The 54119-nt window shown below is 74.6% G+C and carries 53 protein-coding genes (3 of these 53 cut by a window edge); 20 read left to right on the top strand and 33 right to left on the bottom strand.

The genetic code is table 11. The features are described 5' to 3' along the window. A protein-coding gene (locus ACZ5OX_RS01950) for a hypothetical protein (protein WP_465628195.1) crosses the window boundary here: on the bottom strand, positions 1 to 112 show its 5' portion. It extends 344 nt beyond the left edge of the window; 112 of the gene's 456 nt are visible here — the first part of the coding sequence; it begins with the start codon at positions 110 to 112; its stop codon lies beyond the left edge, outside the window. Between the two features lie 256 nt (positions 113 to 368). On the opposite strand from ACZ5OX_RS01950, the gene ACZ5OX_RS01945 reads away from it, so the two are divergent. The 4 genes from ACZ5OX_RS01945 (at position 369) to ACZ5OX_RS01930 (ending at position 6325) form a co-directional block, all read left to right on the top strand. Then, a complete protein-coding gene (locus ACZ5OX_RS01945; RefSeq protein WP_465628193.1) occupies positions 369 to 1550 on the top strand; it encodes a CaiB/BaiF CoA transferase family protein in 1182 nt (393 codons plus the stop codon). A gap of 2 nt (positions 1551 to 1552) precedes the next feature. Then, complete coding sequence (locus ACZ5OX_RS01940; protein ID WP_465628191.1) at positions 1553 to 2695, top strand: acyl-CoA dehydrogenase family protein; 1143 nt, start codon at positions 1553 to 1555, stop codon at positions 2693 to 2695. Between the two features lie 156 nt (positions 2696 to 2851). Continuing rightward, the gene (locus ACZ5OX_RS01935) at positions 2852 to 4066 is read left to right on the top strand and encodes an acetyl-CoA C-acetyltransferase (protein WP_224279338.1); all 1215 of its coding nucleotides are present in this window, start codon (positions 2852 to 2854) and stop codon (positions 4064 to 4066) included. A 33-nt stretch (positions 4067 to 4099) separates the two neighbouring features. After that, positions 4100 to 6325, top strand: a complete 2226-nt coding sequence (locus ACZ5OX_RS01930) for a 3-hydroxyacyl-CoA dehydrogenase NAD-binding domain-containing protein (protein WP_465628188.1) — start codon at positions 4100 to 4102, stop codon at positions 6323 to 6325. Between the two features lie 212 nt (positions 6326 to 6537). On the opposite strand, the gene ACZ5OX_RS01925 is transcribed toward ACZ5OX_RS01930, so the two are convergent. From ACZ5OX_RS01925 to ACZ5OX_RS01910, 4 genes are all read right to left on the bottom strand, one after another. Further along, complete coding sequence (locus tag ACZ5OX_RS01925; protein ID WP_449789912.1) at positions 6538 to 7293, bottom strand: MerR family transcriptional regulator; 756 nt, start codon at positions 7291 to 7293, stop codon at positions 6538 to 6540. A gap of 281 nt (positions 7294 to 7574) precedes the next feature. Continuing rightward, positions 7575 to 8666 carry an isopenicillin N synthase family dioxygenase gene (locus ACZ5OX_RS01920; RefSeq protein WP_465628186.1) on the bottom strand — a complete coding sequence of 364 codons (1092 nt, stop codon included), beginning with the start codon at positions 8664 to 8666 and terminating at the stop codon, positions 7575 to 7577. Positions 8667 to 9102: 436 nt separating this feature from the next. Continuing rightward, positions 9103 to 9750 carry a response regulator transcription factor gene (locus ACZ5OX_RS01915; protein ID WP_355259304.1) on the bottom strand — a complete coding sequence of 216 codons (648 nt, stop codon included), beginning with the start codon at positions 9748 to 9750 and terminating at the stop codon, positions 9103 to 9105. Beyond that, positions 9702 to 11150 (bottom strand): sensor histidine kinase, encoded by a 1449-nt coding sequence (locus tag ACZ5OX_RS01910; protein ID WP_465628183.1) that lies wholly within the window; start codon positions 11148 to 11150, stop codon positions 9702 to 9704. Before ACZ5OX_RS01910 ends, ACZ5OX_RS01915 begins: the two co-directional genes overlap by 49 nt. A gap of 276 nt (positions 11151 to 11426) precedes the next feature. On the opposite strand from ACZ5OX_RS01910, the gene ACZ5OX_RS01905 reads away from it, so the two are divergent. Together ACZ5OX_RS01905 and ACZ5OX_RS01900 are read left to right on the top strand one after the other, a co-directional pair. Next, entirely contained in the window at positions 11427 to 12140 is a 714-nt protein-coding gene (locus ACZ5OX_RS01905; RefSeq protein WP_465628181.1) for an ABC transporter ATP-binding protein, read from the top strand. Continuing rightward, entirely contained in the window at positions 12137 to 14530 is a 2394-nt protein-coding gene (locus ACZ5OX_RS01900; RefSeq protein ID WP_465628179.1) for an FtsX-like permease family protein, read from the top strand. Before ACZ5OX_RS01905 ends, ACZ5OX_RS01900 begins: the two co-directional genes overlap by 4 nt. A gap of 264 nt (positions 14531 to 14794) precedes the next feature. Here the strand turns inward: ACZ5OX_RS01900 and ACZ5OX_RS01895 are convergent, their stop codons facing one another. The 4 genes from ACZ5OX_RS01895 to ACZ5OX_RS01880 form a co-directional block, all read right to left on the bottom strand. Then, positions 14795 to 15553 (bottom strand): MerR family transcriptional regulator, encoded by a 759-nt coding sequence (locus tag ACZ5OX_RS01895; protein ID WP_449809267.1) that lies wholly within the window; start codon positions 15551 to 15553, stop codon positions 14795 to 14797. 131 nt (positions 15554 to 15684) lie between these two features. Next, positions 15685 to 16719 (bottom strand): DUF2332 domain-containing protein, encoded by a 1035-nt coding sequence (locus ACZ5OX_RS01890; protein WP_465628177.1) that lies wholly within the window; start codon positions 16717 to 16719, stop codon positions 15685 to 15687. 163 nt (positions 16720 to 16882) lie between these two features. Then, entirely contained in the window at positions 16883 to 18016 is a 1134-nt protein-coding gene (locus ACZ5OX_RS01885; RefSeq protein WP_465628874.1) for an SUKH-4 family immunity protein, read from the bottom strand. Between the two features lie 244 nt (positions 18017 to 18260). Continuing rightward, positions 18261 to 18851 carry a DinB family protein gene (locus tag ACZ5OX_RS01880; protein ID WP_465628175.1) on the bottom strand — a complete coding sequence of 197 codons (591 nt, stop codon included), beginning with the start codon at positions 18849 to 18851 and terminating at the stop codon, positions 18261 to 18263. A 187-nt stretch (positions 18852 to 19038) separates the two neighbouring features. Here ACZ5OX_RS01880 and ACZ5OX_RS01875 point away from each other — a divergent pair, with 187 nt between their 5' ends. Then, entirely contained in the window at positions 19039 to 19878 is an 840-nt protein-coding gene (locus ACZ5OX_RS01875; protein ID WP_465628174.1) for a class I SAM-dependent methyltransferase, read from the top strand. Between the two features lie 31 nt (positions 19879 to 19909). Here ACZ5OX_RS01875 and ACZ5OX_RS01870 read toward each other — a convergent pair whose 3' ends face one another. The 5 genes from ACZ5OX_RS01870 to ACZ5OX_RS01850 form a co-directional block, all read right to left on the bottom strand. Continuing rightward, positions 19910 to 20482: a dihydrofolate reductase family protein gene (locus ACZ5OX_RS01870; RefSeq protein ID WP_449789902.1), complete on the bottom strand. Its 573-nt coding sequence runs from the start codon at positions 20480 to 20482 to the stop codon at positions 19910 to 19912. Between the two features lie 119 nt (positions 20483 to 20601). After that, on the bottom strand, positions 20602 to 21345 hold the full coding sequence (locus tag ACZ5OX_RS01865) for an SRPBCC family protein (protein WP_465628171.1): 744 nt from the start codon (positions 21343 to 21345) through the stop codon (positions 20602 to 20604). Further along, a complete protein-coding gene (locus ACZ5OX_RS01860; protein WP_465628169.1) occupies positions 21342 to 22052 on the bottom strand; it encodes an ArsR/SmtB family transcription factor in 711 nt (236 codons plus the stop codon). The genes ACZ5OX_RS01865 and ACZ5OX_RS01860 overlap by 4 nt, the downstream gene beginning before the upstream one ends. A 106-nt stretch (positions 22053 to 22158) precedes the next feature. Further along, a complete protein-coding gene (locus ACZ5OX_RS01855) occupies positions 22159 to 22554 on the bottom strand; it encodes a hypothetical protein (RefSeq protein WP_465628167.1) in 396 nt (131 codons plus the stop codon). 18 nt (positions 22555 to 22572) lie between these two features. Next, on the bottom strand, positions 22573 to 23112 hold the full coding sequence (locus ACZ5OX_RS01850; protein ID WP_465628165.1) for an RNA polymerase sigma factor: 540 nt from the start codon (positions 23110 to 23112) through the stop codon (positions 22573 to 22575). Between the two features lie 494 nt (positions 23113 to 23606). Here ACZ5OX_RS01850 and ACZ5OX_RS01845 point away from each other — a divergent pair, with 494 nt between their 5' ends. The 3 genes from ACZ5OX_RS01845 (at position 23607) to ACZ5OX_RS01835 (ending at position 29505) form a co-directional block, all read left to right on the top strand. Then, the gene (locus ACZ5OX_RS01845; protein WP_465628163.1) at positions 23607 to 24272 is read left to right on the top strand and encodes a hypothetical protein; all 666 of its coding nucleotides are present in this window, start codon (positions 23607 to 23609) and stop codon (positions 24270 to 24272) included. A gap of 1 nt (position 24273) precedes the next feature. Continuing rightward, complete coding sequence (locus ACZ5OX_RS01840) at positions 24274 to 26046, top strand: DNA polymerase Y family protein (protein WP_465628161.1); 1773 nt, start codon at positions 24274 to 24276, stop codon at positions 26044 to 26046. A gap of 63 nt (positions 26047 to 26109) precedes the next feature. Then, positions 26110 to 29505, top strand: coding sequence for an error-prone DNA polymerase (locus tag ACZ5OX_RS01835; RefSeq protein WP_465628159.1), 3396 nt, complete (start codon positions 26110 to 26112; stop codon positions 29503 to 29505). A gap of 148 nt (positions 29506 to 29653) precedes the next feature. On the opposite strand, the gene ACZ5OX_RS01830 is transcribed toward ACZ5OX_RS01835, so the two are convergent. Both ACZ5OX_RS01830 and ACZ5OX_RS01825 read right to left on the bottom strand, forming a co-directional pair. Beyond that, a complete protein-coding gene (locus tag ACZ5OX_RS01830; RefSeq protein ID WP_465628157.1) occupies positions 29654 to 30265 on the bottom strand; it encodes a hypothetical protein in 612 nt (203 codons plus the stop codon). A gap of 129 nt (positions 30266 to 30394) precedes the next feature. Next, positions 30395 to 31213: a TIGR03084 family metal-binding protein gene (locus ACZ5OX_RS01825; protein ID WP_465628155.1), complete on the bottom strand. Its 819-nt coding sequence runs from the start codon at positions 31211 to 31213 to the stop codon at positions 30395 to 30397. A 275-nt stretch (positions 31214 to 31488) separates the two neighbouring features. Here ACZ5OX_RS01825 and ACZ5OX_RS01820 point away from each other — a divergent pair, with 275 nt between their 5' ends. Next, positions 31489 to 32265, top strand: coding sequence for a helix-turn-helix transcriptional regulator (locus tag ACZ5OX_RS01820; RefSeq protein ID WP_465628153.1), 777 nt, complete (start codon positions 31489 to 31491; stop codon positions 32263 to 32265). On the opposite strand, the gene ACZ5OX_RS01815 is transcribed toward ACZ5OX_RS01820, so the two are convergent. After that, complete coding sequence (locus ACZ5OX_RS01815) at positions 32258 to 33793, bottom strand: AMP-binding protein (protein ID WP_465628151.1); 1536 nt, start codon at positions 33791 to 33793, stop codon at positions 32258 to 32260. The two genes, ACZ5OX_RS01820 and ACZ5OX_RS01815, sit on opposite strands and share 8 nt — an antisense overlap. 328 nt (positions 33794 to 34121) lie before the next feature. Between ACZ5OX_RS01815 and ACZ5OX_RS01810 the strand changes: the two genes are divergently transcribed. Continuing rightward, positions 34122 to 34673: a GNAT family N-acetyltransferase gene (locus ACZ5OX_RS01810; protein WP_465628149.1), complete on the top strand. Its 552-nt coding sequence runs from the start codon at positions 34122 to 34124 to the stop codon at positions 34671 to 34673. Positions 34674 to 34677: 4 nt separating this feature from the next. Further along, on the top strand, positions 34678 to 35064 hold the full coding sequence (locus ACZ5OX_RS01805) for a VOC family protein (RefSeq protein WP_465628147.1): 387 nt from the start codon (positions 34678 to 34680) through the stop codon (positions 35062 to 35064). Between the two features lie 22 nt (positions 35065 to 35086). On the opposite strand, the gene ACZ5OX_RS01800 is transcribed toward ACZ5OX_RS01805, so the two are convergent. Continuing rightward, positions 35087 to 35680 (bottom strand): maleylpyruvate isomerase N-terminal domain-containing protein, encoded by a 594-nt coding sequence (locus ACZ5OX_RS01800; RefSeq protein ID WP_465628145.1) that lies wholly within the window; start codon positions 35678 to 35680, stop codon positions 35087 to 35089. Between the two features lie 113 nt (positions 35681 to 35793). Continuing rightward, positions 35794 to 36576: a dioxygenase family protein gene (locus ACZ5OX_RS01795; RefSeq protein WP_392919952.1), complete on the bottom strand. Its 783-nt coding sequence runs from the start codon at positions 36574 to 36576 to the stop codon at positions 35794 to 35796. Between the two features lie 146 nt (positions 36577 to 36722). Here ACZ5OX_RS01795 and ACZ5OX_RS01790 point away from each other — a divergent pair, with 146 nt between their 5' ends. Further along, on the top strand, positions 36723 to 37190 hold the full coding sequence (locus ACZ5OX_RS01790) for a MarR family winged helix-turn-helix transcriptional regulator (RefSeq protein WP_392870016.1): 468 nt from the start codon (positions 36723 to 36725) through the stop codon (positions 37188 to 37190). Here ACZ5OX_RS01790 and ACZ5OX_RS01785 read toward each other — a convergent pair. Further along, a complete protein-coding gene (locus ACZ5OX_RS01785) occupies positions 37187 to 38533 on the bottom strand; it encodes an RNA polymerase sigma factor (RefSeq protein WP_465628143.1) in 1347 nt (448 codons plus the stop codon). The two genes, ACZ5OX_RS01790 and ACZ5OX_RS01785, sit on opposite strands and share 4 nt — an antisense overlap. Before the next feature lie 46 nt (positions 38534 to 38579). Next, complete coding sequence (locus ACZ5OX_RS01780) at positions 38580 to 38951, bottom strand: YciI family protein (RefSeq protein WP_465628141.1); 372 nt, start codon at positions 38949 to 38951, stop codon at positions 38580 to 38582. A gap of 261 nt (positions 38952 to 39212) precedes the next feature. On the opposite strand from ACZ5OX_RS01780, the gene ACZ5OX_RS01775 reads away from it, so the two are divergent. From ACZ5OX_RS01775 to ACZ5OX_RS01765, 3 genes are all read left to right on the top strand, one after another. Further along, a complete protein-coding gene (locus ACZ5OX_RS01775; protein ID WP_465628139.1) occupies positions 39213 to 39623 on the top strand; it encodes a hypothetical protein in 411 nt (136 codons plus the stop codon). 146 nt (positions 39624 to 39769) lie between these two features. Beyond that, positions 39770 to 40228: a molybdopterin-dependent oxidoreductase gene (locus ACZ5OX_RS01770; protein WP_465628137.1), complete on the top strand. Its 459-nt coding sequence runs from the start codon at positions 39770 to 39772 to the stop codon at positions 40226 to 40228. Positions 40229 to 40357: 129 nt separating this feature from the next. Continuing rightward, positions 40358 to 40876, top strand: a complete 519-nt coding sequence (locus ACZ5OX_RS01765; RefSeq protein WP_465628135.1) for a GNAT family N-acetyltransferase — start codon at positions 40358 to 40360, stop codon at positions 40874 to 40876. 128 nt (positions 40877 to 41004) lie between these two features. On the opposite strand, the gene ACZ5OX_RS01760 is transcribed toward ACZ5OX_RS01765, so the two are convergent. Further along, positions 41005 to 42033, bottom strand: a complete 1029-nt coding sequence (locus ACZ5OX_RS01760) for a LacI family DNA-binding transcriptional regulator (RefSeq protein ID WP_465628133.1) — start codon at positions 42031 to 42033, stop codon at positions 41005 to 41007. A gap of 198 nt (positions 42034 to 42231) precedes the next feature. Between ACZ5OX_RS01760 and ACZ5OX_RS01755 the strand changes: the two genes are divergently transcribed. Beyond that, complete coding sequence (locus ACZ5OX_RS01755; RefSeq protein WP_465628131.1) at positions 42232 to 43209, top strand: DUF4436 family protein; 978 nt, start codon at positions 42232 to 42234, stop codon at positions 43207 to 43209. Here ACZ5OX_RS01755 and ACZ5OX_RS01750 read toward each other — a convergent pair. Then, positions 43203 to 44069, bottom strand: a complete 867-nt coding sequence (locus ACZ5OX_RS01750) for a MurR/RpiR family transcriptional regulator (protein ID WP_465628129.1) — start codon at positions 44067 to 44069, stop codon at positions 43203 to 43205. The genes ACZ5OX_RS01755 and ACZ5OX_RS01750 overlap by 7 nt on opposite strands. Before the next feature lie 70 nt (positions 44070 to 44139). On the opposite strand from ACZ5OX_RS01750, the gene ACZ5OX_RS01745 reads away from it, so the two are divergent. Next, positions 44140 to 44997 carry an EamA family transporter gene (locus ACZ5OX_RS01745; RefSeq protein ID WP_465628127.1) on the top strand — a complete coding sequence of 286 codons (858 nt, stop codon included), beginning with the start codon at positions 44140 to 44142 and terminating at the stop codon, positions 44995 to 44997. Between the two features lie 62 nt (positions 44998 to 45059). Here the strand turns inward: ACZ5OX_RS01745 and ACZ5OX_RS01740 are convergent, their stop codons facing one another. From ACZ5OX_RS01740 to ACZ5OX_RS01720, 5 genes are all read right to left on the bottom strand, one after another. Beyond that, on the bottom strand, positions 45060 to 45821 hold the full coding sequence (locus ACZ5OX_RS01740; protein ID WP_465628125.1) for a GNAT family N-acetyltransferase: 762 nt from the start codon (positions 45819 to 45821) through the stop codon (positions 45060 to 45062). Positions 45822 to 46026: 205 nt separating this feature from the next. Further along, entirely contained in the window at positions 46027 to 47121 is a 1095-nt protein-coding gene (locus ACZ5OX_RS01735; protein WP_449789882.1) for a WD40/YVTN/BNR-like repeat-containing protein, read from the bottom strand. A 236-nt stretch (positions 47122 to 47357) separates the two neighbouring features. After that, a complete protein-coding gene (locus ACZ5OX_RS01730; protein WP_449789881.1) occupies positions 47358 to 48800 on the bottom strand; it encodes a dihydrolipoyl dehydrogenase family protein in 1443 nt (480 codons plus the stop codon). After that, on the bottom strand, positions 48797 to 49111 hold the full coding sequence (locus ACZ5OX_RS01725) for a hypothetical protein (RefSeq protein WP_465628123.1): 315 nt from the start codon (positions 49109 to 49111) through the stop codon (positions 48797 to 48799). The genes ACZ5OX_RS01730 and ACZ5OX_RS01725 overlap by 4 nt, the downstream gene beginning before the upstream one ends. Before the next feature lie 253 nt (positions 49112 to 49364). Then, on the bottom strand, positions 49365 to 50099 hold the full coding sequence (locus tag ACZ5OX_RS01720; RefSeq protein WP_465628121.1) for an alpha/beta hydrolase: 735 nt from the start codon (positions 50097 to 50099) through the stop codon (positions 49365 to 49367). A 260-nt stretch (positions 50100 to 50359) separates the two neighbouring features. Here ACZ5OX_RS01720 and ACZ5OX_RS01715 point away from each other — a divergent pair, with 260 nt between their 5' ends. After that, positions 50360 to 51322 (top strand): helix-turn-helix transcriptional regulator, encoded by a 963-nt coding sequence (locus tag ACZ5OX_RS01715; RefSeq protein ID WP_465628119.1) that lies wholly within the window; start codon positions 50360 to 50362, stop codon positions 51320 to 51322. 145 nt (positions 51323 to 51467) lie between these two features. Here ACZ5OX_RS01715 and ACZ5OX_RS01710 read toward each other — a convergent pair whose 3' ends face one another. Beyond that, on the bottom strand, positions 51468 to 51857 hold the full coding sequence (locus ACZ5OX_RS01710; protein ID WP_392884557.1) for a thioredoxin family protein: 390 nt from the start codon (positions 51855 to 51857) through the stop codon (positions 51468 to 51470). 248 nt (positions 51858 to 52105) lie between these two features. Further along, complete coding sequence (locus ACZ5OX_RS01705) at positions 52106 to 52837, bottom strand: hypothetical protein (RefSeq protein WP_465628117.1); 732 nt, start codon at positions 52835 to 52837, stop codon at positions 52106 to 52108. Beyond that, positions 52834 to 53475, bottom strand: a complete 642-nt coding sequence (locus ACZ5OX_RS01700) for a hypothetical protein (RefSeq protein WP_465628115.1) — start codon at positions 53473 to 53475, stop codon at positions 52834 to 52836. The genes ACZ5OX_RS01705 and ACZ5OX_RS01700 overlap by 4 nt, the downstream gene beginning before the upstream one ends. A 131-nt stretch (positions 53476 to 53606) precedes the next feature. Beyond that, a protein-coding gene (locus tag ACZ5OX_RS01695; protein WP_465628113.1) for a DUF1990 family protein crosses the window boundary here: on the bottom strand, positions 53607 to 54119 show its 3' portion. Its footprint extends 3 nt past the window's final position; only the last 513 of its 516 coding nucleotides appear in the window; its start codon lies off the right edge, out of view; it ends in the stop codon at positions 53607 to 53609. After that, position 54119, bottom strand: partial view of a YndJ family protein gene (locus ACZ5OX_RS01690; RefSeq protein WP_465628873.1) — a 1-nt sliver only. The gene runs 875 nt beyond the window's last position; just 1 of its 876 coding nucleotides falls inside the window; its start codon lies off the right edge, out of view; only part of the stop codon is in view: it crosses the right edge, with 1 base visible at position 54119. The genes ACZ5OX_RS01695 and ACZ5OX_RS01690 overlap by 4 nt, the downstream gene beginning before the upstream one ends.

Below are 54119 nucleotides of genomic sequence, written 5' to 3'. Positions count from 1 at the left end.
GGCCTCCGGCGCTCGCCAGGACGAGCCCGGCGTACGAAGGCGTCGCGGTGGTGCTCGCCATCGGAGTCGGCGGCGGTGCGACCGGCCCCGTGACGAACCCTTGGTTGCTCATGTACGGATCCTCCCCATTCGATGAAGCAGCCGCTCCCCTGCGGCAGTGAAGACCGTACAGGGACCCGCTGTCAGTACACCGACCCACCCTCCGTGGTGCCGGGCGCGCGGAGAGTGGTCGCGCTGAGTGGGGCTGTGTCAAGGGGGAATTGGCGGCCCGGCGCGAGGGCGGAGGTCTTGTTACCGGCGGGTCGCTTGCCTATCATCCCGAGTGTTACAGCTTTACTGTCAAACCCGTCGGAAGGGTTCAGCAGCCAGTGGGTGACGCGAGCAGGACGCCGGAGGCCGGGGGGCCGTTGGCGGGTGTGCGGGTGGTGGAGCTCGCCGGGATCGGGCCGGGGCCGTTCGCGGCCATGCTGTTGGGGGACCTCGGGGCGGACGTGGTGCGGGTGGACCGGCCGGAGCCCTCGCCCCTCGGCACGGACCCGGCGTACGACCTCAGCAACCGGAACAAGCGCTCGGTGCTGATCGACCTGAAGTCCCCTGAGGGCCCCGCGCGGGTGCTGGACCTGGTCGAGCGGGCGGACCTGCTGATCGAGGGCTACCGGCCGGGCGTCGCGGAACGGCTCGGGGTCGGGCCCGAGGCGTGCCTGGCGCGCAACCCCGCGCTGGTGTACGGGCGGATGACCGGCTGGGGGCAGCACGGCCCCCGGGCGGCGACCGCCGGGCACGACCTCGGGTACGCGGCGGTCGCCGGGGTGCTCGGGATGGTGGCGGCGCCGGGCGGGGCCGAGGAGCCCCCCGGCATCCCGGCCAACCTGCTGGGCGACTACGCCGGCGGCTCGCTGTACCTGGTCGTCGGCCTGCTCGCCGGACTGCACCACGCCCGGGCCACCGGCGCCGGCCAGGTGGTCGACGCGGCGATCGTGGACGGCGCGGCGCACCTCGGCAGCATGCTGTGGGGTCTGCTCGCGGCCGGCCACTGGCAGGACCGCCGGGGCGTCAACCTGCTGGACGGCGGCGCGCCGTTCTACGCGGTCTACCGGGCGGCGGACGGCGGCCACCTGGCCGTCGGCGCGCTGGAGCCGCGCTTCTACGCGGAGTTCGCCCGGCTGCTGGAGCTGGGACCGGACGCGCCCGGCCAGTACGAGCTCGCCCGCTGGCCCGAACTGCGGGCCCTGATCGCCGCGCGCTTCGCCACCCGGACCAGGGCCGAGTGGGAGGCCGTCTTCGCGGGCTCCGACGCCTGCGTGGAACCTGTGCTGACGATGCGTCAGGCATCCGTGGACGCCCACCTGTCGGCGCGCGGGACGTACGTCGAGGTGGACGGCGTCACCCAGCCGGCCCCGGCCCCGCGCTTCTCCGCCACCCCGGGTGCCCTGCGCCGCCCGCCGGCCCGGCCGGGTGCGGACACCGCCGAGGTGGCCCGGGACTGGGGCGTCCCCTCTCTCGACGTCAGTACCCCATCCCCCAACGCTTCGGCAGAGCAAGGAGAGTAGCGTTGCAGCGCGAGATCTTCACCGAGCAGCACGACGACTTCCGGGCCACCGTGCGGGCCTTCCTGGCCAAGGAGGTGCTGCCGCACTACGACCGCTGGGAGAAGGCCGGCATCGTCGACCGCTCCGCCTGGCTCGCGGCCGGCCGCCAGGGCCTGCTCGGCCTCGCCGTGCCCGAGGAGTACGGCGGTGGCGGCACCCCGGACTTCCGCTACGCCGCGGTGCTGGCCGAGGAGTTCGCCCGGGCCGGTGCCTCGGGCCTGGCCATCGGCCTGCACAACGACATCATCGGCCCGTACCTCACCTCGCTCGCCACCGAGGAGCAGAAGCGCCGCTGGCTGCCCGGCTTCTGCTCGGGCGAGCTGATCACCGCGATCGCGATGACCGAGCCCGGCACCGGCTCCGACCTCCAGGGCATCCGCACCCAGGCCGTCGACCGGGGCGACCACTACCTGCTCAACGGCGCCAAGACCTTCATCTCCAACGGCATCCTCGCCGACCTGGTGATCGTGGTCGCCCGCACCACCCCCGAGGGCGGCGCGCACGGGCTGAGCCTGCTGGCCGTCGAGCGCGGCACGCCCGGCTTGGAGCGCGGCCGCAACCTCGACAAGATCGGCCAGAAGGCCCAGGACACCGCCGAGTTGTTCTTCGAGGACGTCCGGGTGCCGAAGGAGAACCTGATCGGCGAGCTCAACGGCGGCTTCGTCCACCTGATGCAGAACCTCGCCCAGGAGCGGCTCACCATCGCAGCCGCGGCGATCGCCGGCGCCGAGTACCTGGTCGAGATCACCACCGACTACGTCAAACAGCGCGAGGCCTTCGGCCGTCCGCTCGCCAAGCTCCAGCACGTCCGCTTCGAGATCGCCGAACTGGCCACCGAGTGCGCCGTCACCCGTGCCTTCGTGGACCGCTGTATCACCGAGCACAACCGCTACGCGCTCACCCCGGCGGACGCCTCGATGGCCAAGTGGTGGGCCACCGAGCTGCAGAAACGCACCGCCGACCGCTGCCTCCAACTGCACGGCGGCTACGGCTACATGAGTGAGTTCCCGGTCGCCCGGGCGTTCACCGACGGCCGCATCCAGACCATCTACGGCGGCACCACCGAGATCATGAAGGAGATCGTCGGGCGTTCCATCCTCGGCTGAGACCCCTCCGTCGATCGGGTGGCCCCGCCGGCCCTTGCCCCGCCAGCCCGTTACCCTCCAAGCCCGTTACCCCGCAAGCCCGCTACCCCTCAAGCTCACCGCACCGCAGACCACAGACCCACTGCCCCGAAGAACCCGCTGAAAGGCGTTCCCACCGTGACCACCGAAGCGTACGTCTACGACGCGATCCGCACCCCGCGCGGCCGGGGCAAGGCCTCCGGCTCGCTGCACGGCACCAAGCCGATCGACCTCGTCGTCGGACTGATCCACGAACTGCGCAACCGCTACCCCGGGTTGGACCCGGCCGCGATCGACGACATCGTGCTCGGCGTGGTCAGCCCGGTCGGCGACCAGGGCTCCGACATCGCCCGGATCGCCGCCATCGCGGCCGGCCTGCCCGACACCGTCGCCGGCGTCCAGGAGAACCGCTTCTGCGCCTCCGGCCTGGAAGCCGTCAACCTGGCCGCCGCCAAGGTCCGTTCCGGCTGGGAGGACCTCGTCCTGGCCGGCGGCGTGGAGTCGATGTCCCGGGTGAAGATGGCCTCCGACGGCGGCGCCTGGTTCGCCGACCCGATGACCGCGTACGAGACCAACTTCGCCCCGCAGGGCATCGGCGCCGACCTCATCGCCACCATCGAGGGCTTCTCCCGCACCGACGTGGACGCCTTCGCCGCGGAGTCCCAGGCCCGCGCCGCCAAGGCCCAGGCGGACGGCCTGTTCGACCGCTCGGTCGTCCCGGTGCGCGACCGCAACGGCCTGGTCGTGCTGGAGCGCGACGAGTTCATCCGCCCCGGCACCACCGTCGAGACCCTGGCCGGCCTCAAGCCCTCGTTCGCCGCCATCGGTGAGGCCGGCGGCTTCGACGCCGTCGCCCTCCAGAAGTACCACTGGGTCGAGGCCATCGACCACGTCCACCACGCGGGCAACTCCTCCGGCATCGTGGACGGAGCCGCGCTGGTGGCGATCGGCAACCGCGAGGTCGGCGAGCGGTACGGGCTGCGCCCGCGCGCCCGGATCGTCTCCGCCGCCGTCTCCGGCTCCGAGCCGACCATCATGCTCACCGGCCCCGCCCCGGCCACCCACAAGGCCCTCGCCAAGGCCGGTCTCACCGCCGCCGACATCGACCTGGTCGAGATCAACGAGGCCTTCGCCGCCGTCGCGCTCCGCTTCATCCGCGAACTCGGCTTCCGCCACGACCAGGTGAACGTCAACGGCGGAGCGATCGCGCTCGGCCACCCGCTCGGCGCCACCGGGGCGATGCTGCTCGGCACCGTGATCGACGAACTGGAGCGGCGCGACCTGCGCTACGGCCTGATCACCCTCTGCGTGGGCGGCGGCATGGGCATCGCCACCATCGTCGAGCGCATCTGACTCCCTCCCCGCAGATCTGGAGACCGTGAACCCATGAGCGACACCACCACCATCCGCTGGGAGCAGGACCAGGACGGCGTGGTCACCCTCGTCCTCGACGACCCCACCCAGTCCGTCAACACCATGAACGAGGCCTTCGTCGTCGACTTCGAGGCCGTCGTCGAGCGGCTGGCGGCCCGGGCCTCCCAGGAGGCCTCCCCGGACGCGCTGCGCGGCGTGGTGATCACCTCCGGCAAGAAGACCTTCTTCGCCGGGGGAGACCTGCGGATGCTCTCCGCCGCCCGCCCCGAGGACGCCGAGGCCGTCTTCGAGAAGTCCATGCGGATCAAGCGTTCGCTGCGCAGGCTGGAGACCCTCGGCAAGCCGGTCGTCGCCGCTGTCAACGGCAGCGCGCTCGGCGGCGGCCTGGAGATCGCGCTCGCCTGCCACCACCGGATCGCGCTCGACACCCCCGCCAGCCGGATCGGCCTGCCCGAGGTCACCCTCGGCCTGCTGCCGGGCGGTGGCGGTGTGGTCCGTACGGTCCGGCTGTTCGGCATCACCGACGCCCTGCTGAAGTTCCTCGTCCAGGGCCGCCAGTACCGTCCGGCGCAGGCGCTGTCGCACGGACTGGTACACGAACTGGTCGACACCCCCGAGGAGTTGGCCGCCCGCGCGAAGGCCTGGATCGAGGCCAACCCGAACGCCGTCCAGCCCTGGGACGTCAAGGGCTACAAGATCCCCGGCGGCACCCCGGCCACCCCGGCCTTCGCCGCCAACCTGCCCGCCTTCCCGGCCAACCTGCGCAAGCAGCTCAACGGCGCTCCCTACCCGGCCCCGCGCAACGTCCTCGCCGCCGCCGTGGAGAGCGCCCAGGTGGACGTCGACACCGCGATGGTCATCGAGGCCCGCTACTTCACCGAGCTGGCCTGCGGGCAGACCAGCGCGAACATGATCCAGGCGCTGTTCTTCGACATGCAGGCGGTCAACTCCGGCGCCGGGCGGCCGAAGGGCGTCGAGAAGCGACTGGTCCGCAAGGTCGCGGTGCTCGGCGCCGGGATGATGGGCGCGGGCATCGCCTACGCCTGCGCCAAGGCCGGCATCGAGGTCGTGCTCAAGGACGTGAGCCTGGAGGCCGCCGAGCGCGGAAAGGCCTACTCCGAGGGGCTGCTGAACAAGGCCGTCGGCCGCGGGCGCTCCACCGAGGCCAAGCGCGACGAACTGCTGGCCCGGATCACCCCCACCGCCGAGGCCGCCGACCTGGCCGGCTGCGACGCGGTCATCGAGGCCGTCTTCGAGAACACCGAGCTCAAGCACAAGGTGTTCCAGGAGATCGAGGGCGTCGTCCGCCCCGACGCGCTGCTCTGCTCCAACACCTCCACCCTGCCGATCGGCCTGCTCGCCGAAGGCGTCGAGCGCCAGAGCGACTTCATCGGCCTGCACTTCTTCTCGCCGGTCGACAAGATGCGGCTGGTCGAGATCATCCGCGGGCCGCAGACCGGCGACGAGGCGCTGGCCCGCGCCTTCGACCTGGTCCGGCAGATCGACAAGACCCCGATCGTGGTCAACGACTCCCGCGGCTTCTTCACCTCGCGGGTGATCGGCCAGTTCCTCAACGAGGGCGTCGCCATGGTCGGCGAGGGCGTCCACCCGGCCAGCATCGAGCAGGCCGCCGCCCAGGCCGGCTACCCCGCCAAGGTGCTCTCCCTGATGGACGAGCTCACCCTCACCCTGCCGCGCAAGATCCGCGACGAGCACCGGCGTTCGGTGGAGGCCGCCGGCGGCACCTGGACGCCGCACCCGGCGGACGCCGTGGTCGACCGGATGGTCGACGAGTTCGGCCGCCCGGGGCGCAGCGGCGGCGCGGGCTTCTACGAGTACGGCGAGGACGGCAAGCGCGGGCGGCTCTGGCCGGGGCTGCTGGAGCACTTCGGCGGTTCTTCCGACGGTTCTGTCGTTGGTTCTGAGGTCGGTTCTGCCGCTGAGGTTCCGTTCGAGGACCTCAAGGAGCGGATGCTGTTCAGCGAGGCGCTGGACTCGGTGCGCTGCCTGGAGGAGGGCGTGCTGACCTCCGTCGCCGATGCCAACGTCGGCTCGATCCTCGGCATCGGGTTCCCGGCCTGGACGGGTGGCGTCTTCCAGTACATCAACGGGTACGAGGGCGGACCGGCCGGCTTCGCGGCCCGCGCCCGCGAACTCGCCGCCGCGTACGGCGAGCGGTTCGCGCCGCCGGCGCTGCTGGAGCGGGTCGCGGCCGAGGGCCGGACCTTCACGGACTGAGCCGCGCTCCCGGCTGGGGCCGGTGAGGCCGCAGGCGCCGTGCGACGCGCGGCGCCTGCGGCCTGCGGTCCGGTCTGTGGTCTGGTCTGGTCTGGTCTGGTCTGCGGTCTGGTCTGCGGCCCGCGGTCACCGGTGTGCGGTCTGTGATGTGCGGTCCGGTGTCCGGGGTCCACGGTCCGCGGTCCGCGGTCCGCGACCTCACCGGGCTTCCGCTACCGCTCCGGGCGGCCCGGCTCCTGGCTCAACTCCTCGTCCAGTTCGTCCCGCAGGGACCGCTGGAAGGCCGTGACCAGGGCCTGCGCCACCATCGGCTGGATGTGGTCCGTCAGTGCCCGCATCCGGGCCAGCTCCTCCGGCGCGGGCTCGCTCTCCCGGTACGGCTTCCACACCGTCTCGCGGAACAGCCGGTGCAACTCCCGTGCCGTCGCCCGACTGTGCTCCAACACCACCGCCCGGGCGGCCAGCAGCGTCTCCAAGGGGATGGGCACGTCCAGGATCCGCACGCCCAGCGGCAGCAGCCCGGGATCCACCCGGAACACCTCCGGATCCGCCGTCCGCTCCAGCGCCCCCATCGCGGCGAGCCGTTCGACCTGCTCCTCCGTCAGCCCCCGCCCGGCCCGCCGCTCCAGCTGCGCCCTGGTGGCCTCCTCCGGGGTCTCCGGCGTCCAGGACGCCACCAGCGCACGGTGGATCGCCAGGTCCAGCGGCGTGCTGTCCTCCGGCAGCCGCGCCAGGTACCGCTCGATCGCGGCCAGCGTCAGCCCCTGCCGCTGCAACTCCTCGATCAGCTCCAGCCGGTCCAGGTGCGCCGCCCCGTACAGCCCCACCCGCCGCGGCCCCAACTCCGGTGGCGGCAGCAGGCCCTTCGTTCCGTAGAACCGCACCGTCCGCACCGTCACCCCGGCCCGGGCCGCCAGCTCGTCCACCGTCAGCCGCGGTCCGGCCCCCGCCCCGCCGTGTTCCCCCATCTGCCGCCTCCCGCGCTGGCACACTCCTGCTGTGACAGCAGCAGTGTGACAGTGCCGTCCCGGCCGGTCCACCGATGGGGGAGGGGTGGTGGGCGGTGGGCGTGGGCGGGCGGCGGTGCATGGTAGGCGTAGGCGTAGGCGTAGGCGTGCGCGTTGCGCGTGGGCGTGCGGCCAGGGGTGAGGCGTACGGGTGCGGATACGCCGACGCCCCTGCCCTCCGCCGGGGCCGGCTTCCGGCGGAGGGCGGAGGGCGGGGCGTCGGGTGGAGGCGCCGGGCGGGGTCAGGCGAGGGCGGCGTGGTGGCGGCGGGTGACCTCGGGGTGGGCCCGGGTGTAGCCCTTCCACTCGTTGAGGCCGAAGTCGGCGAAGAGCGGGTTGTCCGGGTCCTCGGTGGCACCGGGGGCGTGGTGGGCGTGCGGGAAGTCCAGCGGCTCGATGTGGGCATCGAGGCGGGGGTTGTAGAAGAACGGCACGGAGAAGCGCTCGCGGGCTCCGGGTGGGCTCACCACGCGGTGGCTGGTGGCCTTGAGGTAACCGTCCGTGGCCACCTCCAGCAGCTCGCCGAGGTTGACGACGAAGGCACCGTCGAGGGGCGGGACATCGAGGAAGGTGCCGTCCGCGCGCTCGACCTGGAGGCCGCCGACGGTGTCCTGTAGCAGCAGCGTGATGAAGCCGTAGTCCTTGTGGGAGCCGACGCCCTGGCCGGCGCCGTCCGGGGCGGTGCCGGGGTAGCGGACCAGCTTGAGACGCAGGTGGGGGTGGCCCGCGAAGGCCTCGTCGTAGAAGTCGGGGCGGGCGCCGATCGCCGTGAGGAGTTCGTGCAGCAGACGGCGGGCGACCTCCCCGAGGTGCTCGATCCAGCCGAGTGCGGCGGTGCGCAGCTCGGGGAGCGCCTCGGGCCACTGGTTGGGCCCCTCCAGCCACCAGTACGGGGGCTCGCCGTCGCTGGGGACGTGCGGGGGCAGCTCGGCGCCGATGTCCAGCTGGTCGCGCCAGTCCTGGCTGCCGCCGGTGCGCTCGTCGCCGGTGCGGGTGTAGCCCCGGTAGTGGGGGGAGTTGAGGTTGCTCACGGCGAGCCGGTCGGCCTCGGGGAGCGCGAAGAAGGCGCGCATGGCCCGGGTGAGCGCGGTCGTCTCCTCCGGGGTGACGCCGTGACCGACGAGCTGGAAGAAGCCGACGCCGGTGGCCGCGGTGCGGAGCTCGTCGTGCAGGCGGCGGCGGTCGTCCGGGCTGCCGTCGGCGAGCGAGAGGTCGATCACCGGGAGGGCGTCCGCCGGGGAGTTCGCCGGGGAGTTCGTCGGGGCGTCTGCAGGGGCGTCCGCCGGAGTGGAGCCGGTAGCGGTCTCGGATATGGGCGTGTACTGCTGCGTCATGTGTGACATCCGCTGGGTCTCGTCCCGGCTGGTCCCGGTGGTCGACCGGGGACGGCCGGAGCTGCGCCTGGTGCGGCGGGTGCTCCGGGGGCCGGGAGGTGGCGGCGGCCGGGCAGGGGCCGCCGGTGAGGGTGGGTGGCGCGAGGTTCAGCCGGAGCGTCGACAGGACATGGTCGTCACGCGGAGCAGGTCCACGTGGCGGCGGCGAACAAGGATGAGCACCTCACCAGCGTAATTGACCCGTTCTGCGGCGGGCGAGCCCCCTGCAGCGGAGGGCCACTCGCCACTTGTCGGTGATCTATCAAGTTGTGGGTGGTGGGGCGACGGTGCCGGAGTGCGGCCGATTGTGGCTCCCTTCGGATGGCGGACCCCGTCGGGTGGCAGGCTCCTTCGGGTAGCGGACCCCTTCGGATGGACGATCCCTTGGCGGCTCCCTTCAGGAGTTGTTGAGGTAGGCCAGGACGGCGAGGACCCGGCGGTTGTCGTCGTCGGAGGGCTGGAGGTCGAGCCGGACGAAGATCGACGCGGTGTGCTTGGCGACGGCTCGCTCGGTGATCACCAGCTGCTGGGCGATCGCCGCGTTGGACCGCCCCTCCGCCATCAGCGCCAGCACCTGCCGCTCGCGCGGGGAGAGGGTGGAGACCGGGCCGGCCGAGGAGTTGTGGGTGAGCAGCCTGGTGATCACCTCCGGATCCATCGCGGTGCCGCCCTGGGCGACCCGTCGTACGGCGTCGATGAACTGGGTGCCGTCCATCACCCGGTCCTTGAGCAGGTAGCCGATCCCGCCGGTGCTGCCGGCCAGCAACTCGCGGGCGTACAGCTGCTCCACGAACTGCGACAGCACCAGGACGGGCAGGCCCGGGTGAGCCCTGCGGGCCGCCAGCGCGGCCCGCAGCCCCTCGTCCGTGAAGCCCGGCGGCAGCCGGACGTCCACCACGGCGATGTCGGGCCGGTCCGCGGCCACCGCGGCGAGCAGTTGCTCGCCGTCCTCCACCGCCGCGGTGACCTTCATGCCGTTGGCCTCCAGCAGCCGGGTCAGGCCGTCCCGGAGGAGGAAGAGGTCTTCGGCGATGACAACGCGCACGGGATCTCCAGGTTCACGATGGTCGGTCCGCCGGACGGGCTGCTGATCGCGAGCACCCCGTCGAAGGCGGCCAGGCGGCGTTCGGTTCCGCTGAGGCCGGTTCCCCGGGACGGCTCGGCGCCGCCGCGCCCGTCGTCGGTGACCGATATCCGCAGCAGCCCGTCACTGTGCCCTATCTCGATCCATACGTGCGAGGCCCCGGCGTGCTTGACCACGTTGGCCAGCAGCTCCGTCACCGCGAAGTAGGCGGCCGACTCCACCGGGGCCGGCGCCCGGCCGGACAGGCTTCCGGTGAAGCTGACCGGCAGCGGCAGGTCCAGCGCCGTCGCCTGCACCGCGTCGGCCAGGCCGCGGTCGGCGAGCACCGGGGGATGGATGCCGCGGACCAGGTCCCGCAGCTCGCCCAGCGCCTTCACCGAGGACAGCCGGGCCTCGGCCAGCAGCGGCCCGAGGGCGTCCGGGTCGTGCTTCAGCTGCTCGGCCACCGTCAGCAGCATGCCCAGCGCCACCAGCCGGGCCTGCGCCCCGTCGTGCAGGTCCCGCTCGATCCGGCGCAGCTCGGCCGCTCCGGCGTCGATGGTGTCCGCCCTGGTCCGTGCGAGATGGCTGACCTGGCGGGCGAGCTCGACCTGCCGGGACGGCCCGAGCAGGGCCCGGGCGGCCTTCTCGTGGACCCTCAGGACCGGTGGGGCAGCCCACAGGGCGGCCAGCGGGGAGATGGTCAGGCCCATCGAGTAGACGACGCCCAGGGCGAAGAACCGTTCGTTCCGGCCGAAGACCTCCAGGGCGATCGGCGCCAGCAGGACGATCACGGCGACGAGCAGCACGGTGGTGCCGGTGAGCAGCGTCCAGGCGAAGTCCCGCCACGTCGCCGGGTCGGTGAGCCAGCCGCCGGCCCGCAGCCGCTGCCAGGGCCCGGCCCCGGCCGGACCGCGGTACGGCACCGGGATCGGCCGCCCGCTCCACTTCCCGACCGTCCGCCTGCTCTCCGTCGCGATCCAGCGGGCGCCGAACAGCCCGAGCACCACCAGCGAGGGCGCCATCCAGAGCGAGCCGGCCCGGCCGCCGGGGGCGGCACCGCCGTAGAGGTGCGCCGCCATCAGCGCTATCGCCCCCGGGGCGAACAGCGCGGCGCCGAGCGCCCGGCCGCCGCCCCCGGTGGCCCAGCACAGCGCCCAGAGGGCGACCGGTGCCATCGGCACCGCCAGGATCAGCGGCCCGCCCGGGTGGAAGTCCCGGGGCTCGTCCGGACCGAACAGTGCGGTGGCCAGCAGGACCGGCCCCGCCAGCAGCGCGAGGAGGCCCGTCACGGCCAGCGTCACCGCGTACCAGGCACGCACCCCGTCCGCGCAGGCCCGGCCGACCCGCATGGCCGCCCCGTTCAGCACTCCCGCGTTCATGACGCGCCCCCTTTTCCTTCCGAGACCCCCGTCCGGAGGCCTCGAGGCCACGGCTCCGGAGCCCCCCGTGGGCCCCGGTTCCGATCTTTCGCTGGGTCAGTCTGCCCGGCCGGAGCCTCCGGTGCTCTAGGCCTGAACACCCAGTTCGGGGTGTATCTGGATACACCCCGAGGAGGCCGTCCAGACGGCTGTCGGCACCCGCCGCCGATTCGTAGCGTGATGTTCCGTCAGCCGGCCCGGGATTCCCGGTGCCGGATCTCGAACCGTGGAGGGCCCGTGAACGCGCCGATCATCCGGATCCGCGGCGTCAGCAAGACGTACGACCGATCCGACGCCGCCCGCCCCGCCCTGGCCGGGCTCGACCTGGAGGTCAGGGCCGGCGAGGCGCTGGCCGTGCTCGGCCGATCGGGCAGCGGCAAGTCCACCCTGCTGAACCTGATCGCCGGCCTCGACCGCCCGAGCGAGGGCGAGGTGGAGGTGGACGGCGTGGCCGTGCACCGGCTCGGCGAGGCCGCGCTGGCCGAGTACCGGCGGGCGCGGATCGGCATGGTGTTCCAGTTCTTCAACCTGCTGGACGACCTGAACGCGGAGGACAACGTGATGCTCCCGGCCCAGCTGGCCGGGATGCGGCGGGAGCAGGCCCGGGCCCGGGCCGGGGAGCTGCTGGAGCGGCTGGGGGTGGCCAGGCACGCCAAGGCCTTCCCCGGCCGGCTCTCCGGCGGCGAGCGCCAACGGGTCGCGGTGGCCCGGGCGCTGATGAACCGCCCGCCGCTGCTGCTGGCCGACGAGCCCACCGGGGCGCTGGACACGGCCTCGGCCACCGACGTCCGCGACCTGCTTCGCGGTCTCAACGCGGACGGCCAGACGATCCTGCTGGTCACCCATGACACCGCGCTCGCCGAGGACTGCGCCGACCGGACGATCGAACTGCTCGACGGCCGGCTGGTCAGGGACACGGCCGCCCTGCCGGTACCGGGCGGTGGCCGATGAGCGCGCTCGGCAAGGTGGTGCGCGCCGGGGTCGGCCGTCGGCGGGTGCAGACCCTGGTCATGGTGCTCACCACGATGATGTCCGTGACGGCGTGCATCCTCGCGCTGGGGCTGCTGGTCGCCGCCCGGGGCCCGTACCAGCGCTCCTTCGCCGACCAGCACGGTGCCCACCTCAACGTGCTGTACGACCAGGCCAGGGCGAGCCCGGCCCAGCTCGCCGCGGCGGCCCGCGCGCCGGGCGTGACGGCCTCGGCCGGCCCCTACCAGGCGGTCACCGTCCAGCCGCGCTCCGGCCCAGGCACCAGGATCCCGCCGGCCGGGAGCCCACTGCCGCCGACGACGCTGGTCGGCCGCGGCGAGAAGGGCGCGCTGGACGATCTGCGGATCACCGAGGGCCGCTGGGTCGCAGGCCCCGGGGAGGTGGTGTTCCTGGACGGGCACTCCCCGCTGGCGGTCGGCGACACCATGGAGTTCCCAGGCCTTCCCGGGCACCCGACGCTCAAGGTCGTCGGCCTGGCGGCCTCGGTCTCCTGGAGCGCGGACGGCTGGGTCGCCCCCGAGCAGGTGCCCGGGCTGACGGCGCCCGGCACCACGCCCGCCGCCCAGTACCTCTACCGCTTCGCCCACGCCGACAGCGACGCCGAGGTGGAGGTCGACCGCGCCGCGCTCGCCGGCGCCGTCCCGGCCGGGGCGCTCGCCAAGGCCACCTCCTACCGGCCCGTCCAGGAGGAGGCGAACCGGACGGCCTCGACGTTCGTCCCGTTCGTCACGGCCTTCGGGGCGCTCGGGCTGGCCATGTCGGTGCTGATCATCGGTGTCGTGGTCAGCGGCGCCGTCGGCGCCGCCACCCGGCGGATCGGCATCCTCAAGTCCCTGGGCTTCACCCCGGCCCAGGTGGTGCGCGCCTACGTCGGCCAAGCGCTGATCCCCGCCGGAGTCGGCACGGCGCTCGGGGTGCTCCTCGGCAACCTGCTGTCCGTACCGGTCCTCGGGCTGGCCCACAAGGCCCTGCGCGGCGGACTGCTCGGCATCCCGGTCTGGGTGGACGTCGTGGTCGCGGGGGTGGCGCTGGGGGCCGTGGCGGGCACCGCGCTGGTGCCGGCGCTGCGGGCCGGGCGGCTTCGGACGGTGGAGGCGCTCGCGGTCGGCCGGACGGCGCCGGGCGCCAAGCGGGCGGCCGTCCGCGGCGCGGCCGACGGGGCCGGGGCGGCCGGCCCGCTGTCCCGGGCGCAGGACCTGATCGGCCGACTTCCGGTGCCACGGGCCCTCAGCCTCGGACTGGCCTCCCCGCTCAACCGGCCGGGCCGTTCGGCGACCACGGGTGCCGCCGTGGTGCTCGGCACGGTCGGGGTCACCCTCTGCGTGGGCCTGACGCTCTCGCTGGGCTCCCTCCAGGACGGCCTGATGGCCGGCCGCGCGGGCAAGGTGGTGGTCCAGGCCCCGATCGAGGGCTCCGCGCCGTTGGCCGACCACGTGGACGAGGCGGCCGTGGCCAAGGCCATCGACTCCCGCCTGGGCACCCGAGCCTGGTACAGCAGCGCCCCGACCCCGGTCGCCCTGGCCGGCAACACCGGGCGCTCCGAGGTGGTCGCGCTCAGCGGAGACGCTTCCTGGAGCGGCTTCCAACTGATCTCCGGCCGTTGGTTCCAGGGGCCCGGCGAGGTCGTGGTGGCCGCCGCGTACCTGCGGGCCAACCAGGCGAAGGTCGGTGACACCGTCACCCTCACCGACCACGGACGCAGCACCCCGGCGAAGATCACCGGTGAGGTCCTGGCCACCAACGACCTGGTGTTCACGGACCGGTCCACACTGGTGCCGCTCGGCGGCGCGATCCACGCCGAGGCGCTCACCTTCCACATCGACCTCACCCCGGGCACCGACGCACAGGCCTACGCCGACGGGCTGGACCAGGTCGTGAAGCCCCTGGGCCTGGGCGCCGACCCCGGCGGGGAGCACCTCAACATCGTGGTGCTGGCGATGAACACCCTGGCGGGCACGCTCACACTGCTGCTCTCCGTGGTGGCGGGGCTCGGAGTGCTGAACACCGTGCTGCTGGACACCAGGGAACGGGTGCACGACCTCGGGGTGCTCAAGGCACTCGGGATGTCACCCCGGCAGACCGTCGGCATGGTGCTCACCTCGGTCTGCGCCAGCGGGCTGGCGGCCGGGCTGATCGGGGTCCCGCTCGGCATCCTGGTGCACCACCAGGTGATGCCCGCGATGGCCCGAGCCGCCGGAATCGGTGTGCCGGGCGCCGACCTCGCCGTGTTCGCCCCCTCGGTGGCGGGGCCGCTGATACTCGGCGGCCTGGTGCTGGCCCTGCTCGGAGCCGTCCTCCCGGCCACCTGGGCGGCCCGCACCAGGACGGTCACGGCGCTGCGGACGGAGTGACGGCGGGGGAGAGAGGAGAGGACACGCCCTGCGCCCGGCTTCTGCCGGGGAGCCCGGGGGAGCCCCCCATAAGGTTCCCCGGCAGAGCCGGACCGGACCGAGCTGGACTGGGCCGAGTCAGACTGGGCCGAGTCAGGCCGGGCCGAGCCAAGCGGGATCGGACAGAGCCGATCCCGCCCGAGCCGGACGGGCAGCCCAGCGCGACCAAGGGTCGCGCGTCGGCCCGGCCGCCCGACCAGGCCCGGCCGCCCGACCAGGCTCGACTCAGGACAGCCGAGTCGCCGCGTACGCCTCCATGGCGGCGCGCTGGTACGCGGCCAGGCCCGGGGCGATGGCCTCGTACGCGGCACTCCACTGCTCGTTCTCGGTGCAGGAACGAGCGATCGCCAGGTACTCCTCGGTCGGGACGGACCGGATGGCGTGCAGCAGCTGGTACTCCTCGTCGATCGTGCTCTGCACGGGCTCGGCGTCGGCCGGGTGGCCGGCCGCCATCAGCTCCGCCAGGTGGATCATGCGGGCGGTCCGCTCGCGCTGTCCGGCCTCGATCTCGGCCGGGGTCATCGCGGCCGTCGCGCGCCGGGCCGCCTCGGCGTGCTCGGGGAAGTCCCGCAGGCTCGCGTCGACGTCGTCGGGCTGGATGCCCTCGAAGAGGTTCTCGGGGCGGTTGATGGTCATGGGCGTGCCGTCCTTCCGGGCGCGTTCCAGGTCGGCGATCGTGCGGGAAACGGTGGCGGCCAGGGCGTCGAGCCGGTCGCGTTCGGCGACCAGTCGCCGACGGTGGCCCCGCAGGGCCTCCAACTCGTCCACCTGATCGCCCAGGATCCGGGCGATCTCGGTCAGCCCCACGCCCAGCGCCCGCAGTACCAGGATCTGTTGCAGCTGGAGCAACTGCCGTTCCTCGTAGTAGCGGTGGCCGTTGGAGCCGATCCAGGCCGGGGGTAGGAGCCCGATCTCGTCGTAGTGCCGCAGTGTTCGGGCCGTCACTCCGGACATCCGGGCCACTTCGGCGATGGGCCAGGCCATGGTCCGCCTCCCTCGTCTCCACGTCCCACGTTCGCGTGGACCGGGGCCGGTTCTCCGGCCCTGGTCACGACAGTAGAAGCTGCCGCTGCGGCAGCTTCAAGCCCGAGGGCGCCCCGCCGCCAGCGCGCCGGCTACGCCTCGCCGAACCAGTCCAGGGACTGTCCGTGCGGCCCGGTGAAGGCGACCGGCCGTTCGTCCAGGGCGAGCACGAACAGACCGGAGCCGGCCGGTGCCGGGCGGGGAAGGCGTCGGGCGACGGTCGGCAGTACCGAGACCGCCTCATTGGAGATCCAGTGCCCGGAAAGCCCGCGCATCGTCGCCGCGAACTCCTCCCGCCCCTCCGGCGGCAGGTACGCGAGCACCGCGCTGTGGAACACCACCGGAGTCGCCCCCGCCGGGGCCTGCGCCACCAACTCCCGTACCGTCGCGTTGAGATCGCCGCGCACCAGCAACGGCGGTTCGGACCGGGCGACCCGGACGGCGCCGCGCAGCCGGTCCAACCGGTGGGTCTGCTCGGGCCAGACCAGCGATTCCAGCCAGCGCATGTCCTCCTCGGCCCGCACGTCCAGCGGATCGAGGTCGATCCCGGCCCGCCAGACCACCTCGGGCAGCCGCTCCCGCAGGGAGCCGGGGAACGGCACCGGCCCGGTCACCGCGCAGTCCAGCGTCACCGGGCTCGCCGCCGCGCCGAACTCAGCGCCGAACTCGGCGACGGTGGCGCCGGCGCCAAGCCCGACTCCCTCCCCCTCCCCGGCCAGGAACCGGTACCGGTACCGGTCCGGGTACAGGCAGAGTCCCGCCGAGGCGCCCACCTCGATCAGGGCGAGCGGTTGCGGCAGCGCGGCCAGCAGCGGCAGCAGGGTGGCGCAACGGCCCGCCTCGTTGGTCTGCGTCCGCCGCTCCAGCACCGTCGCCGAGACCTCGGCCCAGTGCTCCGCCACCCAGCGGCGGAAGGCCGGCCAGCCGTCCGTCACCGGCCCGCCCAGGTGCCGTACCGCGCCGAACAGCAGGTTCGGCTGCCGCTTCGCGGCCGGAAGCCCGTCGAGCAGCGCACACAACTGCCCGTCCCCGGAGACGCGTTCGGCCAGCTCCTGGTAGACCGGCGAGTTGCCGCGCGCCTCCCGCTCCGCGAACGCCCGGTAGAGGTCCCCCGTACCGCTGCGCATCCCCCACACGTCCTTCCGACGCCTTCTCGAGTGATCGAATCGGCCCAGACTACGCCCGGTCCGACGCGCCGCCCTCCGCCCGGAACCGATCCAGAACCGACCCGGAACCGGCCCGGAACCGGCCCAAGGCCGCGTCGCCGGAAGGCCACGCCGACCGACCCGCTCAGCCGAGCAGACCGCCCATGTGCCCGTCCTCGGCGAGCAGCCGCCACGAGCAGCCGGGCGAGGCGAACGCCTCGGGGTCGACGGCCTCCACCAGCCCGTCCACCACCGCGCTCAGCAGCGCCTGCGGATCGAAAACCGCCCAGGTCTGCCGGGCCCGGCCGTACTCCCAGCGGTCCCACTCGGCGCGCAGCCGCTCGTACGTCCAGAGGGAGTAGAGCAGGGCGGTGAGGTCACGGTTCAGGTAGGCCTCGGGGTGGCCGTCGTCGTACCAGTCCGGCAGCTCCAGTCGGCCGGTGGCGCCGTCCAGGGCGATCGTCAGATCGGTCGGCCAGTCCCCGAGGGCGAGGAACTCCCGTTGGTACGGGCGCTCCTCCTCACCGTCGAAGTACTCGGGATACGCCTCGCCCATGGTGACCAGCGGCTCCTCGCACACCCCGAACATCGCTCCGCCCAGCGGCAGGCCGACCTCGGTCAGCAGCCGTCGGGTCGGCCCGTGCACCAGGGCGGCGGGCAGTTCCTCGGGTCGGAAGAGGTGTACCCGGCCGGGGCCGCCGTCCTGGTCAGTCAGCGCCGCCAGCTCCGCCACCAGCTCCGGGGCCACCTCGTACGCGGGGCCGCCCGGGCCGCCCGGCAGCGCACCCCAGCTCAACGCCCGCACCAGCAGCGCGGTGCCCCAGTGCGGGGGTGGGGCGGAGCCGTCGCCGAACAGCCCGGGGTCGATCTCCCGCATCCGTCGCTCGGTCTCCGTCAGCACCTCGGCCACCACGGTCGGGCCGCGCCGCCCGTCCAGTGCCTCCGGGCGCCGGGCCGCCTCGGCCACCGCGTCCACCTCGCGCACCAGACCCGCCAGCGCGGCGACGCCGGAGGCCAGCAGGTCCCGTCGTGGGCCGCCGTTGTCCAGGAACACCTCACCGGTCACCCCGTCCAGCAGCACCAGGCTGCCGCCGGCGGCGAACGGTGTGGAGTACGCCGTCTCCCCGAGGACGAACAGGCGCTCCGCCTCCGCGGGGACCGCCGTCGGCTCCCCGTCCCCGAGCACCTCGAAGTCCAGGAACGCCCCGGTCTCCGGCAGCCCCTCCCGCGCCAGGAACTCCCGACTCCCCGCGTGCACAACCCCAGCCGGAAGCTCCACCACCCGCTGACACCCCACGTGCCCCACCTCTCCCGGCCCACCCCGTGACCCCCAGACCCTAGCGGCCCGCCCCGACAGCACCCGGGCACTCGCCGAGCGGGGCAGCCGGTGGGAGCCGACCGGTTGCTGCGGCGCCGGGCCCTTGCGGCGGCTCAGACCCTCCTCGCCTCACTCCCGCCGAACCCCGGCTCACCCCCCGCTGAACCCCGGCTCACCCTCGCCGAACCCCCGCCCCCCTTCCTCCTCAGCCGAGGCGGCCGGCCTCCCGGGCGGCCTGCTCCACGCGGTCGTGGTGGGCCCGCCACCAGTCGGCGTCGCCGGGGGCGGTGTTGGCGCCGTCGGAGCGCTGGCCGGTGGCGCCGTCCACGAGTTCGCGGACCAGGTCGGCGTGGCCGACGTGACGGTGGGTCTCGGCGATCATGTGGACGAGCACCCGGTGGAGGGTCTGCTCGTGGCGGGCACCGAACGGCACCTTGCCGACGGCGTCCAGCGGCAGGGCCTCGATGGTGGCGTCGGAGTGGGCCCAGACCCGTCGGTAGCGCCCGACGATCTCCTCGGTGCTCTCGTCCGCCCGCGCCCACATGTCGCCGTTGGGCTCGGTCTGTCCGGTGATCCACACGGGGGCCGGTTCGGGGAAGGGGCGGCCGAAGGTGTCGCCGAAGTACAGCGCCTCGGCGCCGGTGACGTGCTTGACCAGGCCCAGCAGGTTGGTCCCGGTGGGGGTGAGCGGGCGGCGCAGGTCGTACTCGGAGAGGCCTTCGAGCTTCCAGAGCAGGGCGTCGCGGGCATCCTGGATGTAGATCCGGAGATCGTTCTTGTCGTCGGTCGAAGTCATGGGACCAGTCTGTTGGCCGCAGGATGCCTGTCCATCGGGTTTCCCGTCCCGGCCGGCCACCGCCGTCCCGCCCGGTCCCGGCCGGCCACGGCCGTCCCGCCCGGTCCCGGCCGGCTGGGACCGAGCGTCAACACGTGCCATGATCAAGGCCGTTCACCGAACGTCAGGCCCCTTCGAAGGAGCGGCGATGACCGACGAGGCCTGGTCCTGGGACGAGACGCTGTTCGCCGGAACGGCCGCCCACTACACCCGCGGCAGGCTCCCGTACGCCCCCGGACTGGCGGAGGCGTTGGGCGAGGAACTGGGGCTCGACGGGCGGGGACGGCTGCTCGACGTGGGGTGCGGGCCGGGCACGCTGGCGTTGGGCCTGGCGCACCTGTTCGGTGAGGTCGTCGGGGTGGACCCGGACGCCGGGATGATCGCCGAGGCGCGCCGGGCGGGCGCGGCGGAGCCCAAGGCCACCTGGGTGCGGGCCCGGGCCGAGGAACTGCCGTCGGGGCTCGGCACCTTCACCCTGGCGGTCTTCGGCCAGTCCTTCCACTGGATGGACCGCGACCTGGTGGCGGCGACCGTACGGCGCATGCTGCGGCCCGGCGGCGCCCTGGCGCACATCTCGGACCTGAAGGGCGAACCGCGTCCCACCGAGGGGCTGCCGCACCCGCCGGTCCCGTACGCCGCGATCGGGGAGCTGGTCCGGCGCTACCTCGGCCCGGTCCGCCGCGCCGGGCAGGGGCTGCTGCCGCACGGCACGCCGGGCGACGAGGCCGCCGTCCTCGCCCGGGCGGGCTTCACCGGTCCGCGGCGGATCGTCGTCCCGGGCGGGCGGCCGCTGGAGCGCACGGCCGACGACGCGGTCGCGGGCGTCTTCGCGCTCTCCTCCTCGGCCCCGCACCTGTTCGCCGAGCGCCGTCCGGCCTTCGAGTCGGACCTCCGTCGACTCCTCGCCCTGACCTCGCCGTCGGGGCTCTTCTCGGAGCGGCAGCCGAGCAGCGAGGTGTTCGTCTGGCGCACGGCGGACGGGCGTTGACGATCAGGGAGGCGCGGACGGGCCCTGCCGGTCAGCGGACCACGTCGAAGACCTGCTTCTGGAGGCCGTTCCCGTACACCTGGTGCTCGACCAGCTTCAGCTTCTGGGCGTCCTTGTCCGTCGTGCTGAACATGCGCTTGCCGGCGCCGAGCAGCAGCGGGAAGACGAGCAGGTGGTAGCGGTCGATCAGGCCGGCGTCGGAGAGGGCGCGGTTCAGGGCGGCGCTGCCGTGGAGGATGATCGGGCCGCCCTCGGTCTCCTTCAGCGCGGCGACCTCGTCGAGCGAGCGCAGGATGGTGGTCTCGCCCCAGTTCGACACCAGGTCGTCCTCGGTGAGGGTGGTGGAGACGACGTACTTCGGCAGCGTCTTGTAGCGGGCGAACTCCGCCATGTCCGGCCACACCGGGCTGAACGCCTGGTAGCTGACCCGGCCGAGCAGCATCGCGGTGGCCTCCTCCTGTTCCCGCCCCTTGATCTCGAACGCCTCGGGGAGGAACTCGATGTCCTTGAAGGTCCAGCCGGAGTTCCGGTAGCCGGGTTCGCCGCCGGGGCCCTCGACCACGCCGTCGAGCGAGATGAAGGCGGTGCTGATCAGGGTGCGCATGAGTTGGTTCCTCGGTTCTTTTGCGGGGTCTGGGGCTGGGTCTGGGTAGGGATCGGGTCTGTCGGCCCGAAGGCCCGAAGGCCAGAGGGCCCGAAGGCCAGAAGGCCCGAAGGGGCAGGTCAGGCGAGGGCCTCGGCCAGCCACTGCTGCCAGGCGGCCTCGGCCTCGGCCCCGTCCGGAACCGGGCCGAAGAGGTGGTGGAACAGCAGCACCAGGCCGGAGCCGTGGTGGAAGGTGTAGAGCCCGTCGGCGGTGCGGACCTCGACGCGTTCGTCGTCCGCCCAGACCACTTCGCCGTCCAGCGGCGGCAGGCCCGCCGGTTCCCCGTGGACCCGCGTGCCCGTGGTGACCGGGAGCGGCAGCGACAGGGCGCGGGCGAGGAGGGCCCGGACCTCCGGTTCCGGCCGCCCGGCCGACGGCGCGGCGGCGAAGACGGGGACGGCGGTGCGTCCGGGGAAGTGGGTGAGGTACTCGCGGAGCGTGTGGAGGTGGAAGGGCCAGCCACGGCGCAGCGCGTCGTACTCGTCCTGCCAGTCGTCGCCGAGCAGGCCGCTGTGGACGACGCGGAGGACGGTGGCGCCGCCGTCCCGGCCCTCGATCAGGTACTCGAAGGCCATGAACCGGCCGTCCTCGCCGGTGGCCGTACGGGTGGCCAGGCGCCTGCCGGGCTCGTAGGCGGTGACGACCGCCTCCTCGCGGTGGCCCCCGGTCTCCATGACGGCGGTGCCGCCCTCGCGCGGGTCCAGCTCGTTGCGGCCCATGAACCAGGAGTCGATCCCCGGTCCGGTGGCGATCGCCTCCCAGACCTGTTCCGGGCTCGCCGGCAGGGAGGTCTCCAGCTCGATCTCGAACGGGTGGGTCATCGCGGGTCCTCCTGGTTCGGTGTGCTCCCGGCCTCGCCCGCCGCAGCGGCGACGTCCCCGGCCGCCACCTCGGCCCCGGCCGGTTCCGTCCCCGCTCCGGCCTTGGCCTCGGCCTCGGTCTCGGGTGGTGCGGCGGGGATCTGGTGGAGCCCGACGACCACCCGGTGGTTGCGGCCCCCGGGCGCGGACTCGTCGTGGTAGCGGCTGACGAGGGTGGCCACGGACTGGGCCAGCTCCTCGGCGAAGGCGGCCCGGTCGGCGGCGGAGGCGAACCGCACCTGCGCGTCGATGCCGAAGCTGGCGACCCGCCGGCGGGCCCGGGAGGCTCCGGTCAGCAGGGCCCCGACCTCCTGCACCAGCCGGGAGCCGAGCGCCAGCAGCCAGCGGGCGGAGAGCTGGTCGGGGGAGCGGGCGGGGTCCGGGCTCACGGCGGCCAGGACGCTGGGGGAGATCACGTAGGAGGCCGCGGTGGCGCGGTACACCCGTTCGGTGACGTTGCCCTTGCGGCGCTCCTCGGCGAGTTCGACGAGGCCGTGCCGCTCCAGTTCCTTCAGGTGGTAGTTGACCTTCTGCCGGGGCAGTCCCAGCCGGGCGGCCAGCATGGCGGCCGAGGCGGGCTCGGTCAGGGCGGCGAGGAGGCGTGACCGCATCGGGTCCAGCGAGGCCTCGGCCGCGGCGGGTTCTTCGATCACGGCGACTTCCAGCACCGTTCCAGCTTCCAGCCGACAAAAAAATTCGTCAAGGAAAAAACACTTGTCGGTAGTCCGGTCGGGCGAGCGACGTCACCCGCCCGACGCCGTCACCCGCCCGACGTCACCCGTCCGGCGCCGTCACCCGACGGCGCAACGGCGCCGACGTACCTCCGGACCCGTCCTCCCGGTGCTCGCCCTCGCCTTGGCCGGCGACGGTCAGCCTGCACTGGCCGTCCTCGCAGGAACGCTGGAGGCGGCCCCGCGAGATCGTCTGCATCAGGCCGATCGTCCAGCAGGTCGGGCAGCCGCGCAGGGCGAGCAGGCCGACCGGCAGGAGGCCCAGGGCGACCGGCCCGACCACCGGGATGAGAGCGACCGAGCCGACCAGTGCGCCGAAACCCACCACGCCGCGCACGACGTGCTCGGGCAGGGACCTGCTCGCGAAGTCGGGGCCGTCGGGTCCGGCATCGGACCCGGGCTTCGTCCCACCCTTCGTCTTGCCTGCCGTTCCAGTCATCGCTGCCTCCATCCGGATTCAGGTGGTGGCCCGCAGGGCCTGTTGGACCGCCGTACGGGCCCGGTGCAGGCGCGACTTCATCGCCGCCGTGCTGAGGCCCAGTGCGTCGGCGACCGCGCGGCCGCTGTGGCCCTGGATGTCCCGCATGATCAGCACGCGGCGCTGGTCCGGGGGCAGGGCGGCGACCGCGGCCGCCACCGTGCCCGCCTCCAGGCTCTGCAGGGCCTGCTCCTCGGCCGAGGGGGCGGGGGTGTCCTGCCGCAACGGCACGCTGCGGTCCCGCAGGTGGGCGCGTGCGCGTCGGAGGCACTCGTTGCGGACGATGCGGAACATCCACGACGCCAGGGCGCCGGAGGCCCGCAGCATCCCGATCTTGCGGTACAGGATGATCAGGGCCTCCTGCGCCGCGTCCTCCGCGTCCTCCGGGGTGGCGCAGAGGGAATGGGCGAACCGCTGCACGTTGGGGTGCGAGCCCGACACCAGCGCGGCGATCGAGTCGACGTCGCCCCCCTGCGCGGCCGCGATCAGCTGTGCGCCGGGCCAGGTCGATTCAGCCACGTCCGGCTCGCCTGCGCTTCACGACCACCATGCAGGTGCAGAGCAGCACCAGGGCGACGGCGATGCCGATTCCGATGATCATCACTACCTCCGGATCCCGTGCCGGACGTTCGTCGGCACGTCTATAAGAGGTGCGCGCCTCCTCGAAGGATTCGGCGGTGCGGCGGAAAAGTCGCCCGCGTTCCCGGTGGATCGCCGTCGGCCGTGCCCGGCGCCGGGCCCGGGTCCAAGCCCACCGGCCTACGGCCGGGCCTCGGCGGGGCCGGTTGCGGAGAGTGACAGGTGGGGTGACCTGGGCGGACTTGAATCTTTGCGAACGAATGTTCGATCCTGGGGTTGTGCCCGTTTTCGAATCTGTTTTCGAATCCACCGCCGAGCAGCCCGCACGCCCCGTGCTCCGCCCGGTGGCGTCCCCGGCTGCAGTGCCGGGGAAGCCGGGGGAGCAGGGGGAGCGAGAGGAGCGGGGGACGCCGGGTGCCTGGCAGACGGCGGCGGTGGGATCCCGGGGGCTGGTGCCGGTGCCGTCCGCGCTGCGGGAGGTGCTGCCCGACGCCGGGCTGCGCCGGGGGACGGCGGTGTCGGTGGCGGGCGGGGACACCGGGCTGCTGCTGGCGCTGGCCGCCGGGGTGAAGGAGACCGAGGGCGGCTGGGCCGCGGCGGTCGGACTGCCGGACCTGGGGTTGGCCGCCGCCGAGGGGTACGGGCTGGACCTGCGACGGCTGCTGGTCGTGGACGACCCGGGGGCGCACTGGGCCGAGGTGGTCTCGGTGCTGGCCGGCGCGGTCGAGCTGATCATGCTGCGCCCGGACGGGCCGGTGCCGCCGAAGCTGGCCGCCCGGCTGGCGGCGGTGCTGCGGCGCAGCGGCTGCGTGCTGCTGGTCGCCGGACCGTGGCCGGGCGCGGCACTGCGGCTGGGGGTGCGCTCGGGGCGCTGGTTCGGGCTGGGCGACGGCCACGGGCAGCTCGTCGGCCGACAGGTGGAGGTGGTGGCCGAGGGCCGCGGCTCGGCGGTGCACGGCCGGACGGCCCGGCTCTGGCTGCCGGACGAGTACGGCGCGGTGCGCCCGCTCCAGGAACAGCCACAACCGGCGGCAGGTTCGGCGATCCCGGCGATCCCGGCGGCGGAGCCGTTGGCCCCCCGCGTGGCGGCGGTGGTCTGAGATGGCGGACGACAGAACCCCCCGGGTGCTGGTGGTCTGGTGCCCGGACTGGCCGGTGGTGGCCCTCACCGGCGACGACCCGGTCGCGGTGACCGAGGGCGGGCGGATCCTCGCCTGTTCGGCGGGCGCCCGGGAGGCCGGGGTGCGGCAGGGGCAGCGGCTCAAGCTGGCTCAACGGCTCTGCCCGTCGCTGGAACTGCGTGACCGCGACCCGGAGGCGGAGACCCGCCGCTTCGAGCCGGTGGTCGCGGCGGTGGAGGCGTTCACGCCCCGGGTGGAGGTGATCCGCCCGGGCCTGTGTGCGATCCCGGTGAAGGGCCCGGGCCGCTACTTCGGCGGTGAGGAGGCGCTGGCCGCCAAGGTCGGCAGAGCGGTGGCGGACGCCCTCGGGCAGCCGCTCGTCCCGGACGCCGTTCCGGGTGCGGTGGCCGTCCCGGTTGCGGCGCCCGTCGAGGCCCGACCCATCGGAGCCCGACCCGTCGGAGCCCGACCCGTCGAAGCCCGATCCGTCGAGGCCCGGTCGGCAACCGCCCCGCAGGCCCAGGTCGGCGTCGCCGACGGCCTGTTCGCCGCCGTGCTCGCCGCCCGGGCCGGGGTGCTGGTCCCGGCCGGCCGGACGGCGGAGTTCCTCGCCCCGTACCCGGTGAGCGCGCTGGGTGACGAGGCGCTGGCCGAGTTGCTCGGGCGGCTCGGCCTGCCCACCGTCGGGGCCTTCGCCGCACTGCCGGCCGAGTCGGTAGCGGACCGCTTCGGTCCCTCCGGGACGGTCGCGCACCGGCTGGCCCGAGGCTTGCAGCCGCGCCCGCTGCTGCCGCGCGAGGAGGAGCCGGACCTCGCCGTCGAGCAGCGCTTCGACCCGCCGGAGCTGCTGGCCGAGCCGCTGGTGTTCGTCGCCCGCACGCTGGCCGAGCAACTGCACCAGCGGCTCGCCGGGGCCGGGCTGACCTGCCGCCGGGTGGCCGTCGAGGTGGCCTGCGCGGACGGCCGGACGGCCTCCCGGTTGTGGCGGCACGAGGGCCGGCTGTCCGCGACGGCGCTGGCCGAGCGGGTCCGCTGGCAGCTCCAGGCCTGGCAGGGCGCGGGCACCTTCGCGGGCACCTCCGAGGGCGCCTCCGCGAGCAACGACCAGAGCAGCGACCCGAGCAGCGACCCGAGCAGTGACCCGAGCGGCGCCCGGGGCAGCGGTCCGAGCGGCGCCCCGGACGGCCAGGCCGGCTTCACCCTGCTCCGGCTGGCCCCCGACGGCCTCTCCCCTGACCAGGGCCGCCAGCTCGCGCTGTGGGGCCAGGCCGTCGCGGACGACCGGGTGGAGCGCGCGGTCGCCAGGGTGCAGGCGGTGCTCGGGCACGCCGGGCTGCGCCGGATCGAGCCGGCCGGCGGGCGGGGCCCGGGAGAGCAGGTGGTCAAGGTGCCGTGGGGTGAGCCGTACGAGGCGGCGGTGCCGGCCGACGCGCCCTGGCCGGGGCGGCTGCCGGAGGTGTGGCCCGCCGTGGTGCTGCGGGAGCCGGCGTCGGTGCGGGTGCTGGACGGGGCCGGGCGGCCGGTCACGGTGGACGGCCGGGCGGGGGTGTCGGCCCGGCCGGCCCTGGTCGTGGTCCGGGGCCGGGAGGAGCGGGTGGACGGCTGGACCGGGCCATGGCCGGCGGTCGAGTACTGGTGGGACCAGTCGCTGGCCCGGCGCCGGGCGCGGTTCCAGGTCGTGGTGGGCGGTGGCCGGGCGCTGCTGCTCACCGTGGAGGGGGGTGCCTGGTACCTGGAGGCCGGCTACGACTAGCGGCTCCGGAACCCAGTGGGAGGGGGGAGCAGGACGAGCACGAGAACGACGAAGGCGACCCCGATGGGCTTCACCAGCCACCCCACCGTTCCCTGGAGCGAGCTGCACCGCAGACTGACCGGTGCCGCGCCGGACCGTACGGTCGTCCCGCTGCGCCGCACCCGTCCCGTTCCCGAGGAGCCCCCGACCCCGGGACCCGGAGCCGGCCCCGGCCCCGGCCCCGGCCCCGAACTCGGCCCCGAACCCGAACCCGGCCCCGAACCCTGGGCCGAGCTGCACGTCCACTCCGCCTTCAGCTTCCTGGACGGCGCCAGCGACCCGGAGGACCTGGTCGCGGAGGCGGTCCGGCTGGGCGTGGAGACCCTCGCGATCACCGACCACGACGGCCTGTACGGCGCCGTCCGGCTCGCCGAGGCGGCCCGGGGCACGGGCCTGGCCACCGCATTCGGCGCGGAACTGACGATCCGTCACGAAAGGTCGACGGAACACCTGTTGGTCCTCGCCCGTGACCCGGCCGGCTACCGCCGCCTCTCCGCCGCGATCGCCGCCGCCCAGCTGGCCGGCGGCGTCAAGGGCAACCCGGTGTACGACCTCGAGGCGCTCGCCGGGGCGCACGACGGTCACTGGGCGGTGCTCACCGGCTGCCGCCTCGGCCGGGTCCCTGCCGCGCTGGCCGACCCGCCCGCCGCACTGGCAGACCCGCCCGCCGCGCTGGCCGACCCGCTCGCCGCGCCGGCCGACCCGCTCGCCGACCCGGGCACCCGCCCGAGCGCCCACCGGAACGCCACCCCACCCGCCACCCGGAGCGAGGCCGAGCACCGACTCCGCACCCTCACCGAGGCGTTCGGCCGCGAGAACGTCCACGTCGAGCTGATCGACCAGTGGCTGCCCGGCGACGACCGGCGCAACGACGCCCTCGCCGCCCTCGCGGCGAAGGCGGGTCTCCCCGTCGTCGCCTCCACCAACGCCCACCACGCCGGCCCCGCCCAGGGCCGACTCGCGCAGAGCCTCGCCGCACTGCACGGGCGCCGTACCCTCCAGGACGCGGTCGGCTGGACCCGGGCGGCCGGCACCGCGCACCTGCGCTCGGGCCGCGAGATGGCCGGCCGGCTGGCCCGCTTCCCCGGGGTGCAGCGGGCCACCGTCGAACTCGGCCGGGCCTGCGCCTTCGACTTCGCCCGGCTGGACCCGGAGCTGCCCGGCTTCCCCGTCCCCGCGGGCGAGACCGAGATCAGCCACCTGCGGGCCCTGGTCGCGGCCGGCGGCCCGGCCCGGTTCGGCCCCGGCAACGCCGCCGCCCGCCGCCAGCTCGCCAAGGAACTGGACGTGATCGAGGACCTCGACCTGGCCGGCTACTTCCTGATCGTGCACGACATCGTGGACTTCTGCCGGAGCCGGGACATCTGGTGCCAGGGCCGCGGCTCGGCCGCCAACTCGGCGGTCTGCTACGCCCTCGGGATCACCGCCGTCGACCCGATCCACTACAAGCTGCTGTTCGAACGCTTCCTCTCCACCGCCCGGGACGGGCCGCCCGACATCGACCTGGACATCGAGAACCGCCGCCGCGAGGAGGTCATCCAGTACGTCTACGGCCGCTACGGGCGCGAGCACGCCGCCCAGGTCGCCAACGTGATCACCTACCGGCCCCGGCTGGCGATCCGCGACGCCGCCCGGGTGCTCGGCTACCCGCAGGGGCAGGTGGACGCGTTCAGCCGGCAGACCGACTTCCGCTCCGCCCCCGGCGCGGACGCCGTCATCCCCGCCGACGTGCTCCAGCTCGCCACCCAGCTCCACGGCCTGCCCCGCCACCTGGGCATCCACTCGGGCGGCATGGTGCTCACCCGGGAGCCGATCGGCGAGATCTGCCCCACCGAGTGGGCCCGGATGCCCGGGCGCTCCGTGCTCCAGTGGGACAAGGAGTCCACCGCCGGCGCCGGGCTGGTGAAGATCGACCTGCTCGGCCTCGGCATGCTCGCGGCCCTGCACGACGCCTGCGACCTGGTCGCGGAGCACCACGGCCTGCGCTACGACCTGGCCACCATCCCGGACGACGACAAGGGCGTGTACGCGATGCTGCGCCGGGCCGACACCGTCGGGGTGTTCCAGGTCGAGTCCAGGGCGCAGATGGCGACCCTGCCCCGGCTCAAGCCGGACCACTTCTACGACCTGGTGGTCGAGGTCGCGCTGATCCGGCCCGGCCCGATCCAGGGCGGATCCGTCCACCCGTACCTGCGCCGCCGCGCCGGGGCCGAGCCGCCCGGCTGCCCGCACCCGCTGATGGAGAACGCGCTCGGCAAGACCCTGGGGGTGCCGCTGTTCCAGGAGCAGATGATGCAACTCGCCATCGACTGCGCCGGGTTCACCCCCGCGGAGGCCGACCGGCTGCGCCAGGCGATGGGCGCCAAGCGCTCGCACGAGCGGGTCGCCCGGCTGCGCGAGCGGCTGCTGGGCGGGATGGCCGAGCGCGGTATCCCGCCCGAGGTGGCCGAGGACGTCTACGGCAAGATCGAGGCCTTCTCCAACTACGGCTTCCCGGAGAGCCACGCGATCAGTTTCGCCTACCTGGTGTACGCCAGCGCCTGGCTCAAGTACCACTTCCCGGCGGCCTTCACCTGCGCCCTGCTGGCCAACCAGCCGATGGGCTTCTACTCGCCGCTCAGCCTGGTCGCGGACGTCCGGCGGCACGGCGTGCGGGTGCGCGGGGTGGACGTCAACGCCAGCGGGGCGCGGCCCTCCCTGGAGCCCTACCGGGGGCCGACCCCCAAGCCGCCGCTGACCGCAGGGCGCCCGCAGCCGGCGATCCGGCTCGGCCTGGAGACGGTGCGCGGCATCGGCACCCCGCAGGCCGAGGCGATCGTGGCCGGGCAGCCGTACGCCGACCTGGAGGACTTCGCCCGCCGCACCGGTCTGCCGGGGCCCGTCCTGGAGGCGCTGGCGACGGCCGGGGCCTTCGACTGCTTCGGGCTGACGCGACGTCAGGCACTGTGGGCGGCAGGAGCGTTCGCCGGGATCTCGGCCGAGCTGATCCCCGGCACCACCCCCGGCACCGAGGCGCCGGAGCTGCCCGGCATGAGCCCGGTCGAGGAGACCATCGCCGACCTGTGGGCCACCGGCACCTCCGCCACCAGCCATCCGCTCCAGCACCTGCGCGCCCAGCTGGAGCGCGGCGGAGCCCTCTCCGCCGACCGGCTCCCGGACGTGCCGCCGGGGACGGCCGTGGTGGTCGGTGGCCTGGTCACCCACCGGCAGCGGCCGCCGACGGCCGGCGGGGTGCTCTTCCTCAGCCTGGAGGACGAGACCGGACTGATCAACGTGATCTGCAACCGTCCGGTCTGGGAGTCCCAGCGCCGCACCGCCCTGGACCGGGCCGGGCTGCTGGTCCACGGGCACATCGAGCGCGACCGGGGCGCCACCAACCTGATCGCCACCCGGCTCACCCCACTGCGGATCGGCCTGTGAGCGACTCCCCGTTCCGGGGGACGAGCCGCTCGGCGAGGCCGAACGGCGGGCAGGCGCCGTCCGTGCGGCGGGCCGGGGCGGGCGGGCGTCGTCCGTGCGGCGGGAAGGTGCCGTCCGTGCGGCGGGCGGGCGTCGTCCGTGCGGTGCGTCAGACCGGGTAGCCGATCTCCGCGAGGTCCTCGGCGAGCTCCTCCAGGTCGGTGTCCGGGTTGAGTGCCGCCACCACGGCCGGCGTGAGCGGGCGCAGCGCCAGGACGTGCCCGATCGCGGCCGGGTCCAGCTCGTGCTCCGGCTCGAAGTACTCCTCGGCCCACGCCAGGTAGGCCTCCGCGGAACCGTCCAGCAGCAGCTCGAAGAGGCCCTCCGCGCCCCGCTCGGCGGCCGCGCCGCGCCAGGCGGCGTCCTGCGGCGCGCGCCAGAAGCAGACCGTCACGACCGGCCCGTCCTCGTCCTGGAAGGCGGGCTCCTCGGCGAAGCGGCGGAACTCCTCGGGGACGGCCACGAGCAGCTCCGGACTGTTCGCGGCCCCGCGGCCGAATCCCCGCCCGTAGACGCCGGCGGGGGAGAACACCATGAACCAGTCGGACCCCTCGCCGTCGCGCATCGAGGCCATCTCCTCGCCCTCGCCCCAGGCGGAGTCGAAGGAGTAGTACCGCGCCGCCCAGTCGTCCGGGCAGATGATCGCGTCGAGCATGGCCAGCGCGCGGCAGCGGTCGCGCAGGTCGGGGATGGCGGGCAGGCGGCTGAGCAGGTCGTTCATGCCCGCCATTCAACCCCGGTAGTCCGACAACGAATCCCCGGGGGTCCGACAACGAATCCCCCGGGCCCGGTGCGTGTCCCCTCGCGGCCCCGCGCCCTACGCCCTACGTCCTGCGTCCAGGCGCCCGCCCTACGCCCCGGGCGGGCGACCCTTGCCCGGCGCCCCGGCGAAGGCCTGGGCGATCGGGAGCCAGGCGCTCGCGACCGGCCCGGTGGCGGTGAGGGTGAGGTCGTCCCGGTGGCGGCGCTGGGTCACCAGCAGGCAGAAGTCCAGGGCCGGCCCGGCCACCACGTCCTGCGCCCCGGCCGGGCCGATGGACCAGGTGCCGCCGTCGGGCGCGGCCAGTTCGAGCCGGACCGGGCGCTCGGGCGCGGGCAGCCCGTGCAGGGTGAAGGCGAAGCCCAGGGTGCGCAGCCCCAGGTGGGCGATGTGCCGCAGCCGGTCGGTGGGCTCGCGGGTGGCGCCGAGCGCGTCCGCGACGTCCTGGCCGTGCGCCCAGGTCTCCATCAGCCGCGCGGTCGCCATCGAGGCGGGCTTCATCGGCGGGCCGAACCAGGGCAGCCGGACGTCGGCCGGGGCCGCGCCGAGCGCGGCCAGCACCTCCGCCCGCCCGGCCCGCCAGCGGGCGAGCAGCGCCGCGGGCTCGGCGGCCGCTCCGGCTCGGGCGCCCTCCTCGACCGGGTCGGCGCCGGCCGCCGACAGCTCGGCGAACCGCCCGCCGAGCGAGGCGCCGAAGCCCTCCGGATCGCGCGCGGCCAGCGCCGTCCAGTCGTCCGTCCAGGCCAGGTGGGCGATCTGGTGGGCCACCGTCCAGCCCTCGGCGGGCGTCGGGCGGGCCCAGCCCTCGGCCGGCAGTCCTGCGACCAGGTCGTCCAGCACCGCGCTCTCGGTTCGCAGGTCCGCCAACAGCCCGCCCAGGACGTCGTCCGGGGCCTTCGGCTCGGTCATCGGTTCCCCTTCCGGTCAAGGCGGTTGCTGCCGGTGGCCACCACCCGCTTCCGCCGGTGGTCACCATCCGCTTCCGCCGGTGTTCACCACCCGCTTCCGCCGGTGTTCACCACCCGCTTCGGCCAGTGGCCAACACCCGCTTCCGCCGGTGTTCACTACCCGCCGGTAGCGTCCGGGCGCACCCTACGCCCGGGCAGCCGCCGGCGTCCGCGACTCCACGAAACACGCATGTCAGGACTCTCGCCACCGGCCCCACCGCGTGTGACAATTCCGCGATGACCAGGGCTGCGGACCCCCACCTTGCGCAACCCCTCGACGACGTTGCGCAACCCGACGATCCCCAACTCGCCGCGCGCGCCGCCGAGCTGGTGCGCGACGCCGTGCTCGGCGACCTCGCCCGCCGGGTGGTGGCGGAGTGCGGCGTCGACGTCGGCCTGGTCGGCGTGCCCGAGTCGCTGCCCGGCAGTCGCCCTGACGCCGAGGGCATGGTGCTGCGGCACTGGGCCGGCACCCGGGCCGACCTGCTGCACGACATACCCGTCCCGGCCGGACTCGGCCTCGGCGGCCGGGCGCTCGCCGAGCGCGCACCCACCTGGGTGCCCGACTACCGTGCGGCGACGACCATTTCGCACCACTACGACGCGGCCGTGGCCGCCGACGACCTGTACGCGATGCTCACCGTCCCGCTGATGGACGGCGGCACCGTGCACGGCGTGGTGTACGCCTCGCTGCGCACCGTCGTCCCGTTCGGGGACGTGCGGATCTCCGCGGTCGGCACGCTGGCGAAGGCTGCGGCCCGGGCGCTCGCCGGGGCCGCGGCCTGGAACCGCGAGCGGCCCCGGAAGGCCTCCGCCGTACCGCCGTTGACCCCGCGCGAGCACGAGGTGCTGCGCTGGGCGGCGACCGGCCGGACCAACCCGGAGATCGCCGCCCGGCTGGGCCTGACCTGCAACACGGTGACGGGCTACCTCAAGTCCGCGATGCACAAGCTCGGGGTCCGCAATCGGACCGAACTCGCCCTCGCGGCGCGGGAGTCGGGGCTCGTCAGTTGACCTGGCGGTCCCGCCCGGACCAGTACGGCTCGCGCAGCCGGAACTTCTGCAGCTTCCCGGTGGCGGTGCGCGGCAGGGAGTCCCGGAACTCCACCGTGGTGGGCGACTTGTAGCCCGCCAGCCGCTGCTTGCAGTGCGCGATCAACTCGGCCTCGGTGACTGCCTCGTGGCCCTCCCGGAGCACCACCAGCGCCTTCACCGTCTCGCCCCACTTCTCGTGCGGCACCCCGATCACCGCCGTCTCGGCGACCGCCGGGTGGTCGTACAGGCAGTCCTCCACCTCGATCGAGGAGACGTTCTCCCCGCCGCTGATGATGACGTCCTTCTTGCGGTCCGAGATGGTCAGCAGGCCGTCCGTGAGGGTGCCGCCGTCGCCGGTGTGGAACCAGCCGTCGCGCAGCGCCTCGGCGCTCGCCTCGGGCTGCTGCCAGTAGCCGTCCAGCACGGTGTTGGAGCGCACCAGCACCTCGCCGGAGGGATCCACCCGCAGCCGGGTGCCGAGCGCCGGGGCGCCCGCCCGCACCAGCTTCTCGGCCCGCTCGGCGGCCGGGAGCGCGTCCCACTCGGCCCGCGAGCGGTTGACCGTGACCACCGGGGAGGTCTCGGTCAGGCCGTAGAGCTGCATGAACTCCCAGCCCAGCTGCTCCTCGACCTGCTGGATCACCGAGGTCGGCGGCGGGGCGCCGGCCACGATCATCCGCACCCGGTCCCGGCCGGGCACCGGGCCGTCCCAGTCGGCGGCGGCGTCCAGCACCATCTGGACCACGGCGGGCGCGCCGGACAGGAAGGTCACCCCGTGCCGCTCGACCCGGCGCAGGATCTCCGCGCCGTCCACCTTGCGCAGCACGATGTGCTGCGCGCCCAGGCCGGTGAGCGAGAACGGCAGGCCCCAGCCGTTGGCGTGGAACATCGGCAGGGTGTGCAGGTAGACGTCCCGGTCGCCGGCGCCGTAGTGCAGGGCCATCACCGTCGCGTTCAACCAGATGTTGCGGTGGGTGAGCTGGACGCCCTTGGGGCGGGCGGTGGTTCCGCTCGTGTAGTTGATGGTGGCGGTGTCGTTCTCGTCCACCGCGTAGCGCCGCGGGGTGCCGTCGAAGTCGTACAGCACGGCGTCGCTGTCCGCGCCGAGCACGAACTTGTGCTTGGCCACCACCCCGCTCAGCGAGTCCGCGACCTCGGGGTCGACCAGCAGCACGGAGGCGCCGCTCTGCTCGACGATGTACGACACCTCCTCGGCCTTCAGCCGGAAGTTCACCGGCACCAGCACCCGGCCGTACCCGCTCACCCCGAAGAAGGAGGTCAGCAGCCGGGCCGAGTTGTGCGAGACGATCGCGACCCGCTCGCCCGGCCTGACGCCGAGCCGGTCCAGTCCGGCGGCCTGGGCCCGGGCCAGCTCGGCGACCCTGCGGTAGCTCAGCTCGCCCCAGGATTCGGCCGGCTGCACCGGCTCGTCGACGATGCCGACCCGGTCGCCGTAGACCAGCTCGGCCCGGTCGAGGAAGTCCATCACGGAGAGTGGAATCTGCATGGGGCCCACTGTCCTCCCCGGCCCGCGCCCTGCACACCCCCGATCGGGGGTGTCACCCGTCCGTGGGTACCGCGCCCGTGCCCGCGGTTGTGCCCGTGCCCGTGCCCGCCTCGCCGGCACGTCCCTGTCCAGGCAGTCAAGCATTGGCCGCAGGTCCTCCAGGGGAGCCCGACCCTCCGCTTGTTGCGCCCGGCGCGGACAGCGGGCCGCAGTGCCTGCGTCCGCGCCCGCCGACTGCTAGGAAGGCCGCAACGCACGGTCCACTCACGGGGAGCACATCATGAACGACCACCGGCCCGACCCTTCGCTGGGGCTGGGAGGGCCTCAAGTGACCGCCACCGCGGCCATTTCGGCCGACGGCCTGGTGCTGCGGCCCTTCGAGGACGCCGACGCGCCCGCCCTGGTCGAGGCCTACCGCGACGAGACCCTGCGCCGCTTCACCCGCACCCCGGTGAACGACGCCGAGCAGGCCGCGCACTGGCTGCGGCTCCAGTACGAGGGCCGGGCGGCCGGCACCCGGTACTCCTTCGCCGTCCTGGACGCCGGCGAGCTGGTCGGCAACGTCGTGCTCAAGCGCGGCACCCCGGGCGGGGAGAGGGCCGAGGTGGGGTACTGGACGGCCGGCCCGGCCCGCGGCCGGGGGGTGGCGCCGCGCGCGGTGGAGGCCCTCACCGCCTGGGCCTTCGCCACCTTCGCCGTCGACGGCCTGCGCCGGATCGACCTGCTGCACGAGGGCGACAACCACGCCTCCTGCCGGGTCGCGGAGAAGAGCGGCTACGCCTTTACGGAGATCGTCCCGGCCTTCCCGCCGTACCCGCTGGACGGCCACCGGCACTCCCGGAATTGGTTGGACGGATCCGCTCGGCGCACTTCAGAGTAGGCGCATGGCTTCTCTGGTACGACATGTGACGATCGACTGCGCCGACCCGTACGCCCTGGCCGGCTTCTGGGTCGAGGCGCTGGAGGGCACCCTGGGCGCGGACGACAACCCCGGTGACGAGATGGCCGTGGTGGAGTCCGCCGGCGCCTCGCTGCTCTTCATCCGGGTGCCCGAGGGCAAGTCGGTGAAGAACCGGGTCCACCTCGACCTCCAGCCGCAGGACCGCGGCCGGGACGAGGAGGTGGAGCGCCTGGTGGCCCTGGGCGCCACCGTCCTGGAGGACCACCGCCGGCCGGACGGCAAGGGGTGGGTCACCCTGTCCGACCCGGAGGGCAACGAATTGTGCGTCGAGCGCAGCCGGGCCGAGCGGGTCGCCACCGGCGACGCCTGACCCGCCTGGCCTGGCGGCCGGATCAGTCCGGCCACTCGCCCCTGGCCGCCCGCCAGGTCCACGAGGACCTGCGCGGGCGGCCGTTCAGTTCCCCCCGCCCGGTGCACCAGAGCAGGACCGCTGCCGGGTGGGCGGCCGGCTCCCGCGGTGCGTGCGGGAAGAGCCGGTCGAGCGCGAAGCGGCACAGGTCGGCGGGAGGCTGCCAGGGCAGGCCGAGGCCGCTGGTGATGTCGTGGGTGTGCAGCAGTGTCTCGGCGACGCCTATCGCGGCGAAGCCGAGCGGCTCGCAGGGCCCGTGGTGGTAGGCGCGCAGCTCGGGTGGGGCGGCGTCCAGGGCGGTGGCGAGGAGGTGTCCCGCGGCAGTGACCACGGCGAGCACCTGGGCCGGGTCGGCCTCGGGCCGGACGGTGAGGTCCAGCGGCAGGTAGCGGTCCCTGGGCCGGGCGGCGAGCTGGCCGGCGTAGGCGAGCAGGTCATGGGCGATGTGGGCGGCGGTGTCGCGGCAGCTCCACTCCAGGGGCCCGGCGGGCACGCCCCAGTCGCGGTCCCCGGTGTGCGGGGCGAGGACTGCGAGCGAGGCGTCCAGGGCGGTTCGTACGGCGTCGCCGCTGCGCATGATCGTTCCTTCGGCTTCGACTTCGGCTCGACTTCGACGGAGCGTCACACGATAGGTCCAGCGCCCGGGCCCGCGCCGGGAGTTCGTACGATGCGCCGCGGCAACCGGGCGGCTCAGCCCAGCTGGATCGAGCGCTTGGCCAGGCCCATCCAGAACCCGTCGATGACGCTGCGCTGGCTGTCCAGGTCGGCCTCGCCGGCGCCGAGGGTGACGAACAGCGGGGCGAAGTGCTCGGTGCGCGGGTGGGCCAGGCGCCCGGCCGGGGCCTTGTGCTCGAAGTCGAGCAGCGCGTCCAGGTCCTGGGCCGCCAGGGCGCGCCGGCCCCAGTCGTCGAACTCGGCCATCACCGAGGTGACCCGTCCGTCCCTGCTGAGCGCCCGCAGGTTGTGGGTGAAGAAGCCGCTGCCGACGATCAGTACGCCCTCGTCGCGCAGCGGGGCGAGCTTGCGGCCGATCTCCATCAGCCGCTGCGGGTCGAGGGTGGGCAGCGAGACCTGGAGCACCGGGACGTCGGCGTCCGGGTACATCTCCACCAGCGGGACGTACGCGCCGTGGTCGAGTCCGCGGTCGGGGATGTCCTGGACGGGCGTGCCGGGGGCGCGCAACAGCTTGCGCACGCGCTCGGCGAGCTCCGGTGCGCCGGGGGCGGCGTACTGGACCCGGTAGTAGTGCTCGGGGAAGCCCCAGAAGTCGTAGACCAGCGGGACGGTGGTGACGGCGCCGAGGGCGAGCGGGGCCTCCTCCCAGTGGGCGGAGACCATCAGGACGGCCTTGGGCCGGGGCAGGTCGGCGGACCAGGCGGCCAGCTCGCCCGGCCAGATCGGGTCGTCGGCCAGCGGCGGGGCGCCGTGCGACAGGTACAGGGCGGGCATGCGCTCGGGGGCCGCGGTGCTCATGGCGTCCTCCTCGGGACCGTTTCGACCGGGGGGCGGGTCTGGCAGTTCGGGTCAACAGGTAGTTCAAATTTGAACGTCTACTCCGATCGACGGTACACCTTCGTTCGAATTTGAACAACAGGAGTAGGCTTCACCCCATGTCCTCACTGAACGAACCCCGCTGGCTGGACCGGGACGAGGCGGCCGCCTGGCGGGGCTTCGTCACCGCGAGCAACCTGCTGAACCGGCGGCTGGAACGCCAGCTCAAGGAGGACTCCGGCCTCTCCCACCAGCAGTACGAGATCCTGGTGCACCTGTCCGCCGCCCCCGGCGACTCGCTGCGGATGACCGAACTCGCCGACAAGCTGGTCACCTCCAAGAGTGGGCTGACCTACCAGGTCACCCAGCTGGAGCGGGCGGGCCTGGTCGCCCGCCGCTCCTGCCCCAGCGACGTGCGCGGCGTCATCGCCGAACTCACCGACCAGGGCCGGGAGATGCTGCGCCAGGCCGCACCCGGGCACGTCGCCCTGGTGCGCGAGCTGCTGATCGACGTGCTCACCCGTGAGCAGCTCGCGGTGCTCGCCGAGGGCCTCGGCGCGGTCAGCGCGCGGCTGCGGCTGGAGGAGGACTCCTAACCGGAGTCGGAGTCGGAGTCGGGGGAGCCCTCCCGACCGGAGCCGGCGGAGGGCTCCCGCCCCTCGCCACCCCGCCCCTCGCCACCCCGCCCCCCGCCGAGCGCCGCCGCCCGCTCCAGCAGCAGCTCCCGCTCCCGCTCGTTGCGGGTCAGCCCCGCCGCCCGCTCGAACTCCTCCCGGGCCTCCGCCGCCCGCCCCAGCCGGGCCAGCAGGTCGCCCCGCACGCTCGGCAGCAGGTGGTAGCCGCGCAGCGCCGGCTCCGCCGCCAGCCCGTCCACCAGCTCCAGCGCCGCGGCCGGGCCCCGCGCCATCGAGACCGCCACCGCCCGGTTCAGCGCCACCACCGGGGACGGCGACAGCACCAGCAGCCGCTCGTATAGTGCGGCGATCGTCCCCCAGTCGGTGTCCGCGTAGCGCCGCGCCCGGGCGTGGCAGGCGGCGATCGCGGCCTGCACCGAGTACGGCCCGGTGCCCGCCTGCTCCAGGGCGTCGAAGCCGCGCCGGATCAGCAGCCCGTCCCAGCGGGCCCGGTTCTGCTCGGCGAGCAGAACCGGCCGCCCGTCCGGCCCGGTCCGGGCGATCGTGCGCGAGGCCTGGAACTCCAGCAGTGCGGCCAGCCCGTGCACCTCCGGCTCGGCCGGCATCAGCACGGCCAGCACCCGGGCCAGCCGCAGCGCGTCCTCGCACAGTCGGGGGCGGAGCAGGTCGTCCCCCGCGGTCGCCGAGTAGCCCTCGTTGAAGATCAGGTAGATGACCTCCAGCACCGAGGAGAGCCGCCGCGTCCGGTCCTCCCCGTACGGCACCTCGAACGGCACGCCCGCCTTCGCCAGCGCCCGCTTCGCCCGGACGATCCGCTGCGCCACCGTCGGCTCGGGCACCAGGAAGGCGCGGGCGATCTCCGGGGTGGCCAGCCCGCCGAGCAGCCGGAGGGTGAGCGCGATCCGCGCGTCCGCGGACAGCACCGGGTGGCAGGCGGTGAAGATCAGCCGCAGCAGGTCGTCGTCGATGTCGTCCGGGGCGGCCGGCTCCGGGGGCGGCACCTCCTCCGCGGACCGCCCCACCTCGGCGAGCTTGCGGGCGTAGACCTCCCGGCGGCGCACCAGGTCGATCGCCCGGTGCTTGGCGGTGGCCGTCAGCCAGGCGCCCGGGTTGTCCGGTACGCCCTCCCGGGGCCACCGCTCAAGCGCGGCCACCAGCGCGTCCTGCGCCAGCTCCTCGGCGATGCCGACGTCCCGGACGATCCGGGCGACCCTGGCGATGATCCGCGCGGACTCGATCCGGAACACCGTCTCGACAGCCGCCGTCGTGGTCCTGCGGGTAACAGCCCTCTCCGTCACGGCCACCCATCAGAGCAGCCGGTGCGGAGGGAGGCAAGCGTCGACGCAGGTGCTACTTCGGCGGCTCCGGCATCTCGTCGATCTGCCGGACCTCGGCCTCCACCGGCCAGTGCGCGGGGTGGCTCTGGAGGAACCGCCGGGTCCACTCCAGGGCCTCGGCGTGGTCCTTGCACTGGAAGATGGCGTAGCCGCCGACGACCTCCTTGGTCTCGGTGAACGGCCCGTCGGTGCAGCTGACCTTCCCGTCGCTCCAGGTCAGCCGGGTGCCCTGGGAGGTCGGGGTGAGGCCGGCGGTCTCCAGCATCACACCGGCCCTGGTGATCTCTTCGAACAGTGCTCTCATCCGCTGCTCGAAGCCCGGGTCCGGCTCCCAGCCGCCGCGGGCGTTCTCGTCGATGCGGATCAGCGTCATGAAGCGCGGCATGGTGACTCCTCGGTCGAGCGGGCGGGGCCTCTCCCCGCCTCTCACTCCTGCGTCGAACGGGCCGGCGCCGGATCGACACCGCCGTGGGGAAATCCTTCCGGCTCCTCCCCGTTCGCGCTCGGGAGACGGGCCGCGGGCCGGGCCGCGCGACGGGCTGCGGGACGGGCAGCGAGGCGGGCCGGGAAGGGGTGCCCCGCTGTGCCGTCCGGGCGGTCCGTGGTCGAATGGCCTGCACGTGCGAGCGGTGGAGGGGAGACACGGATGCTTGTGGACATTCTGGGTGCGGTCGTCGAGATCCTGGGGGCGACGGTCGGCGAGCCGAAGGCGGAGGAGCGCAAGGAGCGCGACGCCTTCGCCGAGGGGCGGGTGGTGTTCTTCGAGGGCTGCGTCACCGGTGCCCGGCCCTACTGCCGCCCGACGGCGGAGTTCCTGCAGGCCTCGGTCGGCGCGCTCGCGATCTCGCCGCTCCGTGCGGCCACCGTGCGGGCCCGCTACCTGCCGAGCGACCTCGTGCTGGTCGAGGTCCGGAAGCGGCGCGACGGCGACCCGAAGACCGTCGAGAAGAACTGGACCGTGTTCGAGTGCCTGGACGGGCAGGACGTGGTCCTGATCGGCTGCGCCTCGGGCAACGCGGGCTACGTCCGCCGGGCACTGCAGTTCGAGGGCGCCTGACCGCAGAATCCAGCCGAGCAGGTGGTTCTCCATCGCAAGTGCGGAGAAACAGTTCCTTTGGCCTGGCAGCTGCGAATGCCTGCCTGTCGCCTCGGGTAGTCCTCCTCGCGGGCCACAGTGCCGTGGCCCGCGAGGAGGGAGCACCCATGACCCCGGCGAGACCCACCGTCCGACTCCACGGCCACCTCGACCGCCCCGCCGAACTCACGGTCGCGCAGCTGCGCGCCCTCCCCGCCCGTCGGGTCGAGGTCGGCTTCGACTGCCTGGCCGCGGGCGAGCGGCACCACGGCTACGAGGGCCCGCGCCTGCTGGACGTGCTGCGCGCCGCCCGGCCCCGGATCGACTTCTCCGGCCGCAAGCAGCGGCTGCGCTTCCTGCTCTCCGTGGCCGGCGCCGACGGTCACCGGGCGGTGGTCTCCTGGGCCGAGATCGACCCGGACTTCGGCGACCAGGAGATCCTGCTCGCCACCAGCATGGACGGCGCCCCGCTGGACGCCACCGGCCCGCAGCTCGTCGTCCCCGACGACCACTGCGGCGCCCGCTACGTCAACGCCGTCACCGCCGTCTGGCTCGGCCCACTCGGCGACCCGCACCCTTCCGTCTGACGCCCGCCCCTCCGTCTGACGCCCGCCCTGCGGGCCTGCCTCCCCGCTCCGCGGCCGCCCGTCGGAAGGGGCCGGACGGTGGTCCGAAAACACTCGCCGGAGCCGGGTTTCCATGCCAACATGCCCCATATGGGGACGATTCTGCACGGCACCTTGGTCACGCTCCGCCCTGCCACCGGCGACGACATCCCGGCACTGGCGGCCATCCGCGGCACGCCCGAGGTGTTCGCCCGCTGGCGGGGCGGCGACGACCTGCTCGCCGAGGTCGCCAACGACCTGGAGTCGCCCGGCACCGAGACCTTCGCGATCGACCTCGGCGGCAAGGTGGTCGGCGCCATCCAGTGGTACGCCAACAACGACGACGAGTACCGGCACGCCGGGATGGACCTCTACCTCGACCCGACGGTGCACGGCCTGGGCCTGGGCACCGACGCCGTGCGGGCGATGGCCCGGCACCTGGTGCACGACCACCACTACCACCGGCTGGTGATCGACCCGGCCGCGGACAACCTCGCCGCGATCCGCTGCTACGCCAAGGTCGGCTTCCGCACCGTCGGCACCATGCGCCAGTACGAGCGCGGCCCGGACGGCACCTGGCACGACAACCTGCTGATGGACCTGCTCGCGGACGAGCTGATCGAAGGCTGAGCCGCCCCCATCGGGCCCGGGCGTCAGCCCCGGGCGCCAGCCCCGTGCCGACCCGGGCGCCAGCCCCGTGCCGACCCGGGCGTCAGCCCCATGCCGACCCGGGCGTCAGCCCCATGCCGACCCGGGCGTCAGTCCCGCGCCTCCGCCGGCGGGCAGCCGCAGGAGCGCCGGACCACCAGCCGGGCCGGGAAGGTGCGGGCACCCAGGGCGCGGCGCTCCGGCCCGCCGAGGACGAGTTCCAGCGCGGCGCGGGCCATCTCGTCCTGCGCCGTGGTGACGGTGGTCAGCGCCGGCCCGGCGATCACCGCCTCGGCGATGTCGTCGAAGCCGGCCACCGCGAGGTCCTCCGGCACCCGGATGCCGAGGTCGTCGGCGGCCCGCAGCAGGCCGATCGCCTGGTCGTCCGTCGCGCAGAACACGGCGGACGGCCGGTCGGGCCGGGCGAGCAGGGTGAGCGCCTCGGCGTGCGCCCGGACCCGGTCGAACGGCGCCGGGGTGAGCCGTCCCTCGGTGGGCAGCCCGGCATCCCGCAGCGCGGCGACCCAGCCGGCCGTCCGCCCGGTGACCGGGTCGTGCGGGCTGAGTGCGAGGGTGCCGCCGAAGCAGTGCACCTCGGCGTGCCCGTGCCCGAGCAGATGGCGGACCACCTCGCGGGCGCCGCCCTCGTCGTCCGCGACCACGGCGACGCCGTCGGGGCTCTCCGCCCGGTGGTGCAGCAGCACCACGGGGGTGCCGTCGGCCACGTCGAAGCCGGTCAGCCCGGAGGTGGCCGGGTCCTGCGTGACCAGGATCAGGCCGTCGACCTGCATCCCGAGGAAGGCGCGGATGTAGTGCGCCTCGCGCTCGTCGGCGTAGTCGGAGTTGCCGATCAGCAGCAGCCGGCCGTGCTCGGCGGCGGCCTGCTCGACGGCGTGCGCGAGCCCGGCGAAGAACGGCTGGCGGGCGTCCGGGACGACCATCCCGAGCAGGTCGGTCCGCCGCCGGGCCATCGCCTGGGCGACCCGGTTCGGCCGGTAGCCGAGCTCCTCGACGGCGGCGAGCACCCGCGCCCGGGTCGCCGGCGCCACCGGCCGCGGCCCGTCGTTGATCACATAGCTCACGACCGCCGTGGACGTCCCCGCCACCCGCGCCACATCGTCCCGCGTCACCCTCGCCATGACCGTTGAGCCTACACAGCCCCTCCGACCAGCCCGTTTTGCCGAGCCTCGGGTCGGGATCCCCGTGCGGGTGCCAGGCCGGGCACCCCGGCCACCCCGACGGGTGCCCCGCGGTTGCGCCCCGGCCGTGGCCGCCCGGAGGGTGGCGGGACGGGTGCCTCCCGGGAGGCCACCACCGCCGACCGTGGGAGCAGGCCGATGAGCGCGCCGCCGCACCGGCGGGCCGTCCGGAGCACCCGCCCGGCGGCCCGGCCGCGGGTCCGCATCCACGCCAGGACGCGGGCCGCGCGGCTCGCGCCGCCGGCGCCCAGGGCGGCGCCCTGGCGCCCGTACGCGGTGCTGGCGGCGATCCTGCTGTTCTGCGCGGCCGGGCTGCTGCTCTACCTCGACGAGCGCTCCAGCCGCGGCCACGCCCAGGTGGTGGGCACCGCGCCGGGGCCGGACGTCCTGGAGGTCGACGTGACGCTCCAGCGGGTGGACGCGGCCGCGCAGACGCTCACCGCCAAGGTGCTGCTCCAGCCGCACGGCGCGCTGGAGCAGGCGGACAGCCCGCTGGTCCCGGCGGGCGAGGTGGTGCTGGAGACCACCTCCCTGGAGCAGACCACGCTCAGGTACCCGGCCGGCCAGCAGATCGGCTCCGGCGTGGTCTCCTTCAACCTCTTCGACGGGCGGCTCTCGGACTATCCGTTCGACCACTACAGCGCGTTCATCGGCTTCCGGGCCACCGTCGGCGGACGGCCCGTTCCGGTGGTGATCGGCCTGACGGAGGCCGACCCCTTCTTCGTCTTCCGGCAGACCGAGCAGGTGAGCGAGGACGCCGGCGTCCTGGTGACCGAGCGGATCAGCCGTTCGCGCAGCACCTTCATCCTGGCCTGGTTCATGATGGCCGCGATGTGGGCCCTGGCACTGTCCGTGCTGGTGGCGGCCTGGCTGATCGTCCGGCAGCGGCGCGGGATCGTCTGGCCCGCCCTCGGCTGGATGGCGGCCACGCTGTTCGCCCTGGTCGGCATGCGCAACGCCGCGCCCGGCAACCCGCCGATCGGCTCGCTGCTGGACTACGCGGCGTTCTTCTGGGCGGAGCTGCTGGTGGCCGTCGGCCTGACGATGGTGGTGGTGCGCGGCGCCCGGATCGAGGGCGGGCACCGGGCAGGTAGGTCCCGGGGCGGGCCTCAGTAGGCGTAGTCGGCCGTGACGTCCGCCGACAGGCTGAGGGCGCGTTCGGCGCGGGGGCCGCGCAGGGCCAGCAGGGTCTGGGCGAGGGCGTCCACGGCGGCCAGGTGGGCGAGCCGGCTGGCGGTCGTCTCCAGGCCGAAGACCAGGTCCTGCCCGCCCGCCACCAGGGCTAGGGTGGCCGTCTCGGTCAGCGGTGAGCGGGCGTAGCTGGTGAGCGCCAGCACGTCGGCCCCGGCCTCGCGGGCCAACCGGGCGGCGTCCACCACGTTGCGGGTGGCGCCGGTGTGGCTGACGGCCAGGCAGGCGGTGCCCGGGCCGAGCCCGGCGGCGGCCAGCTGGGCGGTGACCGGGTCGGCGGGGGCGTCCACCAGCAGGCCGAGCGCGCGCAGCCGGTACGCGAGGTCCAGCACCACGGCGCCGGACAGCCCGGCGCCGAGCAGCACCACCCGGCTCGCGCCGTCCAGCAGTTCGGCGGCGGCGCGCAGGTCGGCCGCGGAGAGGGTGGCGGTGAGGCCGTCGAGGGCGGCCCGGGCGGCGCTCAGGGTCTCGGCGAGCGCCCGGGCCGCCGGGTCTCCCTCGTCGGCGGGCGCGGGCGCGGCGGCGGGGGCCTGCCGGGCGGCGGCGAGCTTCAGCTCCTGGTAGCCGCGGAAGCCCAGCCGCTGGCAGGCCCGGACCACCGAGGAGGGGGCGGTGCCGGCCAGCGTCGCGACGTCGCTGACGCTCAGGTGCACCAGGTCGGCGCCCCGGTCGAGCACCACCTGGGCGACGCGGGCCTCGGTGCCGCGCAGTTCGCCGAGCCGGGCCCGGATCTGCGCCGCCAGCCGGGATTCCAGGGGCGTGAAAAATTCGGAACGCGTTTCCATGGATCCAGGCTATCGTGGAACCAGGTTCCAGGCTCGTCGATTCCGGTGGGCCGTTCGAGGGAGGTCCGTGATGTCCGGAGGCGTCCCGGCGGTGCCGGTGGCCGTGCTCGCGGCGGCCGTGCTGCACGCCGTCTGGAACGGGCTGGCGCACCGGATCCCGGACAAGCTGGTCGGCTTCACGCTGATCAACCTCACCTACACGGCCTGCGCGCTCGTCCTGGTGGTGCTCAACCCCCTGCCGGCGGCGGGTGCCTGGCCGTACCTGCTGGCCTCGGTCGCGGTCCAGGTGACGTCCACGGTGCTCCTGCTGCGGGCCTACCAGTTGGGGGACTTCGGCCAGATGTACCCGATCGCCCGGGGCAGCGCACCGCTGCTGGTGGCGCTGATATCGGCCACCGTGCTCGGTCAGCGGCCGGGCGCGGGCGAGCTGGCGGGGGTGCTGGTGATCTCCTGCGGCCTGATCGGCCTGGCCTTCGCCCGGGGGATACCGGGGCGGGCGCAGCTGCCCGCACTCGGGGCCGCCGCCGGGACGGGCGTGATGATCGCCGTGTACACCGTGCTGGACGGCAGCGGCGTGCGCGAGTCCGGGACGGTCGGCGGCTACGTGGCCTGGCTGTTCCTGCTCCAGGGGCCGGTGCTGGCACTGCTGGTCCGGGTCCGGCGAGGTCCGGCGCTGCTGGCCGGGGCGGGCCGGGCGGTGCCGCTGGGCGTCCTCGGCGGGGTGCTCTCGCTGACGGCGTACGGGCTGGTGGTGTGGGCGCAGTCCCGGGGAGACCTCGCGACGATCGCGGCGCTGCGCGAGACCAGCATCGTGATCGCCGCGCTGATCGCCACCGTGGTGTTCCGCGAGCGCCTCGGCCGGCTGCGGCTGGCGGCGGCGTTCACCGTGCTGGGCGGGATAGCCGTCCTGGAACTCGCCCGGCCCTGACGCGGGCGTGCGGGCGGGCCCCGGGCGGCGGGCTCCGGGCGATGGTCGGAGTCCGGGGGCCGTTACCGGGCGGTGTCGGCGTCCGGTACGACGACCGTCAGGGAGGTCTCCTGCAGCAGGAAGCCCAGCGACTCGTAGAGCCGGCGGGCCGGATTGCCCTCGGACACCACCAGGGTCACGTCGGCGAGCCCGCGCGCGGCGGCGTCCCCGATGGCGCGGCGCAGCAGGTCGGCGCCGAGGCCGCGGTAGCCGCGCTCCGGGTGGCGGAAGACGTCGGCGACCCAGGGCCGGCCGTCGCGGTCGGTGAGGGTCAGCCCGGCGACGACGCGGTCCTCGGCGTCCACCGCGAGCAGGCTGGAGGGCAGCACCGGGCCGATGGTCTTCCCGGCCAGCAGCGGGCCGAGCCGCTCGGCGAGCACCTGGGCCCGCTCGCCCGGGTAGTGGTCGACGTGCCCGGCGGGGAAGGCGGCCCGCCAGGCCTCGTACAGCTCCTCGGGTGCGCGGTCGCAGGGCACCGGCCGCAGGCCCTCGCGCAGCGGCGTCCCCGCCCAGTCGGCGGGCGGGGGATCGGCGCGCAGGTCACGGCGGAGGGTGTGGGCGTGCCGCAGCACCCGCGCGCCCTGCGCCGCCAGCTCCCGGCCGAGCCCGGGAGGGCCGGAGACCACCCAGCCGGGCAGCTCGGCCCGGATGAACCCGGCGGCGTCCGCCGACTCGTCCAGGACCTCCAGCAGGTCGGCCCAGGGCCGTCCCTCCCGCTCGTCCAGCTGGTACCGCAGCACCGGCTCGCCGTCGGCACCCCGCCTGACCACCCAGTCCTCGGCCATGGCCCACCCCACATTCGCACGGTCGTTCGTCGGCGGCCCATGCTCACCGAAGCCCCGCCGTCCGGCAACCGGTTATTTCCGGCCGCCGCCTCGGGCCGCCGCGACACACCGCCGCCTCGGGCCGCCACCTCCGGCCGCCGCGACACACCGCCGCTTCGGCCCGTCGCGGCGGACGGCCTCGGGCCACTCGGACCCCTCAGATCACTCAGGCCACCACCGCGGCCCGGAGGCAGAGCACGTCCGGCAGGTGGGAGAGCAGCAGCGACCAGCTCTCGCCCTCGTCCCGGCTGCCGTACACGTCGCCGGTCCGGTTGCCGAAGTAGATGCCCGCCGGGTCGGCGTCGTCGGTGCGCAGGGCGTCGCGCAGCACGATGCCGTAGTGGTCCTCGCCGGGCAGGCCCTGGGCGAGCTGTTCCCAGCTGGTGCCGCCGTCGGTGGTGCGGAAGACCCGGCAGCGGCGGCCGGGCGGGATGCGGTCGTCCGAGCCGCCGAGCGGGAAGAGGTAGGCGGTGTCGGCCCGGCGCGGGTGGGCGGCCACGGCGAAGCCGAACTCGGCGGGCAGCCCGTCCACGATCGAGTGCCAGCTGTCGCCCCAGTCGTCGCTGCGGTAGACGCCGCCGTGGTTCTGGAGGTAGAGCCGGTCCGGGTGGACGGGGTCCGGGGCGATCTTGTGCACGCACTGGCCGAACTCGGGGTACTGGCGCTCCTCCGGGAAGAACTCGGCGCGCAGGCCGGTGTTGGAGGGCTGCCAGCTGTCGCCGCCGTCCTTGCTGCGGTAGACGCCGCCGCTGGAGACGGCGACCAGCAGCCGCTGCGGGTCGCGCGGGTCGGTCAGGATGGTGTGCAGGCCCTGGCCGCCGTACCCGGCGCCCCACTGCGGCCGCTGCGGGTGGTTCCAGAGCTGTTCGACCAGTGCGAAGGTCTCGCCGCCGTCGGTGGAGCGGAACAGCGCGGCCGGCTCGGTGCCCGCGTAGACGACGCCGGGGGCCTCCGTTCCGGCGGGCTGGAGCTGCCAGACCCGGGTGAGCGAGGCGCCGGTGGACTCCGGGAAGCGGATGGCCGGCTGCGGCGGCTCGGACCAGCTGGCGCCGAGGTCGTCGGAGCGCCAGACCGACGGGCCCCAGTGACTGCTGTCGGCCCCGACCAGCAGTCTGGTCCGGCCGTCGCGCCGGTCGATGGAAACGGAGTAGATCGCGTTCATCGGGAAGTGCGGCCCGCTGAACTCCCACGTCAGCCGGTCGCGGCTGCGGCCGAGAAAGAGGCCCTTCTCGGTTCCGACGGCCAACAGCACCTCGGTCATGCCTCACACCACCTGGTCACGAGTACGCCCCCGGACGGCCCCCAAGTGCCAGTGTCCCGCCGTCCCCCGGTGGCCACACCTCGCCGCGCCGGTCACCCGGGAGACCGACGGGAAACACCGGCCGTCCGAGAGGCTCGTCCAGGGCTCGTTCGGGAGGCTCCCGCGCGGGCTCCCTCGGGCGCTCGTCCAGGGGCTCGTTCGGGGCGCTCGGGGCGCTCGTTCGGGGGCGCGCGCCGCTACCCCCGGCAGTCCTCCAGCAGCCGCAGCCAGACCTCGCTGATCGTCGGGTACGAGGGCACCGCGTGCCAGAGCCGGTGGATCGGCACCTCACCGACCACCGCGACGGTCGCCGAGTGCAGCAGCTCCGCCACCCCGGCGCCGACCAGGCAGGCGCCGACGATCACCTCGCGGTCCAGGTCGAAGACCACCCGGGCCCGGCCGCGGTAGCCGTCGCCGTAGAGCGAGGCCCCGGCGACGGAGCCGATCTCGTGGTCGACGGTCTTCACCCGCAGCCCCGCCGCCTCGGCGGCGGCCGCGGTCAGGCCGACGGCGGCGACCTCGGGCTGGGTGAACACCACCTGGGGAGCGCCCGCGAGGTCCGCGGACGCCGCGTGCGCGCCCCAGCGCGAGGTGTCCAGGGGGCGCCCCTGGGCACGGGCGCCGATCGCCGCGCCGGTGATCCGGGCCTGGTACTTGCCCTGGTGGGTGAGCAGCGCCCGGTGGTTGACGTCCCCGGCGGCGTAGAGCCACTCGCCGTCCACCCCGAGCACCGTGCAGCTGTCGTCCACCTCCAGCCAGTCGCCCGGCTTCAGACCGACCTGCTCCAGCCCGATGTCGGCGGTGCGCGGGGCCCGACCGGTCGCGTACAGCACCTCGTCGGCGGTCAGCGTCCCGCCCCCGCCGAGGGTGAGGGTCACCGGCCCGGAGCCGTCCGCCCGCTCCAGCGCGGTGACCTCGGTGCCGAAACGCACGTCCACCCCGGCGGCCCGCAGGCCGTCCGCGACCAGCTCGCCCGCGAACGGCTCCATCCGCGGCAGCAGCGCGTCACCGCGCACCAGCAGCACCACCTCGGAGCCGAGCGCCCGCCAGGCGGCGGCCATCTCCACCCCGACCACCCCGCCGCCGACCACGGCCAGACGCCCGGGGACGGTCTGCGAGCCGGTGGCCTCCCGGTTGGTCCACGGGTGGGCCTCGGCGAGCCCCGGCACGTGCGCGGGCAGCACCGGGCGGCTGCCGGTGCACACCACGACGGCGTGCCGGGCGGTGAGCACCCGCTCGCCGCCGTCCTCGGCCTCCACCGTCACCGTCCGCGGCCCGGCCAGTCGGCCGTGGCCGCGGACCAGCTCGATGCCGGTGTCCCGCAGCCAGCTCACCTGGCCGTCGTCCTTCCAGTCGGAGGCGAAGGAGTTGCGCCGGGCCAGCACCGCGGCCGGATCCAGCCGCCGGTCGCCGACCGCCTCCCGGGAGCCGGCCACCGCGCGGGCGTCGGCCAGCGCGGCCACCGGCCGCAGCAGCGCCTTGCTGGGCATGCACGCCCAGTACGAGCACTCGCCGCCGACCAGCTCGGCCTCCACGATCACGGTGCGCAGCCCGGCGGCGACGGTCCGGTCGGCCACGTTCTCGCCGGTCGGGCCGGCCCCCAGGACGATGACGTCGTACTCCTCGGCGGTGCTGGTCATGCCCTGTCCTCCGTCGTCTCGATGGCCACCCCGGCCCGTCGCGCGGGGGTGACGGCCGTGTGCTCACAGGTGTCGAGCGACCGGCCGCGCCGGCCGCCGTGCCGGTCGCCGGTCGGGGCGACCGCACCGGGGAGCGTGCCGCGGCCGCCTCCGGTTCCGTACCCGAGCCTGACCCGGGCCGCGCGCCGCGGCCACTCGTCGTGCCCGTCGCGTGCCGTCGGGGTGAGCGGAGCGGCCGGCCCCGGGCCGCCACCCGGCCGGAACTCCGGCACGGTGTCCGGCGGTTCGGTACGGCTGGGCTGCTCGCGCACGGGTGCTCGCTCTTCGCTCGGGTACGGCGTGGGCCCCATCCTGCCCGTCCGCGCGCGGTTGCGCGACGGACGGACACGCCGAGGGCGCCGTGGGGCACGCCGTTGGGCGCGGACGGGACAGTCCGGAGCCCCGGGGCGGACGAACCGGCGGGGACGGGCCGCCACGGATCACCACGGGCTGGCACGGACCACTACGGACCACTACGGACCGGCCCGGACCGGTACGGGCCGGCACGGGGCAGGCGGGCTCGGATCAGAGCGCGGCGAGCTCCGCCAGCACCGCCGCCGTGTCGGCCGGGCGGGAGAACATCGGCCAGTGCCCGGTGGGCAGTTCGCGCAGCTCCCAGTTCGGCCCGGACATCCCGGCGAAGAACGGGTGCCCGGCGGCGATCAGCTCGTGCACCTGGGCGAGCGGGAAGGAGCAGGAGACCAGCGCCTGCGGCAGCGCGGCCCCGGCGCCGGTCAGCCGCAACCGGTCCCGGAAGGCCCCGGCCGGGTGCGGGGTGGAGCGGGCGCGGATGCGCGCCAGGGCGGCCTCGTCCAGTCCGACCACGCTCGTGCCCTGCTCGGACAGGTACTCCCAGGAGGGCATCGGGAGTCGGCCGTCGACCACCGAGGCCTCGGCCGTCCGCTGGTAGTCGGGCTGCCAGAGGTCGTACACCGAAGTGCCGTCGGCCAGCGGGCCGCTGTCCAGGTAGACCACCCGGCGGATCCGCTCAGGCATCCGGTCCGCGACCCCGCCCACCGGGGCGGCGGCGCCGCTGTGCGCGACCAGCACGACGTCCGACAGGTCCTCCCGGATCAGCAGCGCGGCGAGGTCGGCGACGTGGTCCTCCAGTCCGAACTCGCCGTCCTCGGTGGCGCGTTCGCCCACTCCGGGCAGGCTGACGGCGTACACGCGGTGCCCGGCCGCACGCAGCGGCGCGGCCACCTCGTCCCAGGCCCAGGCGCCGATCCAGAATCCGGGGACCAGTACGAACGTGCTCATGGTGGATCACTCCTTCGTCGGTGGGATGTCCGGGGGAGGCGTCGACGGGCCGCGGGAGGGCCCGCTGGGCGCGGCGGGGCGCGGGAGGGCGTCGCCGCGGTGGGGCCTCCTCCACCGCCGACTCTAGGATCGGATCAGGACAGAAGTCGCCCGGATTTCCTCCGGGTCGGGCCGGAGGCCGAGCCCGGACGGCCCGAAGGCGGCCCGGACGCGGCCCGGAGGCGGCCCGAAGACGGCGTGGAGACAGGAAGGAACGCACGGTGGAGCACCCGGTCAGCCGCGTCCTCGCCCTGCTGGAACTGCTCCAGGACCGCCCCGGTCTGACCGGCGCCGAACTGGCCGCCCGGCTCGACGTGGACGAGCGCACCGTCCGCCGCTACGCCGCCCGGCTGGCCGAACTGGGCATCCCCGTCCAGGCCGACCGCGGCCGCTACGGCGGCTACCGGCTGCGCCCCGGCTACCGGCTGCCGCCGCTGATGCTCAACCCGGACGAGGCCGCCTCCGTCGTCCTCGGCCTGCTGGCCGGCCGCAGCTCGGGACTGTCGGTGGGGGAGGGGGCCACCGAGACCGCCCTCGCCAAGATCCAGCGGGTGCTGCCGCCGCCGCTGCGCGAACGCGTCGCCGCCGTCGAGGAGACCCTCGGCCTCACCGCCGTCCCCGCGACCGGCCCCGGCCCGGCCGCCGCCGCGCTCTTCACCCTGGCCGAGGCGGCCCGCCGCCGACGCCGGGTGCGGCTCGCCTACCGGGACCGCGAGGACCGCCCCAGCGAGCGCGAGTTCGACCCGTACGGACTGGTCTTCCACTCCGGGCGCTGGTACACCACCGGGCTCGACCACCGCAGCGGCGAGCCGCGCACCTTCCGGCTGGACCGGATCACCCGGGTCGAGCAGGGCGAGGCCGGGTTCGAGCCGCCGGAGGACTTCGACCCGGTCCAGCGGGTCGTGGAGTCACTGGCCGGGGCGCCCTGGCGGCACCGGGTGGAGGTGGAGCTGGAGACCACCCTCGCCGAGGCCCGCCGCCGGCTGCCGCCCGCCGTCGGCACGCTCACCGAACTCGCCGGGGACCGGGTGCTGCTGCGGGCCCGGGCCCAGAACCTGGACGGCGTCGCCGTGCTGCTGGCCGGCCTGGGGTGGCCGTTCACCGTCCGGGAGCCAGCCGCGCTGCGCGCCGAGGTGCGGGCGCTCGCGGCCCGGCTCACCGCCTGGGGCGCCGAGCCGACCTGAGCCGCCGCGGCCGTCCCGGAAGCCGCCGCCGTCCCGGAAGCCGCCGCGGCCAGCCCGGAAGCCGCGGCCGGGCACGGCGAAGGCACGGTGAGGACACGGCGAGGGCCCGGGGAGACGACGCTCCCCGGGCCCTCGGACATTCGGATCAGGCCTGGCCGCCGGCCGCCTGCTCCTGGGCGACCTTGCGCTTCACCTCGGCCATGTCCAGGTTGCGGGCCTGACCGATCAGGTCCTCGAACACCGCCTCCGGCAGCGCTCCGGGCTGCGAGAAGACGAGCACGCCCTCGCGGATGATCGCCAGCGTCGGGATCGACTGGATCTCGAACGCGGCGGCCAGCTCCTGCTGCGCCTCGGTGTCCACCTTGGCGAAGACGAGGTCCGGGTGGCGCTCGGCCGCCTTCTCGTACACCGGGGCGAACTGGCGGCACGGCCCGCACCACCCGGCCCAGAAGTCGATGAAGACGAAGTCCTTGCCCTCCGGGCCCGGGACGATGTCGTCGAAGTTCTCCTTGGTCAGCTCGACCGTGCTGCTCATCTCGCGATTCCTTCCCTTCCGGAGGGTGGCGATCCAGGCCCGTTCAGGCCATGTGCCCGCCACAACGGTCCCGGTCCCCGGGGTATTCCGGGAGGCGAATCCGGGCCGTCCCGGCGCCGGCCGTCCCGCCGGCCGTCCCGCCGGGCGGCTACGGGGCCGGGGACGGCACCGTCCGCACCACCGGCGGCGCGGCGCTCCAGCCCGGGGACATCGACCACTTCGAGGTCCGGGTCCAGGACGGCGGTGCGCTACCGGTCGCCGTCCCGGCGCACCGCGCCTGCCTTCCAGTCGACCGTGTACGACTCCAGCCGCTCCACCCGGGCCGTCCCCCGGACACCGGGCCAGTGCGGGTTCGGCTCGCCGGTGCCGGTCATGTGCTCCCGCTGCCAGGTCCGGCTCCAGCCGACCCGCAGCGCCGGCTCGAAGCTGTGCCACCGCCCGCAGCCGCAGGGCGTCAGCACCCAGGCGCAGCAACGGCACAGCCCGGCGTGGCCGTGGCCGGTCGACACGGACACCGCCGGGCCCTCCTCGCCACAGGCCGGGCAGCCCGGCAGCACGACGCCGTCCAGCAGTGCGTTCTGCCGCTGGACGTAGTCGGGCAGCCGCAACGGCGGATGCAGGAACGGGTCGTGCTGCCAGGCCGCGTCCGGCGAGTTCCGCCAGGGCCGGTTCCACCAGGGCGTGTCCGCCGGCTGCCGCCGCCCGGCCCGCTTCTCCGCCCGGCGCCGCTCCGCGTACTCCTCGGCCCGGGCCCGCCACAGCTCGCGTGCCTCGTGCAGCTCGTCCACGGCGCGGACCAGCGACTCCGGGTCGGCCTCCAGGAATCGCGGCATCCGGGCGCTGACGGTGAGGTGGTGGTACGTCGCCCGCAGGCCGTACGGGGCGAAGAGGGTCAGGCAGGTGCGCAGCGCGCTGTGCCGCCGGTACGGCGGGAGCGAGGCGTCGTGCACCAGGGCCCGGCGGGTGTGGAAGCTGGTCATGACGGTGTCTCCAGGTCCAGGTCCAGGGCGCGGGCGAGCGCGCCGGTGACGGCGGCGGCGTACCCGGGTACCTGCCGCTCGGCCCAGCCCGCCGCGAGCGCGAGGAACGCGCGCAGGTCCCGCTCGGCCCCGGCGAGCAGCCCGCGCAGCTCGTCCACCGGCAGCTCGATCACCGGGCCCCCGCCGCCCTCGGCGTCCTGGGTCAGCCGGACGACCCGGCCGACACACTCGGCCCGGGCGTCGGGGTCGTGGCCGAACCACGCGGTGCCGGGGCCGTCCGTGACGTCCAGCCACTCGCGCCAGTCCTCCAGGCCGTTGCAGCAGCCCGGCTCGAACACGGCGCCGGTCGCGGAGTCCGTCACCACCAGGCCACCGGGAGCGTACGGGTGCGGCTCGGTCAGCAGCCCGTGCAGGAACGCGCCCAGCGGATCCGCCGGCCGGGCGACGCGCTCCCCGGCCTGCTCGGGATCGGGCTCGACGTCGTTGCGGTCGGCCAGCAGCCACACCGCCGCACCCACCTCCGCCGACGTCATCCGCCCGCTCAACGTGAGGTCCCCGTGCCGCCCGGGCGTGCCCGTCGGCCACAGCGTGAAGCCCTCGGGGGAGAAGAACGTCAGCACCGGTCGCATCGACATCATCCGCCGATCATCCCGAACGGAACCCCACCCCGACCAGCGCTTTTACGCCCCGCCCCACCCCAACCATCCGCTCACCCACCGCCCCCGGCCGCCCGCTGCCGCGGTTCCGTCCGACCGGCCGCCACCGTCGCTCAACCGGCGGCCTGTGCCGCGATCCGGGTCAGTACGCGGCCGCAGTGGCGGGCGAAGGCGCGCTGGGTGAGCGGCAGCAGCGGGCCTGCGAGGCGCGCGTACCAGGCGACGGGTCGGCTGAAGGCGGTGACGGAGAACCTGACCGTGCCGTCCGGTGCCAGTTCGACCAGGAAGGTCTCCTCGCCCCGGGCCAGGTGTCCGGCCCTGGTGCCGTAGGTGAAGCCGTACCGGTCCGGGCCGTCGACGGTGGCCAGGACGCGGTTGGGGGCACTGGCGCGCAACGGGCCGAGGCCGAGGCCGCAGCGTACGGCGACGCCGGGGGCGGCCCGGTCGGCCGCCGCGTCGATCAGGACGCCCGCGAGCCGGTGCATCCGCCAGTCGAGCAGGGCGGCGCCGGCGGCTTCCAGGGCGGGGCGGCCGTGGCCGATGAGCGCGCTGTGCCGCAGGTGGTTGTAGCCGGCGGGCAGTTCGCCGGTGCGGCTGGCGCCCTGTTCGGGATAGCTGTAGTCGTT

Source organism: Kitasatospora sp. NPDC032121 (assembly GCF_055580145.1).
This window is presented reverse-complemented; position numbering and strand designations above follow the sequence as displayed.

Excerpts from the sequence above, each read along its gene's own strand:
- ACZ5OX_RS01930 (WP_465628188.1), top strand. The coding sequence starts at position 4,100 with ATGAGCGACACCACCACCATCCGCTGGGAGCAGGACCAGGACGGCGTG.
- ACZ5OX_RS01925 (WP_449789912.1), bottom strand. The coding sequence starts at position 7,293 with ATGGGGGAACACGGCGGGGCGGGGGCCGGACCGCGGCTGACGGTGGAC.
- ACZ5OX_RS01920 (WP_465628186.1), bottom strand. The coding sequence starts at position 8,666 with ATGACGCAGCAGTACACGCCCATATCCGAGACCGCTACCGGCTCCACT.
- ACZ5OX_RS01910 (WP_465628183.1), bottom strand. The coding sequence starts at position 11,150 with ATGAACGCGGGAGTGCTGAACGGGGCGGCCATGCGGGTCGGCCGGGCC.
- ACZ5OX_RS01900 (WP_465628179.1), top strand. The coding sequence starts at position 12,137 with ATGAGCGCGCTCGGCAAGGTGGTGCGCGCCGGGGTCGGCCGTCGGCGG.
- ACZ5OX_RS01895 (WP_449809267.1), bottom strand. The coding sequence starts at position 15,553 with ATGGCCTGGCCCATCGCCGAAGTGGCCCGGATGTCCGGAGTGACGGCC.
- ACZ5OX_RS01890 (WP_465628177.1), bottom strand. The coding sequence starts at position 16,719 with ATGCGCAGCGGTACGGGGGACCTCTACCGGGCGTTCGCGGAGCGGGAG.
- ACZ5OX_RS01880 (WP_465628175.1), bottom strand. The coding sequence starts at position 18,851 with ATGACTTCGACCGACGACAAGAACGATCTCCGGATCTACATCCAGGAT.
- ACZ5OX_RS01875 (WP_465628174.1), top strand. The coding sequence starts at position 19,039 with ATGACCGACGAGGCCTGGTCCTGGGACGAGACGCTGTTCGCCGGAACG.
- ACZ5OX_RS01870 (WP_449789902.1), bottom strand. The coding sequence starts at position 20,482 with ATGCGCACCCTGATCAGCACCGCCTTCATCTCGCTCGACGGCGTGGTC.
- ACZ5OX_RS01865 (WP_465628171.1), bottom strand. The coding sequence starts at position 21,345 with ATGACCCACCCGTTCGAGATCGAGCTGGAGACCTCCCTGCCGGCGAGC.
- ACZ5OX_RS01855 (WP_465628167.1), bottom strand. The coding sequence starts at position 22,554 with ATGACTGGAACGGCAGGCAAGACGAAGGGTGGGACGAAGCCCGGGTCC.
- ACZ5OX_RS01840 (WP_465628161.1), top strand. The coding sequence starts at position 24,274 with ATGGCGGACGACAGAACCCCCCGGGTGCTGGTGGTCTGGTGCCCGGAC.
- ACZ5OX_RS01835 (WP_465628159.1), top strand. The coding sequence starts at position 26,110 with ATGGGCTTCACCAGCCACCCCACCGTTCCCTGGAGCGAGCTGCACCGC.
- ACZ5OX_RS01830 (WP_465628157.1), bottom strand. The coding sequence starts at position 30,265 with ATGAACGACCTGCTCAGCCGCCTGCCCGCCATCCCCGACCTGCGCGAC.
- ACZ5OX_RS01825 (WP_465628155.1), bottom strand. The coding sequence starts at position 31,213 with ATGACCGAGCCGAAGGCCCCGGACGACGTCCTGGGCGGGCTGTTGGCG.
- ACZ5OX_RS01820 (WP_465628153.1), top strand. The coding sequence starts at position 31,489 with ATGACCAGGGCTGCGGACCCCCACCTTGCGCAACCCCTCGACGACGTT.
- ACZ5OX_RS01815 (WP_465628151.1), bottom strand. The coding sequence starts at position 33,793 with ATGCAGATTCCACTCTCCGTGATGGACTTCCTCGACCGGGCCGAGCTG.
- ACZ5OX_RS01805 (WP_465628147.1), top strand. The coding sequence starts at position 34,678 with ATGGCTTCTCTGGTACGACATGTGACGATCGACTGCGCCGACCCGTAC.
- ACZ5OX_RS01800 (WP_465628145.1), bottom strand. The coding sequence starts at position 35,680 with ATGCGCAGCGGCGACGCCGTACGAACCGCCCTGGACGCCTCGCTCGCA.
- ACZ5OX_RS01795 (WP_392919952.1), bottom strand. The coding sequence starts at position 36,576 with ATGAGCACCGCGGCCCCCGAGCGCATGCCCGCCCTGTACCTGTCGCAC.
- ACZ5OX_RS01780 (WP_465628141.1), bottom strand. The coding sequence starts at position 38,951 with ATGCCGCGCTTCATGACGCTGATCCGCATCGACGAGAACGCCCGCGGC.
- ACZ5OX_RS01775 (WP_465628139.1), top strand. The coding sequence starts at position 39,213 with ATGCTTGTGGACATTCTGGGTGCGGTCGTCGAGATCCTGGGGGCGACG.
- ACZ5OX_RS01770 (WP_465628137.1), top strand. The coding sequence starts at position 39,770 with ATGACCCCGGCGAGACCCACCGTCCGACTCCACGGCCACCTCGACCGC.
- ACZ5OX_RS01765 (WP_465628135.1), top strand. The coding sequence starts at position 40,358 with ATGGGGACGATTCTGCACGGCACCTTGGTCACGCTCCGCCCTGCCACC.
- ACZ5OX_RS01760 (WP_465628133.1), bottom strand. The coding sequence starts at position 42,033 with ATGGCGAGGGTGACGCGGGACGATGTGGCGCGGGTGGCGGGGACGTCC.
- ACZ5OX_RS01755 (WP_465628131.1), top strand. The coding sequence starts at position 42,232 with ATGAGCGCGCCGCCGCACCGGCGGGCCGTCCGGAGCACCCGCCCGGCG.
- ACZ5OX_RS01750 (WP_465628129.1), bottom strand. The coding sequence starts at position 44,069 with ATGGAAACGCGTTCCGAATTTTTCACGCCCCTGGAATCCCGGCTGGCG.
- ACZ5OX_RS01745 (WP_465628127.1), top strand. The coding sequence starts at position 44,140 with ATGTCCGGAGGCGTCCCGGCGGTGCCGGTGGCCGTGCTCGCGGCGGCC.
- ACZ5OX_RS01740 (WP_465628125.1), bottom strand. The coding sequence starts at position 45,821 with ATGGCCGAGGACTGGGTGGTCAGGCGGGGTGCCGACGGCGAGCCGGTG.
- ACZ5OX_RS01735 (WP_449789882.1), bottom strand. The coding sequence starts at position 47,121 with ATGACCGAGGTGCTGTTGGCCGTCGGAACCGAGAAGGGCCTCTTTCTC.
- ACZ5OX_RS01730 (WP_449789881.1), bottom strand. The coding sequence starts at position 48,800 with ATGACCAGCACCGCCGAGGAGTACGACGTCATCGTCCTGGGGGCCGGC.
- ACZ5OX_RS01720 (WP_465628121.1), bottom strand. The coding sequence starts at position 50,099 with ATGAGCACGTTCGTACTGGTCCCCGGATTCTGGATCGGCGCCTGGGCC.
- ACZ5OX_RS01710 (WP_392884557.1), bottom strand. The coding sequence starts at position 51,857 with ATGAGCAGCACGGTCGAGCTGACCAAGGAGAACTTCGACGACATCGTC.
- ACZ5OX_RS01705 (WP_465628117.1), bottom strand. The coding sequence starts at position 52,837 with ATGACCAGCTTCCACACCCGCCGGGCCCTGGTGCACGACGCCTCGCTC.
- ACZ5OX_RS01700 (WP_465628115.1), bottom strand. The coding sequence starts at position 53,475 with ATGATGTCGATGCGACCGGTGCTGACGTTCTTCTCCCCCGAGGGCTTC.